The 57,671-nt window shown below is 61.8% G+C and carries 37 protein-coding genes and 1 pseudogene (2 of these 38 only partly in view); 24 read left to right on the forward strand and 14 right to left on the reverse strand.

Translation table 11 applies throughout. The annotated features are described in order from the left end of the window. Positions 1-2,102: the 5' portion of a TonB-dependent receptor gene (locus CFter6_RS01235; protein ID WP_236904485.1), read on the reverse strand. Its footprint begins 151 nt before the window's first position; 2,102 of the gene's 2,253 nt are visible here — the first part of the coding sequence; its start codon is at positions 2,100-2,102; the stop codon falls past the left edge of the window. Positions 2,103-2,589: 487 nt separating this feature from the next. Further along, positions 2,590-3,318 (reverse strand): GntR family transcriptional regulator, encoded by a 729-nt coding sequence (locus CFter6_RS01240; RefSeq protein ID WP_150118574.1) that lies wholly within the window; start codon positions 3,316-3,318, stop codon positions 2,590-2,592. Between the two features lie 317 nt (positions 3,319-3,635). Between CFter6_RS01240 and CFter6_RS01245 the strand changes: the two genes are divergently transcribed. From CFter6_RS01245 to CFter6_RS01260, 4 genes are read left to right on the forward strand one after another with little or no spacing between them, the layout of a single operon-like run. After that, positions 3,636-5,183, forward strand: coding sequence for an ABC transporter ATP-binding protein (locus CFter6_RS01245; RefSeq protein WP_061542150.1), 1,548 nt, complete (start codon positions 3,636-3,638; stop codon positions 5,181-5,183). Then, entirely contained in the window at positions 5,176-6,264 is a 1,089-nt protein-coding gene (locus CFter6_RS01250; RefSeq protein ID WP_061538405.1) for an ABC transporter permease, read from the forward strand. Before CFter6_RS01245 ends, CFter6_RS01250 begins: the two co-directional genes overlap by 8 nt. A 5-nt stretch (positions 6,265-6,269) precedes the next feature. Then, complete coding sequence (locus CFter6_RS01255; protein WP_061538406.1) at positions 6,270-7,190, forward strand: ABC transporter permease; 921 nt, start codon at positions 6,270-6,272, stop codon at positions 7,188-7,190. 22 nt (positions 7,191-7,212) lie between these two features. Then, positions 7,213-8,358, forward strand: a complete 1,146-nt coding sequence (locus CFter6_RS01260) for a BMP family ABC transporter substrate-binding protein (RefSeq protein ID WP_061538407.1) — start codon at positions 7,213-7,215, stop codon at positions 8,356-8,358. Positions 8,359-8,424: 66 nt separating this feature from the next. Here the strand turns inward: CFter6_RS01260 and CFter6_RS01265 are convergent, their stop codons facing one another. Further along, positions 8,425-8,904 carry a VOC family protein gene (locus tag CFter6_RS01265; RefSeq protein WP_061538408.1) on the reverse strand — a complete coding sequence of 160 codons (480 nt, stop codon included), beginning with the start codon at positions 8,902-8,904 and terminating at the stop codon, positions 8,425-8,427. Positions 8,905-9,283: 379 nt separating this feature from the next. Here CFter6_RS01265 and CFter6_RS01270 point away from each other — a divergent pair, with 379 nt between their 5' ends. From CFter6_RS01270 to CFter6_RS01285, 5 genes and pseudogenes are all read left to right on the forward strand, one after another. After that, positions 9,284-10,225 carry a cupin-like domain-containing protein gene (locus CFter6_RS01270; RefSeq protein ID WP_061538409.1) on the forward strand — a complete coding sequence of 314 codons (942 nt, stop codon included), beginning with the start codon at positions 9,284-9,286 and terminating at the stop codon, positions 10,223-10,225. Between the two features lie 186 nt (positions 10,226-10,411). Further along, positions 10,412-10,968, forward strand: a pseudogene (locus tag CFter6_RS01275) (carboxymuconolactone decarboxylase family protein). Positions 10,969-10,995: 27 nt separating this feature from the next. After that, complete coding sequence (locus tag CFter6_RS01280) at positions 10,996-11,835, forward strand: helix-turn-helix domain-containing protein (protein WP_061538410.1); 840 nt, start codon at positions 10,996-10,998, stop codon at positions 11,833-11,835. Beyond that, on the forward strand, positions 11,807-11,998 hold the full coding sequence (locus tag CFter6_RS25370) for a hypothetical protein (protein ID WP_150118575.1): 192 nt from the start codon (positions 11,807-11,809) through the stop codon (positions 11,996-11,998). The genes CFter6_RS01280 and CFter6_RS25370 overlap by 29 nt, the downstream gene beginning before the upstream one ends. Before the next feature lie 77 nt (positions 11,999-12,075). Further along, on the forward strand, positions 12,076-12,354 hold the full coding sequence (locus CFter6_RS01285) for a DUF3566 domain-containing protein (RefSeq protein ID WP_061538411.1): 279 nt from the start codon (positions 12,076-12,078) through the stop codon (positions 12,352-12,354). 68 nt (positions 12,355-12,422) lie between these two features. Here the strand turns inward: CFter6_RS01285 and CFter6_RS01290 are convergent, their stop codons facing one another. Continuing rightward, the gene (locus CFter6_RS01290; RefSeq protein WP_061538412.1) at positions 12,423-12,869 is read right to left on the reverse strand and encodes a nuclear transport factor 2 family protein; all 447 of its coding nucleotides are present in this window, start codon (positions 12,867-12,869) and stop codon (positions 12,423-12,425) included. Between the two features lie 256 nt (positions 12,870-13,125). On the opposite strand from CFter6_RS01290, the gene CFter6_RS01295 reads away from it, so the two are divergent. From CFter6_RS01295 to CFter6_RS01315, 5 genes are all read left to right on the forward strand, one after another. Continuing rightward, positions 13,126-13,971: an NAD-dependent epimerase/dehydratase family protein gene (locus CFter6_RS01295; RefSeq protein ID WP_061538413.1), complete on the forward strand. Its 846-nt coding sequence runs from the start codon at positions 13,126-13,128 to the stop codon at positions 13,969-13,971. A 122-nt stretch (positions 13,972-14,093) separates the two neighbouring features. Further along, positions 14,094-14,855 carry an amino acid ABC transporter permease gene (locus CFter6_RS01300; protein ID WP_061538414.1) on the forward strand — a complete coding sequence of 254 codons (762 nt, stop codon included), beginning with the start codon at positions 14,094-14,096 and terminating at the stop codon, positions 14,853-14,855. Next, positions 14,852-15,505, forward strand: coding sequence for an amino acid ABC transporter permease (locus CFter6_RS01305; RefSeq protein WP_061538415.1), 654 nt, complete (start codon positions 14,852-14,854; stop codon positions 15,503-15,505). The genes CFter6_RS01300 and CFter6_RS01305 overlap by 4 nt, the downstream gene beginning before the upstream one ends. Beyond that, complete coding sequence (locus tag CFter6_RS01310) at positions 15,489-16,229, forward strand: amino acid ABC transporter ATP-binding protein (RefSeq protein ID WP_061538416.1); 741 nt, start codon at positions 15,489-15,491, stop codon at positions 16,227-16,229. The genes CFter6_RS01305 and CFter6_RS01310 overlap by 17 nt, the downstream gene beginning before the upstream one ends. A gap of 45 nt (positions 16,230-16,274) precedes the next feature. After that, positions 16,275-17,072, forward strand: coding sequence for a transporter substrate-binding domain-containing protein (locus tag CFter6_RS01315; RefSeq protein ID WP_061538417.1), 798 nt, complete (start codon positions 16,275-16,277; stop codon positions 17,070-17,072). 60 nt (positions 17,073-17,132) lie between these two features. Here the strand turns inward: CFter6_RS01315 and CFter6_RS01320 are convergent, their stop codons facing one another. From CFter6_RS01320 to CFter6_RS01330, 3 genes are all read right to left on the reverse strand, one after another. Next, positions 17,133-18,710 carry an aldehyde dehydrogenase (NADP(+)) gene (locus tag CFter6_RS01320; protein ID WP_061538418.1) on the reverse strand — a complete coding sequence of 526 codons (1,578 nt, stop codon included), beginning with the start codon at positions 18,708-18,710 and terminating at the stop codon, positions 17,133-17,135. 132 nt (positions 18,711-18,842) lie between these two features. Continuing rightward, complete coding sequence (gene kdgD / locus CFter6_RS01325; protein WP_061538419.1) at positions 18,843-19,754, reverse strand: 5-dehydro-4-deoxyglucarate dehydratase; 912 nt, start codon at positions 19,752-19,754, stop codon at positions 18,843-18,845. Positions 19,755-20,054: 300 nt separating this feature from the next. After that, on the reverse strand, positions 20,055-20,825 hold the full coding sequence (locus CFter6_RS01330; RefSeq protein WP_061538420.1) for a FadR/GntR family transcriptional regulator: 771 nt from the start codon (positions 20,823-20,825) through the stop codon (positions 20,055-20,057). A 312-nt stretch (positions 20,826-21,137) separates the two neighbouring features. On the opposite strand from CFter6_RS01330, the gene CFter6_RS01335 reads away from it, so the two are divergent. Genes CFter6_RS01335 through CFter6_RS01345 form a run of 3 tightly spaced genes read left to right on the forward strand, consistent with a single transcriptional unit; the run spans position 21,138 to position 25,159 of the window. Further along, positions 21,138-22,490, forward strand: a complete 1,353-nt coding sequence (locus tag CFter6_RS01335) for an MFS transporter (protein ID WP_061542152.1) — start codon at positions 21,138-21,140, stop codon at positions 22,488-22,490. Continuing rightward, entirely contained in the window at positions 22,487-24,061 is a 1,575-nt protein-coding gene (gene garD, locus CFter6_RS01340) for a galactarate dehydratase (protein WP_061538421.1), read from the forward strand. Before CFter6_RS01335 ends, garD begins: the two co-directional genes overlap by 4 nt. Positions 24,062-24,070: 9 nt before the next feature. After that, positions 24,071-25,159, forward strand: a complete 1,089-nt coding sequence (locus CFter6_RS01345; protein ID WP_205631427.1) for a lactonase family protein — start codon at positions 24,071-24,073, stop codon at positions 25,157-25,159. Positions 25,160-25,193: 34 nt separating this feature from the next. Here CFter6_RS01345 and CFter6_RS01350 read toward each other — a convergent pair whose 3' ends face one another. Then, the gene (locus CFter6_RS01350) at positions 25,194-26,237 is read right to left on the reverse strand and encodes a questin oxidase family protein (RefSeq protein WP_061538422.1); all 1,044 of its coding nucleotides are present in this window, start codon (positions 26,235-26,237) and stop codon (positions 25,194-25,196) included. Positions 26,238-26,513: 276 nt separating this feature from the next. On the opposite strand from CFter6_RS01350, the gene CFter6_RS01355 reads away from it, so the two are divergent. Then, complete coding sequence (locus CFter6_RS01355; RefSeq protein ID WP_061538423.1) at positions 26,514-27,305, forward strand: ParA family protein; 792 nt, start codon at positions 26,514-26,516, stop codon at positions 27,303-27,305. 100 nt (positions 27,306-27,405) lie between these two features. Here CFter6_RS01355 and CFter6_RS01360 read toward each other — a convergent pair whose 3' ends face one another. The 4 genes from CFter6_RS01360 to CFter6_RS01375 form a co-directional block, all read right to left on the reverse strand. Further along, positions 27,406-27,930 (reverse strand): DUF1993 domain-containing protein, encoded by a 525-nt coding sequence (locus tag CFter6_RS01360; RefSeq protein WP_061538424.1) that lies wholly within the window; start codon positions 27,928-27,930, stop codon positions 27,406-27,408. Positions 27,931-28,093: 163 nt separating this feature from the next. Continuing rightward, complete coding sequence (locus CFter6_RS01365) at positions 28,094-30,244, reverse strand: carboxy terminal-processing peptidase (protein ID WP_061538425.1); 2,151 nt, start codon at positions 30,242-30,244, stop codon at positions 28,094-28,096. 327 nt (positions 30,245-30,571) lie between these two features. Next, positions 30,572-31,000: a TOBE domain-containing protein gene (locus tag CFter6_RS01370; protein WP_061538426.1), complete on the reverse strand. Its 429-nt coding sequence runs from the start codon at positions 30,998-31,000 to the stop codon at positions 30,572-30,574. Positions 31,001-31,254: 254 nt separating this feature from the next. Continuing rightward, positions 31,255-48,135 carry a non-ribosomal peptide synthetase gene (locus CFter6_RS01375; protein ID WP_061538427.1) on the reverse strand — a complete coding sequence of 5,627 codons (16,881 nt, stop codon included), beginning with the start codon at positions 48,133-48,135 and terminating at the stop codon, positions 31,255-31,257. 546 nt (positions 48,136-48,681) lie between these two features. Between CFter6_RS01375 and CFter6_RS01380 the strand changes: the two genes are divergently transcribed. From CFter6_RS01380 to CFter6_RS01390, 3 genes are all read left to right on the forward strand, one after another. Further along, positions 48,682-49,950, forward strand: coding sequence for an MFS transporter (locus CFter6_RS01380; RefSeq protein ID WP_061538428.1), 1,269 nt, complete (start codon positions 48,682-48,684; stop codon positions 49,948-49,950). Between the two features lie 204 nt (positions 49,951-50,154). After that, positions 50,155-51,726, forward strand: a complete 1,572-nt coding sequence (locus CFter6_RS01385) for a S53 family peptidase (RefSeq protein ID WP_061538429.1) — start codon at positions 50,155-50,157, stop codon at positions 51,724-51,726. Between the two features lie 34 nt (positions 51,727-51,760). Continuing rightward, on the forward strand, positions 51,761-53,362 hold the full coding sequence (locus CFter6_RS01390) for a S10 family peptidase (protein ID WP_236904486.1): 1,602 nt from the start codon (positions 51,761-51,763) through the stop codon (positions 53,360-53,362). On the opposite strand, the gene CFter6_RS01395 is transcribed toward CFter6_RS01390, so the two are convergent. Continuing rightward, the gene (locus tag CFter6_RS01395) at positions 53,349-53,867 is read right to left on the reverse strand and encodes a class IV adenylate cyclase (RefSeq protein WP_061542154.1); all 519 of its coding nucleotides are present in this window, start codon (positions 53,865-53,867) and stop codon (positions 53,349-53,351) included. The genes CFter6_RS01390 and CFter6_RS01395 overlap by 14 nt on opposite strands. Positions 53,868-54,034: 167 nt before the next feature. On the opposite strand from CFter6_RS01395, the gene CFter6_RS01400 reads away from it, so the two are divergent. From CFter6_RS01400 to CFter6_RS01410, 3 genes are all read left to right on the forward strand, one after another. Further along, on the forward strand, positions 54,035-56,008 hold the full coding sequence (locus CFter6_RS01400; RefSeq protein WP_167351333.1) for a phosphocholine-specific phospholipase C: 1,974 nt from the start codon (positions 54,035-54,037) through the stop codon (positions 56,006-56,008). A 21-nt stretch (positions 56,009-56,029) separates the two neighbouring features. Continuing rightward, positions 56,030-56,506: a hypothetical protein gene (locus CFter6_RS01405; protein ID WP_061538432.1), complete on the forward strand. Its 477-nt coding sequence runs from the start codon at positions 56,030-56,032 to the stop codon at positions 56,504-56,506. Positions 56,507-56,637: 131 nt separating this feature from the next. Next, a complete protein-coding gene (locus tag CFter6_RS01410) occupies positions 56,638-57,021 on the forward strand; it encodes a hypothetical protein (RefSeq protein WP_061538433.1) in 384 nt (127 codons plus the stop codon). Between the two features lie 4 nt (positions 57,022-57,025). Here CFter6_RS01410 and CFter6_RS01415 read toward each other — a convergent pair whose 3' ends face one another. Further along, on the reverse strand, positions 57,026-57,671 hold the 3' portion of the coding sequence (locus CFter6_RS01415) for a GlxA family transcriptional regulator (protein ID WP_061538434.1). It continues 299 nt past the right edge of the window; only the last 646 of its 945 coding nucleotides appear in the window; its start codon lies off the right edge, out of view; its stop codon occupies positions 57,026-57,028.

The raw sequence follows: 57,671 nt of genomic DNA on the forward strand, positions 1-57,671 counted from the left end.
TAGCCTATGCGCAAGCCGCCTTCGAGCAGCGGTTTTCCTGTGAACTCGGTCGAGTTGTACAGGAAGAAGTTGATCTTGCTGCGGTAGGCCCAGTCGGTATAGAAGAACAGCTCGTCGTTGTTGCCCATCGGGATGCCGTAGCGCGCCGTGACGTTGGCGATCCACTTCGGCGCTTGCGGCAAAGGATTGCCGTCGATCGAGAACAGGCCCGGCCGCACCTGGGTATTGAGCATGGTGCAGGAAGCGCAGCCGGCCACCAGCAGGTTCGGATCGCGAATCTGCGTGTAGTTGTAGCTGCCGCCCAAGGTAACGCGCAGGCGTTCGCTCAGGTTCGCTTCCAGGTCCAGCTCGGCGCCGCGGCCCACGGTCTTGGCTGCATTGACCAGCATGATCGAGTTGGAGTTGCCGCCGACCGCGGTCAGCTGCTGGTTCTTGACGTCGAAACTGTAGACGCTGAAGTTGGCGCGGGCGCGGCGGTTGAACAGGTCGGCCTTGATCCCCGCTTCATAGGAAGTGATGGTCTCGGCGTTCGCTACCGTGATCGGCACTGAAGACGACGGCGCCGCGATACTCGGCGCGCGGAAGCCGGTGGCTACCCGCGCGTAAGTGCTGATGTCCTTGGTCAGCGCATAGTTGGCGCTGAGGTCCCAGCTCACGTTCGATTTGTTTTCGCTGATCGCGCCCGGGCCGGTAAAGGTCACGTTATTGGCGACCTCGTTGGAGAAATCCTTCTTGTCCTCGGTGTAGCGCAAGCCGCCGCGCAGCTTCAGCCTGTCGTTGACGTCATAGGTGAGCGAGCCGAACACCGCGTATGCCGTGTTTTTCTGGCGATTCTGCAGGTAGCTGGTTTGCAGCTGGGTGGTGCTGTCGAAGTTGGAGCTGTTGCCTGCTACGTCTTCATAGAAGTAGTACAAGCCGGTCTGCCAGTTGAGCGGCCCTTCGTTTTTCGACTCGACCCGGAACTCCTGTGAAAACTGCTTGTGGTCGGCGACGCCGCCGCCGGTCTGTACCTGGAACGGAATGAAGCCGGGGCCGGTCGGCGTGCCGCCGTCGATGTCGCCGCGGCTGAAGTAGCTGGAGATGGTTTCATAACCGGTGATCGAATACAGCTTGACCTGGTCCAGGTTCCACGACAGGCGGGCGCTGCCGCCCGCGGTGTGCAGCGCTTGCGTATTGATCGCGTTGGTGGTGATCTGGGACGGATCGAAGCCGGCGATAAAACCGTCGCTGCCTTTCTCCAGGATATTGGCACGGAACAGGCGGGCGCTGCCGGTCGTGGCGCGCGCGTGGATGTTGAACAGTGCGTTGAAAGTGCCGTCAGGTTTGTACAGGAACTGCAGGCGGCCGGCCTGTTCGTCGTAGCCTTCCAGGAAAGGCGTGCCGCCGCCGTTGTTGGTGACCCAGTTGTCGCGGTGCTGCACCAGGGTCGAGAAACGCATCGCCCACTGGTCGCTCAAGGGCACGTTGACCGCGGCTTCGACATTGGCGGTATTGTGGGTGCCATCGGATACGCTGTAGTAGCCGGAGACCTTGTCCAGGCTCGGTTTGGCCGAATCGAACTTGACCACGCCGGCCGGCGTATTGCGGCCGAACAGCGTACCTTGCGGACCGCGCAGCACTTCGACGCCGGCCAGGTCGAACATCGGGAAGCCTTTGAGGGCGGCGTTTTCCTGCACCACGTCGTCGAATATCAGGGATACCGGCTGCGAGGCGAAGGTGGAAAAGTCGGTATTGCCATAGCCGCGGATGTAGAAGCGCGGGAAGGTGCGGCCGTTCGACGATTCGATGTTCAGGCTCGGCACCTTGCCTGCCAGCACGCGGATATCCTGGCCGCCGGAGTTGAGGACATCCAGGGTTTCGCCCTTGAGCAAGGTCACCGAAATCGGCACGTCCTTGATCTTTTCCACGCGCCGCTGGGCGGTCACCGTCATGGTTTCCAGCTGCAGCGAAGAGCCGCTCCGCGGCGCTTCCGTCGTCGCCGCCGGCGCCGTGCTGCCTGCCGTCTGCGCCAGCGCGGCGCCGAACGGCAAGGCGACTCCCAATGTCAGCACCATCTTCTGCGCGCAGTACATGCGGGCGCGTGCCCTCGCTCTTTTTCCCATTTTTCCCATCCCTCTGTTATCGATATTGATAAATCGAACTTGCTTGCGGACTTGCATGAATTCTTGTTTTGCCTGCATCGCGCAAGGATCGGATCAGTGCCAGGTTCCCGCAGCGGCTGACCAGAACGGATTCATGTAACGCAAAGACCGTGCCAGAATTTTTCCGGGCAGGAAGAAATGAAAAAAACGGTATTACGATTTGTATCGGAAATATATTGTATACATATGGAAAGCAGCTTTTGACGGCAAGCCATGCTGTCCGGACTGCAAATCGGGATGCTGCCGGCGAGCTGGATTTTGGTGAGGAATCACGCTATTTATTGGTGAGGGCCGCGCCAAATTAGGGATGGCTGCTTTTGGCAAGAGCCGGATTAGTGCGTGGCCCTGTCTCGAAATAACGACATTTTTTTAATAATTTGTATACACTTTAAACGGGCCGAGGCAATGTCCGCCAAACGAAGGAGCGGCCGCAGGCGCGCCGCTTCTGTTATGCGATATCCAGGATTTGCGCCAGGTCGACTTCGTGCTGGTCGTCGCTCAGGCGCAAGGCGCGTTCGATGTCGAGCAGGTGCTGGTCCATCATCCTGACCGCTTGCGCGGCGTCGCCGGCGGCGATGGCGTCGATCAGATGTTCGTGTTCGTCGTTCGGGCAGGCGGTCTTGCCGGGCGCCTGGTAGAGCGCGATGATCAATGAGCAGCGCGACACCAGTTCGCGCAGGAAGCGGGTCAGCACCGGGTTGCCGGCGCTGTCGGACAGCAGGATATGGAATTCGCCGCCCAGGCGTATCCATGTGGCGTGGTCGCCGGAGTGGAAGGACGCATGTTCTTCCCTGACGATCTGGCGCAGGCGGGTGATCTGGGAGCGGGTAGCGTTGGCTGCCGCCAACGGCACGATCGCTGCTTCGATGGCGCGCCGGGCGGCGAAGATCTCGCGGGTTTCCTGCGGCGTCGGCTGGGCGATGATGGCGCCGCGGTTGGGGCGCAGTTCGAGGATGTGGTCATGCGCAAGGCGCTGGATCGCCTTGCGCACGATGGTGCGGCTTACAGCGAACAGTTCGCACAGGCTGGCTTCGGTCAGCTTGGTGCCCGGCGGCAGGCGCTGGCTCATCACTGCCTTCAGCACGGAGTCGTAGATCTTTTGGTCGACAATGCCGCTGCCCCGCTTGGCGGCGGGCTTGGCCGGCGCAGACACCGTGTCACCAGACTTTTTTTTCATGAGTCCCATTTCTGTTTCGGATAACAAGCCTGTAATCATGCTACCGCAAATCCTGCTGCCGATCTTGGGAACAAGCCCTACGCAAGCCAGTAGCACAAACCACGCCAGATGCGCCGGGCGCCATGTATCCGTGTCTGGCATGCAGTTTGCTTTTGTAAGGACTTTATGCCGACAATACATTGTGGTTCAAGTCGGCGATTAACACAGGAATTGATGTAGCATGTTGCTTGTTTTGGCGTGCGCTGAATGGCGCGGCAAGGCAGGCGGCAGCGCTGGAATCATTTTGCAACAGTCTCTTATCGGCACAGGCAAAAGAAGTGACTTCAACCATACCGCGTCTGGAAATCGCCCATATCCGCAAAGCCTATCCGGGCGTGCTGGCCAATGACGATATCAACCTGCGCGTGGCTCCCGGCGAAATCCACGCAGTGCTCGGCGAGAACGGCGCCGGCAAGTCGACCCTGATGAAAATCATCTTCGGCACCGTGAAACCGGATGCCGGCGAGATTTTCTGGAACGGCGAGCAGGTCCACATCGCCAACCCGCATATTGCGCGCAAGCTCGGCATCGCCATGGTGTTCCAGCATTTCTCCCTGTTCGATACCCTGACCGTGGCGGAAAACATCGCCCTCGGCCTGGCTTCCGACGTCAGCATGCCAGAACTGGTGACGCAGATCCGCCAGACCGGAGAAAAGTACGGGCTGGAGCTGGAGCCGCATCGCCACGTGCATACGCTGTCGGTCGGCGAGCGCCAGCGCGTCGAGATCGTACGGGCCTTGCTGACCAGTCCGCAGCTGCTGATCCTGGACGAACCGACCTCGGTGCTGACGCCGCAGGCGGTGGACAAGCTGTTCGTCACCCTGCGCAAGCTGGCTGCCGAAGGCTGCAGCATCCTGTATATCAGCCACAAGCTCGATGAAATCCGCGCCCTGTGCCACAGCGCGACAGTCATGCGCAACGGCCGGGTCACCGGCAATTGCGATCCGCGCAACGAAACCAGCGCCGGCCTGTCGCGTTTGATGATCGGCGACGAGCTGGTGCGGCTGCAGCGCGAACGCAATCCGGATTCCCAGCGCAGCGAACGCAAGCTGCACCTCAACCGGCTGAGCTTGCCGAAAGCGCACCTGTTCGCTACCGAATTGCACGATATCGAATGCGAAGTGCGGGCCGGCGAGATTGTCGGCATCGCCGGCGTTTCCGGCAACGGCCAGCAAGAACTGCTGGCGGCGCTGTCGGGCGAGGACCAGCGCGCCGCGCCCAACATGGTGATGCTGGCCGGACGGCAAGCCGGACAACTGGCGCCCAACCCGCGCCGCGCGCTCGGCCTGGGGCTGGTGCCGGAGGAAAGGCTGGGACGCGGCGCGGTGCCGGGCATGACGCTGGCCGCCAACATGCTGCTGTCGCACCAGAAATCGCCCTACGTCAAACGCGGCATGATCGATTTCGACTACACGCGCAAGATCGCCGCCCACATCATCGACCGCTTCAAGGTCAAGGCCAGCGGCCCCGATGCGCTGGCGAAGAGCCTGTCCGGCGGCAACCTGCAGAAATTCATCGTCGGCCGCGAACTGGAACGCAAGCCCGCCGTGTTCATCGTAGCGCAACCGACCTGGGGCGTCGATGTCGGCGCCGCCGCACAGATCCACGCCGAAATCCTGGCATTGAAAAAAGAAGGCTGTGCAGTGCTGATCATTTCCGAAGAACTAGATGAACTGTTTGCCTTGTGCGATCGTTTGCATGTGATAGCCAAAGGCAGGCTGTCGCCTTCGATTCCTATCGAACAGGCTACGCGCGAGCAGGTCGGCTTGTGGATGAGCGGCCTATGGCAAGATGCGCAGGGAATGTCGGAGGCTGCGCATGCGTAATTTGTGGCCATGGAAACTGGAACTGCGCGGCACGCCGTCGCGCGCCATGACCTACTTGTCGCCGGTGCTAGCGGTGGTGCTGACGATGCTGCTGGGCGCCTTGCTGTTCATCGCGCTGGGCAAGGACCCGCTGGCCGGCCTCAAGGTATTCCTGATCGATCCGTTCAACGGCAAGCGCGCCATCAGCGAACTGCTGCTGAAATCCATCCCGCTGATACTTTGTGGCTTGGGGCTGGCGGTGTGCTTTCGCGCCAATGTCTGGAATATCGGCGCCGAAGGCCAGTTCACGGTCGGCGCCATGTGTGCCGGCGCCGCGCTGGTGCTGATCGATGTACCGGGACATGCCATTCCCGGCGGCCTCGGCCTGTTCCTGATGATTATCGCCGGCATCCTTGGCGGCGCCGTCTGGGCCAGCATCACGGCGTTGCTGCGCGACCGTTTCAACGCCAACGAAATCCTGGTGTCGCTGATGCTGACCTATGTCGCGCAGCTGTTGCTGATGTATGCGGTGAACGGGCCATTGAAGGATCCGAACGGCATGAACTTCCCGCAATCGAAGGTATTCTCCAGCGAGTTCATGCTGCCGGCGCTGCTCGGCGGTACACGCTTGCATGTCGGCTTTGCCGTGACGCTGGTGCTGGCGGCCGTGATGACGGTATTCGTGACACGCAGCTTGCGTGGCTTTTCCCTGTTCGTCGGCGGCAGCGCGCCGCATGCCGCGCGTTATGCCGGTTTCTCCAGCCGCAGCGCCTTGTGGACTTCGCTGCTGGTTTCCGGCGGCTTCGCCGGCCTGGCGGGAGCGTTTGAAATCGCCGGCCCGATCGGCCAGCTGCTGCCGTCGGTGTCGCCCGGCTACGGGTTTGCTGCGATCATCGTTGCTTTCATCGGCCGCCTGCATCCGGTCGGCGCGGTGCTGGGCGGGCTGGTGATGTCGCTGCTGTACCTGGGCGGCGAACTGGCGCAATCGCGGCTTGGACTGCCGTCGGCGATTACCGGCGTGTTCCAGGGCATGCTGCTGTTTTTACTGCTGGCCAGCGATACCTTGATCGATTATCGCCTGCGCCGCAAAGCCAGGGTCTGACGCATATGGAACAATTCGCTTCTCTCATCGCCGCTTCGATCAACGCCGGGACGCCCTTGCTGCTGGCGGCGCTCGGTTTGCTGATCAACGAGCGCGCCGGCGTGCTCAACCTTGGCGCGGAAGGCATGATGCTGGTCGCCGCCATCGCTGGTTTTGCGGTCGGCTACACCACCCATAGCCCGCTGCTCGGCTTCTTGGCGGGCGCGCTCAGCGGCGTGCTGATGGCGGCGCTGTTTTCCTGGCTGGCGCTGGTGCTGGCGACCAACCAGGTCGCTACCGGGCTGGCGCTGTCGATTTTCGGCGCCGGGCTGTCGGCTTTCATCGGCCAGCGGTTTGTCGGCCTCGCCTTGCCTTCGCAAACGCTGGCCATTCCGCTGCTCAAGGATATTCCCTTCATCGGCCAGGCGTTGTTCCAGCAGCATTGGATGAGTTACCTGGCGTTGCTGTTGTGCGCTGCCATCGGCTGGTTCATCTACCGCACGCGCGCCGGCCTGGTGCTGCGCGCCGTCGGCGAGTCGCCGGAATCGGCTCATGCGCTCGGTTATCCGGTGCGCTGGATACGCTTCGCCGCGCTGCTGTTCGGCGGCGCCTGCTGCGGCCTGGCCGGGGCTTACCTGTCGCTGGTGTATACGCCGATGTGGGTGGAAGGGCTGGTCTCGGGGCGCGGCTGGATCGCGCTGGCGCTGACCGCGTTCGCCACCTGGCGGCCGGCGCGCGTGCTGCTCGGCGCCTTGCTGTTCGGCGGCGTCACCATCCTACAGTTTTACCTGCAAGGCATGGGCGTCACGGTGCCTTCGCAAATCCTGTCGATGTTGCCGTATGTCGCCACCATCGTGGTGCTGGCGCTGATTTCGCGCAATCCGGACTGGATCCGGCTGAACATGCCAGCGTCGCTGGGCAAACCTTTTAAACCTGATGCAAGCTGACCAACCACCAAGGGAGATACACATGAAGATTTCACGCAGGGCATCACTCGCAATGCTCACGGCACTGGCTGCGGCCACGCTGATCGGCTGCGGCAAGAAGGATGAAACGCCGGCTCCGGCTGCCAGCGCTGCTGCAGCGCCAGCAGCTGCACCGGCCAAGGCTGAACCGCTGAAAGTGGCATTCGTCTATATCGGACCGGTGGGCGATGCCGGCTGGACCTTCGCCCACGACAAGGGCCGCAAGGCAGTCGAAGAAAAATACGGCGACAAGGTGAAAACCACTTTCGTCGAGAACGTGCCTGAATCCGCCGCTGACGCCGAGCGCGTGATCCGCCAGCTGGCGGTCGACGGCAACAAGCTGATCTTCGGCACGACCTTCGGCTACATGGAAGCGATGCTGAAGGTGGCCAAGGAATTCCCGGACGTCAAATTCGAACACGCGACCGGCTTCAAGACCGCCGACAACCTGGCCCAATACGATGTCCGCACTTATGAAGGCGCTTACCTGGCCGGCGTGGTGGCAGGCAAGATGAGCAAGTCGGGCAAGCTCGGCGTGGTGGCATCGGTGCCGATCCCCGAAGTGATCCGCAACATCGATTCCTTCACCCTCGGCGCGCGCTCGGTCAATCCGAAAGCCACCACCCGCGTGGTATGGGTCAACAAATGGTTCGATCCGGGCAAGGAGCGCGAAGCGGCTACTACGCTGATCGGCCAGGGCGTCGACGTGCTGATGCAAAACACCGACTCCGCCGCCGTGGTGCAGACCGCGCAGGAAAAGGGCGTGTACGCCTTCGGCTGGGATAGCGACATGACCAGCTTCGGCCCGAAAGCCCACCAGGCGGCGTCGATGATCAACTGGAGCGTGTACTACAACAAGCGCGTCGGCGAAGTGCTGGACGGCACCTGGAAAACCGGCAGCAGCTGGCTCGGCCTGAAAGAAGACGGCATCGACCTCGGCGCCTTCAACCCGGACCTGCCGGCTGACGTCAAGGCTCTGGTCGCCGAACGCAAGAAAGCCATCATCGACGGCAGCGCGCCGATCTGGAAAGGCCCTGTGGTCGACAATACCGGCAAGGAAGTAGTCGCCAAGGATGCAGTGGCGGATGACGCTTTCCTGCACGGCATCAAGTTCTACGTGCAAGGCGTGGAAGGCAAAGTGCCGGGCTGATTGCGCAGGTTCCGGAGCAGCCTGGTCGCCAGGCCGCTCCGGATGCATGATCCGGCAGCGGGAGCCTCAGCCGCGCCGAGCCGCTTCAATCGCAGCGACGTCGATCTTTTTCATCGTCATCATGGCATTGAACGCACGCTTGGCGGCAGCACGGTCAGGATCGGCGATCGCAGCCATCAGGACGCGTGGCGTGATCTGCCACGACAGTCCCCATTTGTCCTTGCACCAGCCGCACGCGCTTTCTTCGCCGCCGTTTCCGACAATCGCGTTCCACAAGCGATCCGTTTCGGCCTGGTCGTCGGTCGCGACCTGGAACGAGAAAGCCTCGCTGTGCTTGATCGACGGCCCGCCGTTCATGCCGATACAAGGAATACCCATCACTGTGAACTCGACCATCAGGATATCGCCCTCCTTACCGGCAGGATAGTCGCCAGGCGTGCGATAGGCTGTTCCCACCGTGCTGTCCGGGAACGTCTCGGAGTAGAACTTCGCGGCGTCCAGCGCGGCGCCGTCGAACCAGAGAAAAATCGTGTTTTTGCTGAGCATGTTGTTTCTCCTGAATTGGGACAGATGAAAGGGGCGCTACTCGCCCATCAAGATTTGGGCCGAATTACCCAATAATGCACTTCTTCGATTTAAGTTCCTGAAAATAGTGCCGGAAAAATTCCAGGCCCTCTGATATTCCTCAGGTGGCCGTCGCCGGTGCAATAAATGCAATATATTATTTGATTATTGAACAACGATAATAGAGCTTGTTATATTGGGCGACAGCACTGATGGCGGCTTGCTATTATTCCATGTCCATAACCGGCCGGAAGAAAGCATTGTAGCGGCCAATAACGTTCCGAGGGTGTTCCAGCACCTGTGCGCGCCGGCGTTAAGCGCCGTCAAGAGATAATTCGCACAGCGATATAAAAAATGAAATATGAAAAAACCAGTAGCCGGTAATCAGGAACGGCGGGAGACACGCCGGTCGTCGCGATTGCTGCCGCCCAGGCCGTCATCGACGGCCATGTCGCCCGCAGACGCGCTTGTCAAAAAACAGGCGCGGGAGCGGAAGGACGCGCTGGTTCGCGGCGTCGCTTCAATCCAGGAAATGCGTGAGGCGATCAAGCGTGCGAGTCGCGACCTGCCTGTCATTTCCGCAGTATCGCGCATGGGCATGCTCGACGCTGTCGCATTCCGCATGCATGCAGCAAAAGGCCTGCCGTTCGTCATCACCGGACTGATCGGCAAGTGGCCATTGTCGGCTCTTACGCCGCAAACGCTGCGCGACCGCTTTGGCGAGCTGCACGTGCGCGCGAGGGTTGGCGACTATATCAATACCGCTTTCGCACCTGACAGGGCGATGCAGGATATGTCTCTGCTGGCGTACCTTGAGCTTGTCGCAAATAATACGCAGGACCTGCCGCCGTATCTGGGCAATCTCGAATTACGTGAATTGAATGCCTTGTGCCACTGGCCCGCCTATTTTAATAAAATGGGGCCACCGCGTTTTTGGCTTGGCCCATCAGGAACGGTGACGCCGCTGCATTGCGACTATGACGATAATATTTTTGCGCAGATATGGGGCAGCAAGCGCATTTTCCTGGCGCCGCCTCACCACGATGAATTCCTTTACCCGCGCGAAGCGAACGCCATCCTGTTCGGCTCGCCGTTTAACCCCGAGGCGCCGGATTTCGAGAAATTTCCGCTTGCCCGCCAGGTGGCACTGGTCGAATGCATCATGCAGCCCGGTGAGCTTCTCTACGTGCCGGCCGGCTGGTACCACCAGGTTCGCGCGCTGACTTTTTCGCTATCGGCCAATCGCTGGGCCAGGGCGTTGCCATTGGCGTTGAACGGGGATGCCGCGCTGAAGACCGGCTAAGCTGATCGAATCTACAGGCAAAAGAAAGCGGGATGATAAAAGTAATACAGAAAGACCCATACCGAGGGTCCAGGCGCTGAGCCGCACGGCGATTACATCCGATGTAATTGCCGTGCCCCGCGGCGGCCTCTACTCTTTGCCTGTCGCGCCACCAATCCGGTGACGCTCACTGTCAAGGAGACCACCATGTCCAATTATCCTCTTTACACGATCGAGTCGGCCCCGCGCAATCGAAGCCCGTGCTCCAGCAACTGCAACAGGCGTTCGGCCTGATCCCGAACATCGCCGCCACGATGGCCGCTTCGCCTGTGCTGATCAACGGCTTCATCGGCCTGTTCGAGCGTGTGCATGCGAGCAGTCTGACGGAGCCGCAGATCCAGACGCTGCTGCTGACCAACGCGGTCACCAACGCTAGCGAGTGGCCGGTGGCGTTTCATACTGCGCTCGCGTTGAAGCAGGGTGTCCGTCCTGCGGATGTCGACGCGATCCGGCGTGGCGGCTTGCCTGGCGACGTCAGACTGGCCGCGCTGTCAACGCTGGCGCGTACGCTGATCGAAAAGCGCGGCCGGCTTGCCGAGTCGGACCAGGGGCGTTTCCTCGAAGCAGGGTTCAGCTCCGAGCAGATACTCGAGGTCATTGCGGTGGTTGCCGCATCTGCCATCACCAACTACACTGGCAGCGTTACCCGGCCCGCGCTCGAAACACCCTTCAAGGAATTCGCCTGGCATGCGCCCGCATCCTGAATCCGTTACGTCCGATTAGGAAACCCGATGAACGTCACCAGTCCCGATCCGAACCTGCCGACCAGCGGATTTGGCGATTTGTTGCGCTATTGGCGCGACATCCGTGGCGTGAGTCAGCTCGATCTGTCGCTCGAGGCTGGTGTCTCGCAACGCCAGATCAGCTTTATTGAAAGCGGGCGCAGCGTGCCGGGCCGGCACACCATCCTGGCCCTGGCGCAAACGCTCGAAGTGCCGCTGCGCGAACGCAATGCGCTGCTGCTTGCCGCCGGCTACGCACCGGTGTATTCGGAGGCGCCATGGAACGCACAGGAGATGCGCAGCGTCGTCCACGCGCTTGAGCGGCTCATGCGTCAGCATGAGCCGTTTCCCGCGATCGTGATGGACCGTCATTGGAATGTGCTGATGACCAACGATGCGGCGCCGCGCTTTTTCAATCATTTCATCGACATGGCTGCGCGCGAAGGACCGCGCAACGTGCTGCATCTGATCTTCGATCCGCAGGGCATGCGTCCGTTTGTGGACGATTGGGACAACGTCGCGCGCAGTCTGCTGCAGCGGGTGCATCGCGAATCGGTCGGGCACGTGGTCGACGGCGGTACCAGAGCCCTGCTCGATGAACTGCTTGCGTATCCCGAGGTGCCACGCGACTGGAAGACCTATCATGCGCCGTCCGCGATGCCGGTCATCCCGCTTGGTTTCATCAGCGAGGGCGTGGTTCTACGCTATTTTTCTATGGTGACGAGCGTTGGAGCGCCGCAAAATGTCGCCGCGCAGGAGCTGCGACTGGAATGCATGTTCCCCGCCGACGAGGCAACCGAAGCCCGCCATCAGCAACTGTTTGCAGCGCAATCGACAGGTCCGGGATAGAGCGGCTGAAACGGGCCGCGAGCAGCCGTTTTATTTAGCGTTGATTACCTGCCTTATTCATGGCAGCATAGGCAAAATCTTTGCGTACGGCAATCTGGCAGGCCGTTTGATGCTGTTCCTGGTGCTGCGCGCGCTGGCCGGAAAGGCTGCTTCCTTGGGTTGATGATGCATGCCGCTGGCGGATGGCAGTGTGATGGATCCTATTAATAATTTAATCATTCACAACAGGGAAAACAAATCATGAAAAAACAGATATTGAGCATTTCGCCGGTCCAGACAGCCAAGGTAGTAGCCCTTCTTTACTTCGCTATTTCCTTCCCGATCTTTGTCCTGATGAGCCTGTTTTTCCTGATTATTCCAGGGAATAAAACGCCGGCGATAGGCGCGATGATTGCGCTGCCCTTTATTTATCTGGTCGTCGGTTTTGTTTTCACGGTGATTGGCGCATGGATTTACAACCTCATTGCAAAATGGGTCGGCGGCGTGGAATTTACTACATCCGATATTGAAAATTCCTGACACGATGTTCAGGCGGGACTGCACGGATGAAATTCCGCACAGTCCCGCAAGCATCAAATCAGCATACCTTATGCGCTGAAACGCACCGCCTGCCGCGCCAGCAGGCGCCAGTGTCCGTCGTGTTTCTTCCACACCATCAGGATTTTCAGGGACACATTGCCCGGCTTGCCTGAGTCATTGGTGACCGCCACCAGAGTGTGACGCACCACCGCGGTATCGCCCGAGATCTTGACGCTCTGATCCGACAGGGCGATGCTGATGAAATCCGATTCGCCGCTGACCAGCGCGCCTATGAATTCCGCCTTGTCTTGCACTTTGCCGTTCGAGTGGCCGTAGCTCAGTTCGTCCAGCACCAGCCGGTCAAGTGCTGTGGGGTCGCCGGGATGGAGCATTGCTGCCCGCAGTTTCTCGACTTGCTCCGCTACCGTTTCTTCATCGGGGGCGGCGGCCGCTCCCTGGGCAATGATCATGGAGCAGGCCATCGCAGTGCACAAATACATCCATTTCTTAAACATCGGGGTCTCCTTGGTGGTGTTGTGCTTTCTTATCAGTCATCATACAACATAAAATATTGCCCGCAATACCGGATTTGCGTCAATAGCTCCAAGTCATAGGGTGATTTGACAAGGAGGGCGCGAACAAGACATAATCAATTAAGTTGTATGACAACGTATAACAATAAGTGAGAGCTCGTAGTCAAGGGCACGACGGTCGCAGATACGCGACAATGTCTGCGATCTCTCTCAAATCGACATCGGTACGGGACATGGCATGAGCGACAAGACAAGTAATGCAGAGGGCGGCGCGCGGTACCAGCGCCTGTTGTTGACCGGCGCCGGCGGCGGCCTGGGCAAGGTATTGCGGCCAAGGCTGGCGGCGTTCGCCGCCACCGTCAGGGTTTCCGACCTGGCTGCGGCTTTGGCAGGGGCAGAGAATACTGCGCCGCATGAAGAAGTACAGCCTTGCGACCTGGCCGACCGCGCCGCGGTCGACGCGCTGGTGGCCGGCTGTGACGCCATCGTGCATCTGGGCGGGGTATCGGTGGAGCGGCCGTTCGAAGAAATCCTGGAAGCCAACATCAAGGGCGTGTTCCACATCTACGAAGCGGCGCGGCGCCATGGCGTCAAGCGTGTCATCTTCGCCAGTTCCAACCATGTCACCGGCTTTTACCGGCAAGACCAGGTGATCGACAGCCACGACCTGCGCCGTCCTGACGGTTATTACGGTTTGTCCAAATCCTACGGCGAAGACATGGCGCAGCTGTATTTCGACCGCTACGGCATCCAGACAGTCAGCATCCGCATCGGCAATTCCTTCCCGACGGCGAAGGACCGGCGCGCGCTGGCCTGCTGGCTGAGTTATGACGACCTGACGGAGCTGCTGCGCTGCAGCCTGTTTACGCCGCAGGTGGGACATACGGTGGTGTACGGCATGTCGGACAATAATGGCGTCTGGTGGAACAACCGCCATGCCGCGCATCTCGGTTTTGTGGCGCGCGACAGCTCGGAGCCATTCCGCGCCGCGGTAGAGGCGCAGCCGTTGCCGGCCGCGGACGACCCGGTGCGTTTGTACCAGGGCGGCATGTTTACTGTGACAGGGCCGTTCGAGCCGCAATAAGCGTGCTTGGAAGCTTTGGCATAAGCGAAAAATAAGCGCAGCCAAGGCGGAATGCAAGGAGACCGCGGCTATGATCGCCGCGCCGAGACAAGCAGAAAAAGCTACAGGAGCATTCGTCGGTCATGAGTTTTTCTCTTCACTTTAGCGACCTTCTTCCCTACTGGCCGGTATTCCTCGAGGGCGCCTGGCTGACCCTGAAGATGACCGGCGTCGCGGTGGTGGTCGGCGTCAGCGTTGGCACGCTGGTGGCTTTCGCCAAGCGCGGCCGCCGCAAATGGCTGTCGAAAGCCTGTTCGGTGTACATAGATGCGGTGCGCAACACGCCGTTCCTGGTGCAGCTGTTCCTGCTGTATTTCGGCCTGGCCAGCCTCGGCATCCACATGCCGACTTTCGCCGCCGCGGTACTGGCGATGATCATCAATATCGCCGCCTACGCCGCCGAAATCATCCGCGCCGGACTGGAAGCGGTGCCGCGCGGCCAGATCGAAGCGGCCGAATGCCTGGGCCTGTCGCGCTGGCGCATCGGCTGGCACGTGATGCTGCAGCCGTCGATAGAGAAAGTCTACCCGGCGCTGACCAGCCAGTTCCTGCTGATGATGCAAGCTTCCGCCATGGCTTCGCAGATCTCGGCCGAGGAACTGACGGCGATCGCCAACACCGTACAGTCCGACACTTTCCGTTCGCTGGAAACCTATATCGTGGTGGCCTGCCTGTACCTGGCGCTGTCGCTGCTGGTCAAGCTGCTGGCCTGGGGCCTGGGCGAATATTTCTTCAGGCGGCGCCGGGCGATCCGGCGCGCCGCGGCGCAAGCCGGCAGGAAACAGCCGGGGCCGGCAGCTGCCGATGCAACCGTGATTGGCGCCGGCAAGCGGAGGACGACATGATCGGCAATTTCAGCTGGACCCATCTGATCTACCTGGCGCAGTCGATCTGGTGGACGCTGCTGTTGTCGCTGATTGCCTTCCTGCTCGGCAGCATAGGCGGCTTCGGCATCATGCTGGCGCGCATTTCGCCGCGCCGCTGGTTGCGCCTGCCGGCCTTGCTGTACATCGAATCGATACAAGGGATACCGCTGCTGATCCTGCTGTTCATCGTCTACTACGGCCTGTCGGTTTACGGCTTCGCCTTGCCGGCGCTGGTGGCGGCCGGGCTGGCGATGATGGTCTACACCAGCGCCTACCTGGGCGACATCTGGCGCGGCTGCGTCGAAGCGATGCCGAAGCCGCAGTGGGAAGCCGCCGAATGCCTGTCGCTGACGCGCTGGCAGACGCTGCGCCTGGTGATCATCCCGCAGGCGCTGCGGCTGTCGCTGCCGCCTACCGTCGGTTTCCTGGTGCAGGTCATCAAGATGACTTCGCTGGCCTCGGTGATCGGTTTTGTCGAACTGACGCGCGCCGGCCAGATCATCAACAACTCGATCTTCCAGCCCTTCCTGATTTTCAGCCTGGTCGGGGCTTTCTATTTCGCACTGTGTTACCCGCTTTCGCGCTGGAGCGAAGCTATGGAGAATAAGCTCAATGTCGGCAATCGTTAACCCAATCGTCAAGCTGGACCAGATCTACAAGAGCTTCGGCGCCAACCAGGTGCTGAAGGGCGTCTCGTTCGAAGTCGGCAAGGGCGAGATGATCGCCATCATCGGCGCCAGCGGCTCCGGCAAGAGCACCGCCCTGCGCTGCATAGACCGGCTGGAAACCATCGATTCCGGCAGCATCGAAGTGTGCGACATCCGGGTCGACGATCCGCAGGTCGACCTGCACCGGCTGCGCCAGGAAGTCGGCATCGTGTTCCAGAGCTACAACCTGTTTCCGCACCTGACAGTGCAGGAAAACATCATGCTGGCGCTGCGCCACGTCAAGCGCCAGCCGCGCGCCGAAGCCTTGCAGGTATCGCTGGCGGCGCTGGAGCAGGTTGGCCTGGGCGACAAGGCTGGAGCTTATCCAGAGCAATTGTCCGGCGGCCAGCAGCAGCGGGTAGCGATTGCGCGCTCGCTGGCGATGGCGCCGAAGGTCATGCTGTTCGATGAAGTGACTTCAGCGCTGGACCCGCAACTGACCGGCGAAGTGCTGCGCGTGATGGAAGACCTGGCGGCGGGCGGCATGACGATGCTGCTGGTGACGCATGAAATGGCGTTCGCCAAACGGGTCGCCGACCGCATCATCTATATGCATCAAGGCAAGGTCTGGGAAGTCGGTCCGGGCGAGATGCTGGACGCGCCGCAAACTGCCGAGTTGCGCGCTTTCCTCAACAACGGTTTGTAGCAGGACTGAGCATCACATAACTATTCCATAAAACAGGAGACAGACATGAAACTCAACAAACTCTTTGCCCGCAGCTGCATCGCCACCTTATTGTTTTGCGGAGCAACCCACGCGGCGCTGGCGGACCAGCTGGACGACATCAAGAAGGCCGGCAAGGTACGGGTAGCGATCGCCATGGGCACGCCGCTGTTCAGCTACGCCGACGCCAACCTGCAGCCGACCGGCTCGGATGTCGATACCGCGACGCAGCTGGCGCAGGACCTCGGCGTCAAGCTGGAGCTAGTGCCGATCACCAACGCCGCCCGCGTGCCGACCTTGCAGGCGCAGCGCGCTGACCTGGTGATCGCCGATCTGTCGATTACGCCTGAACGCGCCAAGGTGGTCGATTTCTCCGTGCCGTATGCCGTCATCACGATCATCGTCGGCGGACCGAAGAGCATCAAGATCAAGGATTATGCCGACCTGGCAGGAAAGCGCATCGGCCTGACCCGCGCCACCGTCAACGATACGGTTACTACGCAGCTGGCCAAGGGTGCGGAAATCATGCGTTATGAAGACGATGCCACCCTGATCACTTCGATGGTGACCGGACAGATCGACATTTTTTCCAGCACGCCGTCCAACCTGGCCGAAATGATAAAACGGGCGCCGGCCAAGAACCTGGAATTGAAATTCGCGCAGAAGGATTTTGACCTGGGCATCGCCATGAACAAAGACCAGCCGAAGCTGAAGGAATGGGTCAATGCCTGGGTTGTCGCCAACCACAAGAATGGCAAGCTGAATGCGATCTACAAGAAATACCATGGCCGCGATTTGCCGGCTACGATCGCCAACGCCAGCTAAACCGGCAACAGAAAACGGCGACCACCGCACAAGCTCGGTGATCGCCGGATCGCCGGATCGTCAGGCGCTAACGCAGCTGCCGTCCACCAGGCGCGGCAAACCAAGCGGATTGCCATCCTGCAGTTCGACCGGCAGCAGCGCGCCCGGCAAGTCCTGGTAGCACACCGGCCGCAGGAAGCGGTTGATGGCAGTGGCGCCGACCGAGGTGCTGCGGCTGTCGGACGTCGCCGGGAACGGGCCGCCGTGCACCATCGCATAAGACACTTCCACACCAGTCGGAAAACCGTTGACCAGGATGCGGCCGGCCTTGCGTTCCAGCGTCGGCAGCAGCTTGCGCGCCAGTGCGTGGTCTTCCTCATCCAGTTGCAGGGTAGCGGTCAGCTGGCCGGCCAGGTGTTCGGCGACGGCGCGCATTTCGTCTTCGTTGCGGCAAGCGACCAGCAGCGAGCTGGGACCGAAGATTTCATCTTCCAGCTGTTCGGTGGCGAGGAAGGTGGCGGCATCGGTGGAGAACAGTGTCGCCTGGGCTGCGCATGGCGCTGCCGGCGCCTGGCCCTGGCCGATTGTATCGACGCCGGCCAGCGCGCCCATGCGCTCGATACCGGCGACATAGGCATCGTGGATGCCCGGCGTCAGCATGGTGCCTGCCGCCTTGGTCTTCAATGCCTGCAATGCCGCTTCCTGGAACTGCACCAGGTGTTCGCCCGCCAGTCCTATCACCAGGCCGGGATTGGTGCAGAACTGGCCGACGCCCATGGTCAGTGAATCGACGAATGCCGTGCCGATTTTCCCTGCGCGTGCGGCCAGCGCATGCGGCAGCAGGAACATCGGATTGATGCTGCTCATCTCGGCGTAAACAGGAATCGGTTCACGCCTTTGCGCCGCTGCGCGCACCAGCGCCAGTCCGCCCTGGCGTGAGCCGGTAAAGCCCACCGCCTTGATTGCCGGGTGGCTGACCAGGGCCTGGCCGACTTCGTTGCCGGCGCCGATGACCAGGGAAAACACGCCTTCGGGCAGTTTGCAGGCAGCAACCGCCTGCTGGATCGCGCGTCCCACCAGTTCCGAGGTGCCAGGATGGGCGTTATGGGTCTTGACCACCACCGGGCAGCCGGCCGCCAGCGCTGAGGCGGTATCGCCGCCGGCCACCGAGAACGCCAGCGGGAAATTGCTGGCGCCGAATACCGCGACCGGGCCGATGGCGATCTTGCGCAGGCGCAGGTCGGAGCGCGGCGGGGTCCGTTCCGGCAGCGCCGAATCAAGGGTGGCGCCGAGGTAATTGCCGGCGCGCAGGACGCTGGCGAACAGGCGCAGCTGGCCGACCGTGCGACCGCGTTCGCCTTCCAGGCGCGCGGTCGGCAGGCCGGATTCTTGCGTTGCGCGCTCGATCAGCACTGGTCCCAATGCCAGGATGCCGTTGGCGATTTCTTCCAGGAATTCCGCGCGCTGCTGCGCCGTGGTTGCGCGATAGCTGTCGAAAGCCTGTTGCGCCAAGGTGCAGGCGCGGTCCACTTCAGTTGCGCCGCCGGCGCCGAAATCGGGACCGATCTTTTCATTGGTGGCGGGATTGACGGCACGCAGCGTGCCTTCCGTGCCGCGTACTGCAGATTGGCCGATGAGCATTTCACCAGTGATATTCATTGATATTCCTTAGTTCGATTATGGAGACCACCGCAAAAGCAGTTAAATGGGGTCAGAGTTTTTTTTCGGCAGTCGTATCGCCGAAAATTACTCTGACCCCATTTAACGGACCACGGAGCAAGTACGGCGATATTACTGCGGTCCCTGCGCCAGAATCAGTGCCTTCAGCTGTTCACGTTCTTCCACATTGAGATCAATCAGCGGCGTGCGCACCGGCCCGCCATCATGACCGACAATGGTGGCGCCGGCCTTGACGATACTGACTGCGTAGCCGGCTTTCTTGTTGCGGATCGCCAGGTAAGGCAGGAAGAAATCGTCCAGCAGGCGGCCGCTGGTGGCGTGGTCGTCGTTCTTGATCGCAGTGTAGAAATCGATCGCCATCTTCGGCAGGAAATTGAACACCGCCGAGGAATACACCGGCACACCGAGCGCCTTGTAGGGTGCGGCAAACAGTTCCGCGGTCGGCAAGCCGCCCAGGTAACTCAGGCGGTCGCCCATGCGGCGCCGTATCGACACCATCAGTTCGATGTCGCCGATGCCGTCCTTGAAGCCGATCAGGTTAGGGCAGCGCGCCGCCAGCAGTTCCACCGAATCCGCATTCAGGCGGCAGATGCCGCGGTTGTACACCACCACGCCGAATTTCACTGAATTGCAGATGGCTTCGACATGCGCGACCAGGCCGTCTTGCGAAGCTTCGGTCAGGTAGTGCGGCATCAGCAAGATGCCTTGCGCGCCCAGGCGTTCGGCTTCCTGCGCGAAAGCGATCGCAGTGCGGGTCGGGCCGCCGGCGCCGGCCAGGATCGGCACTTTGCCGCGGCAGGTTTCGACCGCCACCCGCACCACGTTGGAATACTCTGCGGTCGTCAGCGAAAAGAACTCGCCGGTGCCGCCCGCCACAAACAAGGCGCTCGCACCGTAGGGCGCCAGCCAGTCGAGCCGAGCAGCATAGGTGCTGGGGCGGAATTCGCCTTGCGCATCGAAATCGGTGATCGGGAAGGACAGCAGGCCGGAGGAAAGCGTTTGTTTGAGTTCTTGAGGAGTCATGGTCTCGGGATGAAGTAGTGCTGCGGTTGATAATCGGATGCTTGCGCCGCAAGAGTGCGTCCGGCGTCCGGATGATTAAGTTATCAGTCATCGTACAACAAAGATTTGCAGTATGCAAGCCTGGAAATGTTGTTTGTTTAGGCGGAAAGAGAGAAAACGGCTGCAAAAAAGCAAGCAGGGTGGGCGGATTTTCTGCCCACGCTGAATTGGCGTCTCGAATGATTGGCGTTCCGCGTGGGCACGGGTGCCCACGCTACCAGTTCTGCCGGGCGCGCCGGCAACGGAATTTTCAGCGTTCTATTACGACGCCAGCGCCATGCTGTCCTGCACCTTGCGCAAGCGTTCGCGGCTGTTGCTCAGGTGGGTGCGCATCGCTGCCCGTGCAGTTTCCGGATCCTGGCGCACGATCGCATTGTAGATATCTTCGTGTTCGCGGTGGACACGGTCCAGGTAAGCCGCCGGGTCGTCATGCGCCAGCCTGGCGGAATTGATCCGGGTACGCGGAATGATGGTGGTGCCGAGGTGGGTCAGGATGTCGACAAAATAGCGGTTGCCGGTGGCCTGCGCGATGTGCAGGTGGAACTGGACATCGGCTGCGACCGAGTCGCCGCGCTCATGGGCGCTCTTCTGGAAGGCATCCAGCGCCATCCGCATCTGCGCCAGCTGCTCGTCGCTGCGGCGCGCCGCGGCCAGTCCGGCAGCTTCCGCTTCGAGGCTGATGCGCAGTTCCAGGATGGCCAGGATGTCGCGCATGGTGATCACGGTTTCCGGATCGATGTCGAAGTTGCTGGAGCTGCTTGCCGCCAGTACAAAAGTGCCGATGCCGTGCCGCGTCTCCACCAGCCCCGATGCCTGCAGGTGCGAAATCGCCTCGCGGATCACGGTGCGGCTGACACCCTGGGTGCGCATCAGTTCGGATTCGGTCGGCAGCTTGTCCCCCGGCTTGCTGCTGCCGCTGCGAATACTGTCGGCAATATTGGCGACCACGCTCTGCGCCAGGTTGCGATGCTTCTTGCGCGGTGCGCCAGTGTCGGGCTGCGCCGTGAGCGATGTATTGAGCGGTGTATTCATAGGTGGGGGCCGCGGAAAAGGTAAATCTAGTTGCTAAAATATTTTTCGCTGATTATACTACGATTTAAGTTGTAGGATGACTGATAACATCAAGGTAGTTTAACTCAGGTTAAACATCAAGAATAATAAGAACGGCGCCTTGTAACAAGCCCCGGCCTGGACCCGCAGCATGCGGCGCGGGCCGCGGGTGGCGGAAGCAGTGCGTTCCAGGCCGCTTTGCCGCAGGCGCCGACTCTGGCGAAACAGGAGACGTAGGTGAATAACGATAAAACGGCAGGGCTGGCAACAGCCCCGCGCGGCAAGCTGCGCTACATGATTTTGTTCATGCTGTTCATGGTGACCACTTTCAATTACGCCGACCGCGCGATTCTTTCGATTGCCGGCACGGCGATGAAGAGCGAGCTGGGCTTCGATGCGGTCACCATGGGTTTCATCTTCTCGGCTTTCAGCTGGGCCTATGTGCTGGGGCAGTTGCCGGGCGGCTGGCTGCTCGACCGCTACGGTTCGAAGCGAGTGTATGCCGCCAGCATCTTCATCTGGTCGCTGTTTACCCTGCTGCAGGGCGGCGTGCATTTCCTCGGCGCGCTATGGGCTGTGCCTGCCTTGTTCATGCTGCGCTTCATGGTGGGCCTGGCGGAAGCGCCTTCGTTTCCCGCCAACGGCCGTATCGTCGCTGCCTGGTTCCCGACTACCGAGCGCGGCACCGCCTCGGCGATTTTCAACTCCGCGCAATATTTCGCCACTGTATTGTTCGCACCCCTGATGGCCTGGATCACGCATGCTTACGGCTGGTCGGAGACGTTCGTGGTCATGGGCGCGGCGGGGCTGGTGCTGAGCATGGTCTGGATGCGGACGATGCACAGTCCGAAAGACCATCCGCGCATGACGCCGGCGGAGCTGGCGCATATCCGCGACGGCGGCGGCCTGGTCGACATGGACCAGGGCCTGGGGCAGAGGCAAGGACGCGCGGCAGGCAAGGGCCCGCAGGTGAACCGCGGCGTCAAGCTGGGTTATCTCAAGCAGCTGCTGAGCAACCGCATGCTGGCCGGCGTCTACCTCGGCCAGTACTGCATCAATACCATCACCTATTTTTTCCTGACCTGGTTTCCGATCTACCTGGTGCAGGAGCGCGGCATGTCGATCTTGAAGGCCGGCATCGTGGCGTCGCTGCCGGCGATCTGCGGTTTCCTCGGCGGCGTGCTGGGCGGCATGATTTCGGACCGCCTGATCAAGCGCGGTTTTTCTCTGACCTGGGCGCGCAAGATTCCCATCGTCGCCGGCCTGCTGCTGTCGACCACCATGATCTTGTGCAATTACGTCGATACCCAGTGGATGGTGGTCGGCATCATGGCGCTGGCGTTTTTCGGCAAGGGCGTCGGCGCCCTCGGCTGGGCAGTGGTGGCGGATACCTCGCCGAAAGAAATCATCGGCCTCACCGGCAGCCTGTTCAACATGTTCGGCAATATCGCCGGCATCACGGCGCCGATCGTGATTGGCTATATCATCAAGCAGACCGGCTCCTTCGAGTGGGCGCTGGTGTATGTCGGCGCCAATGCCTTGCTGGCCGTGATCAGCTACCTGGTGATCGTGAAAGACATCAAGCGCGTCGAGCTCAAGCCGCTGGACGATGGCGGGCAGCCAAAATTATCCGGAGTCGCACCATGAGCAATGCCGCAACAGACAACAATACGCCGCTGTACATCCGCATGCAGGAGCAGGACAACGTCGCCATCGTCGCCAACGACGGCGGCTTGCCGGCCGGTTCGGTATTTCCCTGCGGGCTGGTGCTGCGCGACAAAGTGCCGCAAGGCCACAAGGTTGCCCTGGACGAAATTGCCGAAGGCGAGGCGATCGTGCGCTACGGCGTAGTGATCGGTTTTGCGCAGCGTCCGATAGCGCAAGGCAGCTGGATTGAAGAATCGCTGGTCAGGATGCCGCCGGCGCGGGAGCTGAGCAACCTGCCGATCGCCACCCATGCTCCGGCGGCGGCAGCGCCGCTGGAAGGCTACACCTTCGAAGGCTACCGTAACGCCGACGGCACGGTCGGCACTCGCAACATCCTGGCGATCAGCACCACGGTGCAATGCGTATCCGGGGTGGTGGAGCATGCGGTCAAACGCATCAAGGCCGAGCTGCTGCCAGGCTATCCGAATGTCGACGATGTCATCGGCCTGGAACACACCTATGGCTGCGGCGTGGCGATCGATGCGCCGGGCGCCGAGATTCCGATCCGCACCTTGCGCAACATCAGCATGAATCCGAATTTCGGCGGCCAGGCGATGGTGGTCAGCCTGGGCTGCGAAAAACTGCAGCCGGGCCGCTTGTTTCCGCAGGGCTCCATTCCTATCCAAAGCACCGGCGGCAAGGAAGACGGCTTGCGCGTGGTGTGCCTGCAAGATGCCGAACACGTCGGTTTCGAATCGATGATCGTGTCCATCATGGCCACGGCAAAGGAACAATTGGCTGAACTGGATAAGCGGCGCCGCGTGTCCTGCCCGGCGTCGGAACTGGTGGTCGGCGTCCAGTGCGGCGGCAGCGACGCCTTTTCCGGCGTGACGGCGAATCCGGCGGTAGGCTTCGCCAGCGACTTGCTGGTGCGCGCCGGCGCCGCCGTGATGTTTTCCGAAACCACCGAAGTGCGCGACGGCATCGACCAGCTGACCGCGCGCGCCGCCAGCGCCGAGGTGGCGCAAGCCATGATCCGCGAGATGGCCTGGTATGACGATTACCTGACCCGCGGCGGCGTCGACCGCAGCGCCAACACCACGCCCGGCAACAAGAAAGGCGGCCTGGCCAACATCGTCGAAAAGGCCATGGGTTCTATCGTCAAATCCGGCAGCAGCGTGATTTCCGGCGTGCTGTCGCCGGGCGACAAACTGAAGCAAAAGGGTTTGATCTACGCCGCCACGCCCGCCAGCGATTTTGTCTGCGGCACCTTGCAGCTGGCGGCCGGCATGAACCTGCATGTATTCACCACCGGCCGCGGCACGCCCTACGGCCTGGCCGCGGTGCCGGTGATCAAGGTCGCCACCCGCAACGACCTGGCGCGGCGCTGGCACGACCTGATGGACATCAACGCCGGCCGCATCGCCAGCGGCGAGGCCAGCATCGAAGATGTCGGCTGGGAGCTGTTCCACCTGATGCTGGATGTCGCCAGCGGCCGCAAGCAGACCTGGGCCGAGCATCACAAACTGCACAATGCCTTGACGCTGTTCAATCCGGCGCCGATTACCTGACGGGATAAAATGCATCGAAATTTCAACCGGCTGTGTCTTTCCCTGGGGTTCATGATGATGAACGTTTCAGCTTTGGTCTCGGCCAAAACCATGGTGTATGTGTCGAACGCCGACAGCCGCGACATTTATGTCATGGAGCTCAGCCAGTCGGACGGCAGTGCCAGCCTGGTGGAGAAAGTGGCGACCGGCGGCACGGTCATGCCGCTGGCAGTCAGCCCCGACCGCCGCTTCCTGTACGCCTCCTTGCGTTCGCTGCCGTATTCAGTGAGCAGTTTCGCCATCGACCAGCAAAGCGGCAAGCTGGGCCTGTTGTCGACAGTCCCGCTGGCCGACAACATGGCTAACCTGGCGACCGACAAGACCGGCCGTTTCCTGCTGGCTGCGTCCTACACCGGCAACAAGATTTCCATCAACCCGATTGCCGCCAAGGGCGATGTCGGAGCGCAGCCGCTGGCCGTGATTCCGACCCGTGAAAAAGCCCATGCGATAGCGACCGACCCTGCCAATACCCACCTGTTCGCCAGCAACCTGGGCGGCGACGTCATCCTGCAATATCGCTTCGATGCAAGCAGCGGCCAGGTCACGCCTAACGTTCCGCCGTATGTGGAAACCAGGCAGGGCGCCGGTCCGCGCCATTTCGTATTCGACCGCCGCGCCCGTTTCGTCTACGGCACCAACGAACTGGACGGCAGCCTCAATACATATCGCTACGATGCCGGTGGCGGCGCTCTCACATTGCAGGCTTCGGGGTCCCTGCGGCCCAAGGATTTCCAGGGCCCGGCACTGGCGCCGGCCGACCTGCACCTGACGCCCGATGGCCGTTTCCTGTACGCCTCGGAGCGCAGCTCCAGCACGCTTGCCGGGTTTGCTGTCGATCCTGACAGCGGCGCATTGACCTTGATCGGCAATTTTCCTACCGAGACCCAGCCGCGCGGCTTCAATATCGACCCCAGCGGCCGCTACCTGCTGGCGGTCGGCCAGAAATCCAACCGCATGAGCAGCTACGCCATCGACCAGAACAGCGGCGCCCTGCGTTTGCTGCATCAGTACGACATGGGGGCAAATCCCAACTGGGTCGAGATCGTCGATCTGCCATAGCCGATGTGGCTGCCAGGGCCGCGACGGCCGCCTGTCAATGCACCTGGAACACGCGGCCAGCCCGCCGCGCCGCTGCCGCCAGGTACAGTGGCGACGGCGCCCGCAGGTTTTCGCAATAGCAGGTGTAGACCATCTTGATCACATGGTCGTCGTCGGAAGCGATGGCGGTGGTGAACAGGTCCTGCCAGGTGTCAGGGCTGTCGGCCAGGGTTTCCTCCTCATCGAGTACCGCATTCGATGTTGCCAGGGGCGGCGCGCCTATTGACACATAAGCAGCACAAAGCGCTACCCACAACTCCGGTAGCAGGCGCCGGACCAGCGCTGCCGGCAAATGGGCCAGCACCCGGCGCGCCGCGTGCAGGCCGGTGACGATATGCAAGGCCGTGAAATTGTTGGTCTGCCAGTACAGGGCAATTGCCGCCCGCGCCATATCGTCCAGCAACTGCGGCTGCGCCGGTGCAGCCGGCAGCACTGCGTAAAACAGCGGGTAATCGGCCACCGCCCGCAGGCGTGTGACAATCATGCCGCCAGTGAATACCGTGTCGTGCAACGCGCGCGACAAAATCGCCAGGCCCTGGTTTACCGAAGCAGCCGGCGCCCGCCGGTGCGATCCCGCATCGATGTGCAGGTTGCCGCTGACCAGCGCCGCCAGCCCGGCGGCGATTTCGCTGAGATGCTGCGCTTCCAGGCCGTAGGCAAGCCGGATCAGGGCATGGAATGCGCCGCTGGCCGGGGCAAACGGTATCTTGCCCAGCACTTGTTCAAGCACGGCATCGGTGCCTGCGCTCCAGATCCACTCTTCAAAATATTCGCGCAGGGCGCTAAAAGCGCTGGCGTCGCCGAGGCAGGCCAGCCACGTTTCGCGGCTGACCGCGTTCACCGCCGGCCTGGCGGGCACGGCAAAACGGCGCTGCCACATGTTAAAAAATTCCTGCAGGCGCTCCGGCTGGGCGCCCATGCCAGCCAGCGCACACAGCGCCATCGGGCAATGATTGGTGGTGTCCTTGCCGTCGCTGGCAAAGCGGACGTTGGCGTCGAGCAGGCGGTGCAGGGTTGGTTCGCGTAGTCGTTGATTCATGTGACGGCCCCAAGATCAGTGGTTGACTGGCGCAGTATGCAAGTTCAAGTAAACTTTAAGTCAACAGGAATTTTGCGGCGCCTTATGCTGCTCTTTTGAAGATGATGCTGGCTTTTAATTCCGGCAAGTGACTGACCTGGCCCAGCCGACAACAGGCAGGCGGGAACAAGTCCATATTTTTTAGCGGCCGTTTATACAATCGGCCCATATTTTTACGACATCTTTATACGCATTTCCCTAGACTGGTTTCACTAGAGACAGCAGGCGGGCCTTATCATGATCATCACGGTTTTCAGCGAAGACGAATTTGCCAAACGCTCAATCATTGCGCTCAGCCTGGCTGCATATTGCGCGCAGAGCCAGCGCAGGGTGCTGCTGGCAGACGCCACGTCGTTGCAGTATGCATTGGGCTGGAATACTCGGCGCAGGGCTGTCGGCGGCAAGCAGAAGGTTACTGTGCGCGGCAGCGCAGACCTGGAGTCGGACCTGGAAAATCCGGCATCCTACTATCGGGTGCACTATCCGGAAACGGTGGTCGATGCCGATGGCAGCGATGCGCGCAGCACCAACGCAGCGCTGGTCGTCACCGATGTGCTGGTGATTCCGATCCATTCTCGCCAGGATTGCAACCGGCAGGCGCTGATCGAGCGCATCGAAGCCGCGCGGTTGTTTAATCCGGCGTTGCGGATACTGGTGGTCGAAGTCCAGTCCATCAGTGCGTTTGGCGCCACCGCCAACACGGAAACCAGCCCGGCCGAAACCCTGGCAAAGGAAATCCTGACCGCAACGCTTGCCGATACGGTAATCCACGAGTGGATAGATGACCGTCGCATCTTTGATCGGGGCTTAAGCGTATTCGAGGCAAACCCGCGCAACGAACGGGCGGTTGCCGAGATCAGGAATCTTCACCAGGAAATCGCGCAAGCGAGGAGCCAGCCGGTCGAGCAGACGGCCAACAGCCTGGCCATATTGCATGCCCTGCAGAGAAGGACGCAGGAAAAAGAACTGTGCCATGTCGGCATTGACGTACTTCAACAGCAACCCGGTCGTCTGGATAGTGCCGGTTGAAGCGGCAGCATCTGCTCCGCGGATCATTAATTAGGGTCAGAGTCGAATTTTTTGAAAAAGAAATTCGACTCTGACCCTAATTAATTCTGATTAATTGCTGCTAGGCCGGTTCCATTTCGAAATGGCCGAGATAATCCAGTTTGCCTACGGCCACTCCCTTGTTCCGCAAGATGGCGTGTGCGGTAGCTATGTGAAAGAAAAAATTCGGCACGGTGAACGTGAGCAGGTAGGCATCGCCCTGCATGGTGGTTTTTAACTTGCCGAAAGCCAGGGTAACCGAACGCGTTTCGCTTCCATGCAAATCCTCTGGCCGCACGCTTTCCAGGAACGCTATCGTCTTTGTTACCCGCGCCTGTAACTCAGGCAATGTTGTCTCGTTGTCTTCAAAGCGCGGTGCTTCGAGCGCCGACAAACGGCCGATTGCGTTTTTCGAGGTATCGCTGGCGCGCTGGATCTGCCCGGCCAGCGATAGCATGTCCGGCGCCAGTTTTGCGTTGACCATCTCGGCGGGGTCGAGATGGCTGGCCTTGGCATGGGCCTCCGCTTTCTCCAGATAGCCCGCAAGCACACCCAGGCCGCGCACGAACACGGGAACGGAAATTTGATACATCGATAAGGACTGCATGTCAGGCTCCAAAAAGGATGGCTTCAAGCCAGGACCATCATCCTATCCGTTTTGGAGCGATGCCGCATTCCAACGGTTATCCATGCCAGGAGCAAAAAAAAAGACAGGGCAGGGCCTGTCTTTTTTATCATGCATCAATCGCTGGTCTGCTCTGCCGGACCGGTCATTTCCCCTTGGCCGGCTGCTGCACCGCGAATTTCGTATTCGCCTTGAGCAGGTCCGATTCGTCGCCGAGGATTTGCGCGGCTTCATTCAGCAACACGTCCTTGGCGTTCTTTTGCGCCTTTTCCGCTGCCAGGTCCGCGCTCAAGCTGCGTTCGTTGGCTTGCAGGCCGTCGTCCTGGCGGTTGAGATCGGCTGCATCGGCAGCATCCTTGTCTTTGCCGTCGCCGCCGTCGCCAGCCTTGCCGCGCGCCTTCAGGCGGGCTTCCTGCTGGTTCATTTCAGTGCGGCGGTCGGTTTCGTTAAGCGAGATGACGCGCTTCTTGCGCAGCGTATTCACCTCGGTCACGTCTTCCAGGAAACGCTGGAAGTCCTTGTCCTTTTCGACGCGCGCATCGTGCCGGCTCTGGATCTGCGGCAGCAGGCCCTTCACGTCGCCGACAGGAGTGTAGTCGGCGGCCTTCACCTGCGACCATGGCAAGGCGTTGTCGTAGCTCGATTCGCCAAAACTCTCGGGATCCGAGAAGCCCGGCAAGCTGACGTCCGGGGTCACGCCGCGCAGCTGGGTAGTGCCGCCGTTGATGCGGAAAAACTGGGCGATGGTCATCTTCAGTTCGCCGAATTTCGGCTTGTCGTTGTGCGACAGTTCGTCAAGGTTGACCATGGTCTGCACCGTGCCTTTGCCGAAACTGCCTTCGCCGACGATGATGCCGCGGCCATAATCCTGGATCGCCGCCGCGAAGATTTCCGAGGCAGAGGCCGAACCGCGGTTGATCAGCACGGCTAGCGGACCGGTCCATGCCGGTGTCGGGATGTCGTCGCCTTCGACGTTGACGTCGCCGCGCGCATTACGCTGCTGCACGATCGGGCCCTTGCCGACAAACAGTCCGGTCAGGTCCACCGCCTCAGTCAGCGAACCGCCGCCGTTATTGCGCAAATCCATCAGGACGCTGTCGACCTTCTCTTTTTTCAGTTCGGCCAGGAGCGCCGCCACGTCGCGGCTGGCGCTGCGGAAATTCTTGTCGCCCTTGCGCCGTCCGTCGAAATCCTCATAGAACGCAGGCAGGGTAATCACGCCGACCTTGCGCGTGGTGTCGCCGCTCTTGATGTTCAGGATGGTTTTCTTGGCGGCCTGCTGTTCCAGGCTGATCTTGTTGCGCACCAGACTGATCAGCTTGTGCTTGCCATCCGGACCGGCGTCGGCCGGTAAGATGTCCAGCCGTACTATCGTGTCCTTGGCGCCGCGGATCTGCTTGACCACGTCGTCGATGCGGGTGCCGACCACGTCGACCACGGCGCCCTTGTCGCCTTGTGCGACGCCGACGATGCGGTCGCCGACCGCAAGCTTGCCGGACAATTGCGCCGGGCCGCCCGCCACCAGCTCGCGGATAGTGGTGTATTCGTCTCTTTCCTGCAGCACCGCGCCGATGCCGACCAGGGAAAGCTTCATCGAAATATCGAAATCGGCCGCCGCGCTGGTGCCCAGGTAATCGGTATGCGGTTCAATCGAGGTCGCATAGGCGTTCATGAAAATCTGGAAGACGTCGTCGCTTTTATACTTGTAGGCGCGCGCCAGGGAATTTTCATAACGCTTGCTGAGCGTATCGCGGATCGCCTGGTCCTTCTTGCCGGCCAGTTTCAGGCGCAGCCAGTCGTTCTTGACGCGCTTGCGCCACAGGTCGCGGCTCTCTGCCTCGGATTTCGGCCAGGGTTCCTTGTCGCGCACGAAGGCGAAGTCTTCTTTCTGGCTGAAATCGAAACCCTGCTTGAGCAGTTCGCGCGCATACGTCAGGCGTTCGACGATACGCTGCTGGTACAGGTTGAAAATGGAAAACGGAATGCGCAGGTCTTCGCGGTAAATGGCGTCGTCCAGCTTGGTGTTCTCTGTCGTAAACTGATCGATATCGGCTTGCACGAAAAAGAATTTTTCCGGGTCGAGCGACTTGATGTAGCGGTTGATGACCTTGGCCGACAAGGTGTCGTCCAGCGGCACCGGCTTGTAATGGAAACGGGTCAGGAATTGCGCGCTCAGGTGCGCCGCCTGCGCTTGCTGCTGCAGCGGCGACAGGACCGGCGGCGGCCCGGCTTCCAGTGCGTGGGCAGCGGTCGAAATTGCCAGGATGACACATAACAGACTGTTTTTTAAGCGCATATAACCTTCAATTCGATGTTCGGTGTTGATTTCAGCGGCAAGAGCACTGGCTTGCCCCTTACATCAGGAATGGCCGCCGGCAGGCCGGCGTAGTGCAATTCGACCCGCACGCCAGGCAAGCGTTCAGATTGAGCAATTCTACTTGCCTTTACTTAAAGCTTGCTTAAATCGGGTTTTCCCGGCTTGGTGCGCCGTTAATTTTCCTCAATGGCAACTCAAAACACCGCTTGAATCAGGACGCCGGCGCCAACGGGCTGCGCCAGCCGCTGTGTGTGGTCGCGTCGACGCCGATGGGATGGTCAAGATGCCCTCCAGCTGTGATTGGGTTCAGGTCTTGACGCCGACGATCACGTGCGAAGCCTTGAAAATCGCCACCACCGGCTTGCCGGCCGCGAGGCCGAGCGCGACTGCGCTTTCCTGGGTAATGATGGCGGTCAGCGTGGCGCCGCCGTTCAGGCTGACTTCGACTTCTGTATTCACGGCGCCGGTCTTCACCGCCTTGACTGTGCCTTGCAGGCGGTTGCGAGTGGAAAACTTGATGCCGGCGTCTGGCGATGACAGGATCACCCATGGCGCTTTCACCAGCGCCAGTGCATCCGAACCTGGTTTCAGTTCCAGGTACTTGGTGCTTTCGCGGGTGATGACGGCGACGATGCGGTCGCCGCCGGCGAGGGTGATTTCGACTTCGTCGTTGACCGCGCCTTCTTGGATGGCGGTAACCTTGCCTGCGAATTCATTGCGTGCACTAGTCAGCATTTTTTTACTCCTTGAGTTATGTCGAGCGCCAAGTCCGGACCTAGATGTGGAAAAGGCGGGGGTTTATCATACCTGAGCGCGCCGCCCTGGCGTTCAGATATGCGTTCTAATGCTTATCACCCTGCCGCTATGCGGCCGGGCCGGCGCCGCGCTTTTCAAGACGCGTTTCAAGAAATAGTCGCTGTCTAATTGCCATCTTTTTTCCGCAGGGAAACCGCCGGCAGCGTCGGCGGTTTCTCCCTCGCATTCCTGCTTCAGGGCTGGAGCGACGCCAATTCCCCTTCCAGCCTGGCGGGTTGCAACGCCGTATTCAAGGCATGCGCAAACACCTCGATGTGCGGCGAAATCATCATCGACTGATGCGTACCCGGCACCGGCACCAGGCGCAACAGCATTTCCGGCACCACTGCGCCCCAGCCGCGCAAAGGTTCGTTGACGGTGTCGCCCACGGCGCTGTAGAAATGCACCGGAACGCCGATCGGCTGCGCTGCGTAGTCGCCGTAGGCGCGGATGATGGTGCGGCTGTTCTCCATCAGCTGCAGCAAGCCCTGCAAGGAAAAACCGGCCGGGAACAAGCCGTTGCGCCTGGCCATCTGCAGCAGGGTAGGGACATCGATATCCGGCGCCGCCGCCTTCAGTTTTTCCATCGCCGCTTTCAGCACCGGATCGTTGCCGGCGGCCGCTTCCAGCAGCGTCAGCATCAGCTGCTTGTCGCCCAGCTTCCATTCGCGTTCGTCATCGTCGCCGATTGAGCAGTGACTGTCGAACAGCCCGACAAACTCCACATCCTGGCCTTGGTTGATGAATTGCTGCGCAACTTCATAGGCCAGCGCGCCGCCGAACGACCAGCCGCCTAGCCGGTAAGGCCCGCTCGGCTGCACCGCCCGCACCAGCCCCAGCATGCGCGCCGCCATGCTTTGCACGGTCGACAGCTGCGGCTGATCCAGCGGCACGGGCGGCAGGCCGTATACCGGGATGTCGGGGTTGATATGGGTCGCCAGCATGTGCGCATAAATCAGCAAGCCGGAACCTTCGTGCATCAGGAACAAGGGACGCTGGCGGCCGCCGGCGCGGATCAGCACGGCGGCATTCTCCGTTTCCAGCGGATTCAGCTGCGCGATATGCTCGGCCAGCCCGGCGATAGTCGGATACGTAAACACATCGCTGGCTGAAATCCGCACGCCTTTTTGCTTGAGCATGGTCACTACTTGCAGAATCGACAGGGAATGCCCGCCCAGCGAGAAGAAATTGTCGTGACGGCCGACGCGCTCGATCTGCAGAAGCTCCGACCAGATCCCGGCCAGGACAGTTTCGATTTCCCCTTCCGGCGCCACATAACCGCCAACCGCATAAGCATCCGCCGCAGGCGCCGGCAGGTGCTTGCGGTCCAGTTTGCCGTTCGGCGTCAGCGGCAGAGCGGCCAGCATGACATACGCCGCCGGCACCATGTACTCAGGCATGTTGACGCTCAAATAAGAGCGCAAGGTTTCGGCGCCAGCTTCTTCCGCATCGGCATTTTCATTGGCGACAATATAGGCAACCAGGCGCTTATCGCCGGGATTGTCCTCGCGCGCAATCACTACTGCCTCGCGCACCGCCGGATGCGACGCCAGCTTTGCTTCGATCTCGCCCAGCTCGATGCGGAAGCCGCGGATCTTGACCTGGAAGTCATTGCGGCCCAGGTGCACCAGGTTACCGTCGACCTGCCAGCGCGCCAGGTCGCCGGTGCGGTACAGCAGCGCGCCAGGCCGCCCGGAGAAGCGGTCTGGAATGAACCTTTCTTCTGTCAGCTCGGCCCGGTTCAGGTAGCCGCATGCGACGCCGGCGCCGCCGATATATATTTCGCCGGTCACGCCGACCGGCACCGGTTCGCCGTGGGTGTCCAGCAGGTACACCTGGGTATTGGCGATCGGCCGGCCTATCGGTATGGTCGCCTGGGCAGGGTCGACCGCCGCGATTTCGTAGGTGGTTGCGTAGGTGGTGGTTTCGGTCGGTCCGTAGCAGTGGATCAGGTGCTCGGGTTTGCCGGCTTCCAGCACGCGCGCAAAAGCCGCCGGATCGCAGCGCTCGCCGCCGGTCAGCAGGTAGCGCAGCTTGCCGAATGCCTCCGGCACGATTGTCGCGCATTGGTTAAACACGGCCGTGGTGATGAACAGTGTGGTGACGCCTTGCCGGTCCAGCGCATCGGCGAAACGCAGCGGATCGAGGAATACATCCTTGTCGATCACGACGACGCGTCCACCGTTGAGCAAGGCGCCCCAGATTTCCATGGTCGAGGCGTCGAAGGCAGGATTGGCGGCGAAGGCGATGCGGTCGCTGGCGTCGAATGCGGCATAGCCGTTCTCCAGCACCAGGCGCTTGATGCCGCGCTGGGGCACCATCACTCCCTTGGGCTGTCCGGTCGAGCCTGAGGTATACATGATGTAGGCGATTGCTTCGTCGTCGCCGGCAGGTTCCAGATTGTCCATGCCATATGCCGCTCCTGCGGAGTCGTCCAGGTTGATCCTGGTGAGCGCCGCCAGCGCCGGCCAGCTGGCGCCGGCCAGGGCCAGCACTAAGCCGGCGCCGCTGTCGCCTGCCATGAAGACCTTGCGCTCGTCGGGCAAGGCCGGATCTATCGGCACATAGGCTGCGCCGCACTTGAGAATCGCCAGCTCGGCGATGATCAGCTGCGACGAACGGTCAAGATGCAAGACCACCCGGTCGCCCGGCCTGACGCCCAGATTGAGCAGATGGTGCGCCAACTGGTTGGCGCGGCGGTTGAGCTCGGCGTAACTCAGCTGCTCGACGCCATGCACTATTGCCACCGCTTGCGGGGTCCGCGCCGCCTGCGCTTCGAACAGCTGGGGCAGCGCTGCCTGCGGGTTGTGGGTCTCGGTTGCATTCCACGTGGTTATTATCCGGCGGCGTTCGTCGGCGCTCAGGATCGCCAGGCGTGCGATTTGCTGCGTATCGTCTTCAACCATTGCTGCCAGCAGGCGCTGCCAATATCCCAGGTAACGCTCCACGGTGCTGCGTTCAAACAATGCCGTGGCATATTCCAGGACACCGGCAATCGTATCGCCCGATTCGCCCAGCGACAAGGTCAGGTCGAATTTTGCCGTCACCTGCTTGAACGGCAGCTGCGTCAATTCCAGGCCGTCCAGGCTGAGCCTGCCTTGCGGCGCGCTCTGCCAGGCGAACATGACCTGGAACAAGGGACTATGCGCCATGCTGCGCACCGGGTGCGTATGCTCGACCACCTGTTCGAAAGGAATTTCCTGATGCTGCTGCGCTGCCAGCGATTGCTGCCTGACGTGGGCCAGCAGCGTTGCCACCGTTGCATGCTCAGGCAGGTGGACCCGCAGCGCCAGCGTGTTGACAAAGAAACCGATCAACCCTTCCACTTCCTGCTGGTTGCGGTTGGCGGTCGGCGTGCCGATGACAACATCGTCCTGTCCCGCCAGCCGGCCCAACAGCAAAGCCCAGCTGCTCAGCAGCGTCATGTGCAGGGTGGTGCCATGGCGCTGGCTCAGCGCCTTGAGTTTTTTTGCCAGCGCGCTATCCAGCACGGTGTCGACCCATGCGCCGGCATAGTCTTGCTGCGGCGGCCGCGGATGATCGGTCGGCAGTTCCAGCAAGGTCGGCGCGCCGGCCAGGCTTTCAGTCCAATAAGCCGTATGCTGTTCGAGTACCGTACCGCTCATCCAGCGGCGTTGCCATGCCGCGTAGTCCGGATATTGCACTGCCAGGGCGGGCAACGGATCGTGCTCTCCTTGCCGGTAGGCGTTATAGAGCGCGCTGATTTCATTGAGCAGCACGCCGATCGACCAGCCGTCCGAAACGATATGGTGCATCGTGATCAGCAGCGTGTGCTGGGTGCGCGTCTCCTGCAGCAGGCGGCCGCGGATCAGCGGTCCCCGGACCAGGTCGAACGGTGCAGTGGCTTCTTCAGCGAACAGGCGCTCCCGTTCGGCGTCGCGTTCGGGGTGGTGCCGCAAATCGTGTTCCAGCAGCTGGAAATGACTGACGTCTGCCGCCGCCACGTGTTGTACCGCGCCGTGGCCGGGCTGCGGGATGAAACTGGTGCGCAGCGCTTCGTGGCGGAACACCAGCCGCTCCAACGCCTGGACCAGGGCTACCCGGTCCAGTTCGCCGCGCAGCTGCAAGCCCAGCGGAACATGGTAAGCCTGGCGCACTTCGCCCATCTGCTCCAGGAACCACAAGCGCTGCTGCGCAAACGACAGCAGTTCCCGTTCGGCGCCGGCAGTCGCCGTCAGCGCCGGCCGGATGCTGGCGTCGCTGGCGGACAATGTTGCGGCAAAGCCGGAAAAAAACGGATGCATGAACAACGTGTTCAATGCCACTTCGACACCGAAGGCCTGCCTCAGGCGTGAAATCATCCGCACCGCCAGCAGCGAATGTCCGCCCAGGGAGAAGAAGTTATCGTGACGGCCGATGCGTTCGACCTGCAGCAGCTCCGCCCAGATTGCCGCCAGGGCGGTTTCGGTTTCTCCTTCCGGCGCGGCATAGGCGCCGGCGGCGTAGGCATCGCCGTCCGGGGCTGGCAGGTTCTTGCGGTCGAGCTTGCCGTTCGGCGTCAATGGCAGCGCCGCCAGCGTGACATACGCTGCCGGCACCATGTACTCGGGCATGCTGGCGCTCAAATGAGCACGCAGGGTCTCGGCATCGATTTCTTCATTGACGACAATGTAGGCTACCAGGCGTTTGTCGCCGGGAGTATCTTCGCGCGCAATCACCACCGCTTCGCGGATGGCCGGATGAGTAGCCAGTTGCGTTTCGATTTCACCCAGCTCAATACGGAAACCGCGGATCTTGACCTGGAAGTCGTTGCGTCCCAGGTAGACCAGGTTGCCGTCCGCCTGCCAACGGGCCAGGTCGCCGGTCTTGTACAGGCGCGCGCCGGGCAGCGGTGAAAAAGGATCGGGCACAAACCGCTGCTCGGTCAGTTCCGGCCGGTTCAGGTAGCCGCGCGCCACCTGCACGCCGCCGATGTGCAATTCGCCGGCTACGCCGACAGGCGCCGGTTCGCCCAAGGCATCGAGAATGTAGATGCTGGTATTGGCAACAGGTTTGCCGATAGGGATAGCAGTAGGGGTTTCTCCTGCGACGCAAGCCCAGGCGGTGACATCCACCGCAGCTTCGGTAGGGCCGTACAGGTTGTGCAGCTGGGCGCGCGGCAACAGTGCATGGAAACTGCGCACCAGCGATGCCGGCAACGCCTCGCCGCTGCACATGACGCGGACGATGCTGGCGCAGCCGGCCGCCTCGTCATGGGCGGCAAATACCTGCAGCATGGACGGCACGAAATGCAGCGTGGTGACGCCGGCCGTACGGATGACCTCGTTCAGGTAGCGCGGATCCTTGTGGCCGTCGGGTTTGGCCATCACCAGCTTTGCGCCCACCATCAGCGGCCAGAAAAATTCCCATACGGAGACGTCGAAGCTGAAAGGCGTTTTTTGCAGCACCACATCGTGCGGCTCCAGTCCGTAAGCCTGCTGCATCCACAGCATGCGGTTGACTACCCCGCAATGCTCGTTCATCACGCCCTTCGGTTTCCCGGTCGAGCCCGAGGTGTAGATCACGTACGCCAGGTCTGATGGCAGCAGATGGCTGCTGTCGGGATTGTGTTCCGGATAGGCATTCCAGCTTGGCGCTTGCAGGTCCAGCACCGGCAAGTTCGATGGAATCGTCGCCCTGACCTGTTGCCAGCCACCTGCGATGCCGGCCTGCGTCAACACCACGCGCGGGGCGCTGTCGGAGAGCATGTAGGCCAGGCGGTCTGCCGGATAAGCCGGATCCAGGGGTACATAGGCCGCACCCGCCTTCAGCACCGCCAGCAAGGCAACCACCATGGACAAGCTGCGTTCGGCGCAGATCGCCACCCGGTCGTCGGGCTGGACGCCCAGTTCGCGCAGGTAGTGCGCCAGCTGGTTGGCACGGCGGTTGAGGTCGGCATAGCTGAGCTGCTCGCTTCCCTGTTCCACCGCCACTGCTTGCGGTGTTCGCTCGGCCTGCGCTTCGCACAACTGATGCAGCAGGGATGCGCGCTCCGGATAAATCACTTCGGTTGCATTCCAGCCCGTCACCAGCTGCCGATGTTCGGCGGCGCCCAGCATCGGCAGGCGCGCTATCTGCTGTGCGTCGTCGGCGACCATGGCTTCCAGCAGGCGATGCCAGTAGCCAAGGTAACGCTCCACGGTCTTTGGTTCAAACAAGGCTGTCGCATATTCCAGCGATCCGGCAAGTTCATCGCCCGCTTCGCCCAGCGACAAGGTCAGGTCGAATTTTGCCGTTACCTGCCTGACTGCCAGCGGCGTCAATTCCAGGCCTGACAGTTGCAGCTTGCCTTGCGGTGCGTTTTGCCAGGAAAACATCACCTGGAACAGCGGGCTGTGCGCCATGCTGCGCACCGGACGGGCATGTTCCACTACCTGTTCGAACGGAACTTCCTGGTGTTGCTGCGCCGCCAGTGACTGCTGTTTGACATGCGCCAGCAGCGAGGCCACCGTTGCAGTCTGCGGCAGGTTGATGCGCAGCGCCAGCGTGTTGACGAAGAAACCGATCATGTGCTCGACTTCGTGCTGATTGCGGTTCGCCGCCGGCGTGCCGACGACGACGTCGTCCTGTCCTGCCAGCCGGCCCAGCAGCAGGGCCCAGCTGCTCAACAGCGTCATGTACAGGGTGCTGCCGTGACGCTGGCTCAAGGCTTTCAGTTTCCGCGTCAGCGTGGCGTCCAGCCTGGTCTCGATGCTGGCGCCGGCATAGTCTTGTTGCGGCGGACGCGGATAATCGGTCGGCAGTTCCAGCAAGGTAGGCGCGCCTGCCAGGCTCTGTTTCCAGTAGGCGGTTTGCTGTTCCAGCACCGCTCCGCTCATCCAGCGCCGTTGCCATGCGGCGTAATCGGGATATTGCACGGCCAGGGCCGGCAAGGGATCATGGCCGCCTTGCCGGTAAGCGTTGTAGAGCGCGCTGATTTCATCCAGCAGCAGGCCAGTCGACCAGCCGTCCGAAACGATGTGATGGGTGGTGATCAGAAGCGTGTGCTGCGTCCGCGTCTCTTGCAGCAGCAGGCCGCGGATAAGCGGATCCTGGGCCAGGTCGAAGGGTCTTGCCGCTTCTTCGGCAAGCAGGCGTTCCAGCTCTGCCTCGCGCTCCGGATGATGGCGCAAGTCGTGCTCCAGCAGCCGGAAATGACTGAGGCCTGCCGCCGCGACGCGCTGGATTGCGCCATGGCCTGCAGCGAGGTCTTCCCTGGCGACAAAACTGGTGCGCAGCGCTTCGTGGCGGAACACCAGCCGTTCCAGCGCCTGGACCAGGGCTACCCGGTCGAGTTCGCCGCGCAGCTGCAAGCCGAGCGGGATATGGTAGGCGTGGCTGACCCCGCCCATCTGTTCCAGGAACCACAAGCGTTGCTGGGCGAAGGAGAGCAATTCACGTTCAGCTTCGCTGGCTGCCGTCAGCGGCGGCCGGACGCTCTGGCCGCTGGCCAGCAGTTCCGCCGAAAAATCGAGCAGCACCGGATACGTAAACAATGTGCTGATCGCCACCTCGATATTGAAGGCTTGCCTGATGCGCGAAATCATCTGCACCGCCACTAGCGAATGGCCGCCCAAGGTGAAGAAATTATCGTGGCGGCCGATGCGTTCCACCCGCAGCAGCTGCGACCAGATCGCCGCCAGCGCAGTTTCCGACTCACCTTCCGGCGCCACATAACCGCTCGCCGCATAAGCTTCCGTTTCAGGTGCGGGCAAATGCTTGCGGTCCAGCTTGCCGTTGGCTGTCAGCGGCAGGGTCGCCAGCGCGACATACGCGGCCGGCACCATGTACTCGGGCATGCTGGCGCTCAAATGCGCACGCAAGGCTGTGGCATCGATCTCTTCGCCGGCTACCATATAGGCAACCAGGCGCTTGTCGCCGGGATTATCCTCGCGCACGATCACTACCGCCTCGCGCACCGACGGATGCGAGGCCAGCCTTGCTTCTATTTCGCCCAGTTCAATGCGGAAACCGCGGATCTTGACCTGGAAATCGTTGCGGCCCAGGTGCACCAGGTTGCCGTCGGCCTGCCAGCGCGCCAGGTCGCCGGTGCGATACAGCAGCGCCCCCGTGCGGCCGCTGAAACGGTCGGCAATGAAGCGCTCCGCCGTCAACTCGTCACGATTCAGGTAGCCGCGGGCGATGCCGGCGCCGCCGATATACATCTCTCCTGCCACGCCGACCGGCACCGGCTCGCCTAGCGCATCCAGCAGGTATACCTGGGTGCTGGCAATCGGCCGGCCTATCGGTATGGTCGCCTGCGCAGCATCGACCGCTGTCACTTCATACGTCGTCGCGTAAGCGGTCGCTTCGGTCGGCCCGTAGCAATGGATCAGGTGCCGCGGCCCGCCGGCTTCCAGCACGCGCGCAAACGCCGCCGGATCACAGCGTTCGCCGCCGGTCATCAGGAAGCGCAAGCGGCTGAGCGCCTCCGGCACGATCGCCGCGCATTGATTGAACACCGCCGTCGTCAGGAACAGCGTGGTGATGCCTTGCTGCTCGAGTGCGCCGGCAAGATGCAGCGGGTCCAGGAATACTTCCTTGTCGATCACCACGATCCGACCGCCATTCAGCAGGGCACCCCAGATTTCCACGGTCGAAGCGTCGAAAGCCGGATTGGCGGCGAAGGCGATGCGGTCGCTGGCGTCGAATGCGGCGTAGCCGTTCTCCAGCACCAGGCGCTTGATGCCGCGCTGGGGCACCAGCACGCCTTTCGGCTGGCCGGTGGAACCCGAGGTGTACATGATGTAGGCAATCGTCTCGTCGTCGCCGCCCGGCGTCAGGTTGTCGGCGGCATAAGTGCTGGCTGCGATCTGGTCCAGGTTGATGCGAGTCAGCCCGGCTTGCTCCGGCCAGCGGCTGCCGCTGAGCGTCAGCAATACGCTGGCGCTGCTGTCGTTTGCCATGAAAATCTTGCGTTCTTCGGGCAAGCTGGCGTCTATCGGCAGATAGGCGGCGCCGCACTTGAGCACCGCCAGCATCGCCACAATCAGCGGCAAGGAGCGCTCAAGCTGTAGCACCACGCGGTCGTTGCGCTTGACGCCCAGTTGCCGCAGATGATGCGCCAGCTGGTTGGCCTGGCGATTGAGTTCGGCATAACTCAGCTGCGCCGGCCCATGCACCACTGCCACTGCCTGCGGCGCCTTTGCCGCCTGCGCCTCGAACAACTGCGCCAGCAGTTGGTCGGGATGCTGCGCCTGGGTTGCGTTCCATTTGCTGACGACCTGATGGCGCTCTTCTGTCGGCATGACGTCGATGCTGTTGACGGCGCGTTCCGGCGCCTCCTCCAGGGCCGTTACCAGTCCTTCCAGCGCGGTCGCCATGAAACCGCACACGCGCTGCGCGCCGACGGTGGGCGTTACCTGCGCGGTCAGCGCGAAATCTGATCCCAGGTCGTCGATCGACAGGCTCAAGGGATAGTTGCTGCGTTCTTCGCCCGAGATCTGGGTGATGCCCTGCCAGATCGCCTGCTCGGCTGGGGAAGTTTCGCCCAATACGCTGTGACGGTAGTTGAGCAAGGCCGAGAACAAGGGCTGCGGCGCGGCTATCGCACTGGCGCGCTGGGCCAGTGCCAGCGAAGCATGCTCGTGTTCCATCAGCTGCGCCAGCAAGGCGTGCGCATGCCGCACGCTGGCTGCCGCTCCCTGCGTATCGATGTTGAGCCGCAGCGGCAGCGTATTGACCAGCAAGCCCATCATGCGGTCGGCGCCTTCGCCGCCCTGCATGCGGCCGAACAGCACGGTGCCGAACACCACATCGCTGCGGTTGGCGACCCGCGCCAGCACCTGCGCCCACGCCAGGTGGCACAGGCTGGCCGTGCTCACGCCCAGCTGCCGCGCCTGCTGGCGCAAGCGCCGTGACAGTCCCGCACTGAGGCGTACATGGCCTTCTTCCAGGCCGCCGCCATCTCCGTGCACTTCCAGCAAACCGAACGGCGCGGTCGGTTCATCGACATCGCCCAGCATCTGGCGGAAGAAGGTTTCATGCACCTCGGTATTTCCGCCCAGCCTGGCTTGCGCCACATAATTGCGGAATTGCAGCGGGACCGGCAGCTGCGTTTCCTGTCCCTGCAGATGGGCTGCGATCTCGGCGTGGACCACTTCCAGGGTAGTGTGGTCGCTCACCAGATGATGCATCAAGGTCAGCAGCACCCACCGCCGCTGCACGGCATCGTAGGCGAAACTGGTCCGCATCAGGGGCGCTTGCGTCAGGTCGAGGCGGGTATGGCGCGGATCAAAACGTGCGCGCAGCTGGCGCGCGACGTCGCCGTCGGCCGGGTCGAGGATCAGCTCTTCCTGCACCAGCGGCGCCGTGCGCCAGACTACCTGCAGCGGCTCCGGTACGCCTTCCCAGACGATGGCGGTACGCAGCACGTCGTGCCGCTGTATCACGCCTTGCAAGGCAGCCAGGTACGCTTGCAGCCGTTCCCGGGTATCGAAACCGGTCAATCCCACCAGGAGGTAGGGATCGCCTTCCGTCGCCATCAGATGATGGAACAGGATGCCTTCCTGCAACGGCGCCAGCGGATAGATATCTTGCACATTGGCGGCGCCGCCCGGAACGTTGCCTACAACACTGGCAATTTCAACGCTGCTTAACGTCACCATCGGCAGCATCTCCGGCGTAATGAGTTCGCACCCGTCCGGGATCAGGTTGGCAGGGACTTCGACCAGGCGGCTCTCTTCACCGATAGACGCCGCCAGCCCGGCCAGGGTCGGAGAGGAAAACAGGGCGCGTACTTCGGTTTGCAGACCTTGCTGGCGCATCTTTTCCATCAGGGTGACGGCCAGCAGCGAATGGCCGCCCAGCGAGAAGAAATTATCGTGGCGGCCGATGCGCTCTATCTGCAGCAGGGCCGACCAGATAGTCGCCAGCGCAATCTCTGTCTCGCCTTGCGGCGCCTCATAGCCGCTCACTGCGTAGGCATCGCTATCCGGCGCCGGCAGGTTCTTGCGGTCCAGCTTGCCGTTGGTCGTCAGCGGCAAGGCCTCCAGCGTGACATAGGCAGCCGGCACCATGTAGTCTGGAACGTTGAGGCTGAGGTGCGCACGCAGCGTTTCGGCATCGACTTCCTGATTGATGACAATGTAGGCCACCAGGCGCTTGTCGCCGGGGCTGTCTTCACGCGCAATCACCACCGCTTCGCGGATCGCCGGATGGCTTGCCAGCTGAGTTTCGATTTCGCCCAGCTCGATGCGGAAACCGCGGATCTTGACCTGGAAGTCGTTGCGTCCCAGGTAGACTAGACTGCCGTCAGCCTGCCAGCGGGCCAGGTCGCCGGTCTTGTACAGGCGTGCATCCGGCTCTTGCGAGAACGGATCGGGAATGAAACGCTGCTCGGTCAGTTCCGGCCGGTTCAGGTAACCGCGCGCGACACCGGCGCCGCCGATGTACAGCTCGCCCGGCACGCCTGTCGGCGCAGGTTCGCCCTGGGCATCCAGCAGATACACGGTGAGATCCGGTATGCGCACGCCGATCGGGCTTACGCCGCCGCGTGCGGTATCGGCTGCTTCGATCGGCTGGTAAGTGACGTGCACCGTGGTTTCCGTAATTCCGTACATATTGATCAGCTGCGTGGCGCAACCCTGGTTCTGGGCGTACCACGGGGCCAGGGTGGCCGGTTCCAGCGCTTCGCCGCCGAAAATGACATGCCGCAGCTGATGCGTTTTGGTGCTGCCGCCCTGGGCCGCGATCAGCTGGCGGAAGGCGCTTGGCGTCTGGTTAAGGATGGTCACCTTCTCGCGGCATAACAGGCGGTAGAAATCTTCCGCCGAACGCGCGGTTTCCAGCGGCACCACTACCAGGCGGCCGCCATGCAGCAGCGCGCCCCAGATCTCCCATACCGAGAAATCGAAGGCAAACGAGTGGAACAGGCTCCAGACATCTTCTGCGCCAAAATGGAACCAGGCGTCGGTTGCCGCAAACAGGCGCGTCACGTTGCGATGTTCTACCATCACTCCCTTTGGCGTACCGGTCGAGCCCGAGGTGTAGATCACGTACGCCATGTCTGACGGGGCCAGGTGGCTGCTGTCCGGATTATGGTCAGGATAGGCATTCCAGGCTGGCGCCTGCAAGTCCAGCACTGGCAGGCCGGCGGCAATCGTTGCTCTCACTTGTTGCCAGCCGCCTTCGATCCCGGCCTGCGTCAACACCACCCGCGGCGCGCTGTCGTTCAGCATGTGCGCCAGGCGGTCCGCCGGATACGCCGGATCCAGCGGCACATAGGCCGCACCCGCTTTCAGTACTGCCAGCAAGCCGATCACCATTGACAAGCCGCGCTCGACGCAGATTGCCACCCGGTCGTCCGGCTGCACACCCAGTTCACGCAGGTAATGCGCCAGCCGGTTGGCCTGGCGGTTGAGCTGGTCGTAGCTCAGCTGCTCGGCGCCGTGCACCACGGCCACTGCCTGCGGCGTTTTTGCTGCCTGCGCCTCAAACAGCTGCGGCAGCAATTGCCCCGGATAGCTGGGCTGGGCCGAATTCCAGCTGCTGACGATCTGATGGCGTTCTGTCGCCGGCAGCACGTCGATGCTGTCGAGGGCGCGTTCCGGTGTCGTTTCCAGCGCCGCCACCAGCCGTTCCAGTGCGGTCGCCATGAAACTGCACACGCGTTGTGCGCCGACCGCTGGCGTCACTTGTGCGGTCAAGGCGAAGCCAGATCCCAGGTCGTCGATCGACAGGCTCAAGGGATAGTTGCTGCGTTCTTCGCCCGAAATCCGGGTGATGCCTTCCCAGGCCGCCTGCTCGGCGGGTGTGGTCTGGCCCGGTGTGCTGTGACGGTAGTTGAGCAAGGCCGAGAACAGGGGTTGCGGAGCGGCTATCGCACTGGCGCGCTGGGCCAGCGCCAGTGACGCATGTTCGTGTTCCATCAATTCCACCAGCAAGGCATGGGTGCGCTGTACGCTTGCCGCCGCACCTTGCGCATCGATCTTGATACGCAACGGCAAGGTATTGATCAGCAGGCCCATCATGCGATCGGCGCCTTCGCCGCCTTGCATGCGGCCGAACAGCACGGTGCCGAACACCACGTCGCTGCGGTTGGCGACCCGTGCCAGCACCTGCGCCCACGCCAGGTGGCACAGGCTGGCTGCACTGACGCCTAGATGCCGCGCCTGCTGCCGCAGGCGTTGCGCCAGCGCGGCGTCGAGCTGCATATGACTTTCTTCCAGGCCACCGCCGTCGCCATGCACCTCCAGCAAACCGAACGGCGCTGTCGTTTCATCGACATCGCCCAGCATCTGGCGGAAGAAGGTTTCGTGTACTTCGGTGCCAGCGCCGAGCCGCGCTTGCGCCACATAATTGCGGAATTGCAGCGGCACCGGCAGCTGCGCCTCTTGCCCCTGCAAATATGCCGCGATTTCGGCGCGCACGACTTCCAGGGTGGTATGGTCGTTCACCAGGTGATGGATCAAGGTCAGCAGCACCCAGCGCCGCTGCACGGCATCGTAGGCGAAACTGGTCCGCATCAGGGGCGCTTGCGTCAGGTCGAGGCGGGTATGGCGCGGATCGAAACGTGCGCGCAACTGGTCCGCGACGTCGCCGTCCAGTATCAGCTCTTCCTGCACCAGCGGCGCCGTGCGCCAGACTACCTGCAGCGGTTCCGGCACTCCTTCCCAGACGATGGCGGTGCGCAGCACGTCGTGCCGCTGTATCACGGCTTGCAAGGCTGTCAGATAAGAATCGAGCCGAGCCCGTGTATCGAAACCGGTCAATCCTACCAGCAGGTAGGGATCGCCTTCCTTGGCCATCAGATGATGGAACAGGATGCCTTCCTGCAACGGCGCCAGCGGATAGATGTCTTGCACATTGGCGCTACCGCCCGGAACCTTGTCAACGACGCCGGCAATTTCGGCGCTGCTCAACGCCACCATCGGCAGCATCGCTGGCGTAACGAGTTCGCATCCGTCCGGGATCAGGCTGGCCGGCACTGCCACCAGGCGGCTTTCTGCGCCGATTGCCGCGGCCAGTCCAGCCAGGGTAGGGGCGGCAAACAGGGAACGTACTTCGGCTTGCAGGCCTTGCTGGCGCATCTTTTCCATCAGGGTGACGGCCAGTAGCGAATGGCCGCCCAGCGAGAAGAAATTATCGTGGCGGCCGATAAGTTCGATTTGCAGCAGTTCCGACCAGATCGCCGCCAGGGCAGTTTCGATTTCACCCTCTGGCGCGACATAAGCTCGTACGGCATAAGCATCGCCGTCAGGCGCCGGCAGGTTCTTGCGGTCCAGCTTGCCGTTTGGCGTCAATGGCAGCGCCGCCAGCGTGACATAGGCCGCCGGCACCATGTAGTCCGGCAGGTTGAGGCTGAGGTGAACACGCAGCGTTTCGGCTTCGATTTCCTGATTGACCACAATGTAGGCCACCAGGCGTTTGTCGCCGGGACTGTCTTCGCGTGCGATCACCACCGCTTCGCGGATGGCTGCATGGCTTGCCAGCTGGGTTTCGATTTCACCCAGCTCGATGCGGAAACCGCGGATCTTGACCTGGAAGTCGTTGCGTCCCAGGTAGGCCAGGTTGCCGTCCGCTTGCCAGCGCGCCAGGTCGCCGGTCTTGTACAGGCGTGCGCCGGGCGCCGATGAAAAGGGATCGGGCACAAAACGTTGTTCCGTCAGTTCGGCCTGGTTCAAATATCCGCGCGCCACGCCGGCGCCGCCGATGTGCAGCTCGCCCGCCACGCCAACCGGCACCGGCTGGCCCAGGCTGTCCAGCAGATATACCTGGGTGTTGGCAATCGGCCGGCCGATATGCAGGACCTCGTCCGCCGCCGTCAAGCGGCCGGAGGTGGCCACCACCGTGGCCTCGGTCGGGCCATAGTTGTTGACCAGCGAGAACGGCAAGCCTGCCTGCGGGGTGTGGCGCAAGCGATCGCCGCCGGTCAGCAAGTGGCGCAGGTGCGGGTTGCCGATACCGTTGCTCAGGGCATATTCGGCCATCGGTGTCGGCAGGAAGCTGACGTCCAGCGGCTGCTCGCGCCACCATGCCAGGATGGTGGCGGCATCGTCATCTTGCGGCAGCAGCAGCAGGGTGGCGCCGACGCTCAAGGTCGGCCAGATTTCCCACACCGCGGCATCGAATCCCAGCCGCGCTACGCAGGAAGTCCGATGACCTGACTGCACATCGAACGCGGCGTTATGCCAATGCACCAGGTTGCTCAGGTTCCGGTGTTCGATCATCACTCCTTTCGGCGTGCCGGTCGAGCCCGAGGTGTAGATCACATAGGCCAGGTGCGATGGCAAGAGCTGGCTGCGGTCCGGGTTGTGGTCCGGATAGGCATTCCAGGCCGGCGCCTGCAGGTCCAGCAGCGGCAAGCTGGCGGGGATTGTCGTGCGCACCTGCTGCCACTCGCCTTCGATCCCGGCCTGCGTCAACACCACCCGCGGCGCACTGTCATTCAGCATGTGCGCCAGCCGTTCCGCCGGATAAGCCGGATCCAGCGGCACATAGGCCGCACCCGCCTTCAGCACTGCCAGCAAGCCGACCACCATGGCTAGACCACGCTCGACGCAGATCGCCACCCGGTCGTCCGGCTGCACACCGAGCTCGCGCAGGTAATGCGCCAGCCGGTTGGCCTGGCGGTTGAGCTCGCCGTAGCTCAGCTGCTCAGCGCCGTGCACCACGGCCAATGCCTGCGGCGTGTTTGCCGCCTGTGCCTCGAACAGCTGCGGCAGCAAGGACGATGGATAATCCGCTTGCGTTGCATTCCAGGTCGTGACGATCTGATGGTGCTCCGCTGCAGCGAGCAGCGGCAGCCGGTCGATCGTGCAATCCGCGCCGCCGACGACGGCATCCATCAGCAAGGCCATGCGGCTTTGTATCCTGGCGACTTCATCGCGCGTGAAATGACGCGTGTTGTAATCGAACACTACCAGCACATCCTGGTCTCGATGGAAATCCCGCACCGACATCGCCAGCGGCGTCTGTTCGAAGCCATGGTCCAGCTTGATGCCGCTGGCCATGCCGTCGCCCATGGGGAAATCGGTACTGAATACTTCATAGGACAGCGAGACATCGAACAACTGGCGGTAGCCGTTTTGCACGACATTGTGGGCACGGTTGATTTCCACGATAGGAAAGCGCTGGTGGCGGTAGCAGCGGCGCAGTTCTTTTGCAACCGCCGCCATCGCGTGGCTGAACGGTTGCCGGCGGTCGAGCGCGATCGCCACCGGAATGATCGACGAGAACATGCCGAATGTATTTTTTTCGCGAGCGTTGCTGCGGTTATGGATAGGCACGCCGATGACGACTTCGTCCAGGTCGTTGGCGCGCGCGAAATAAACGCTGGTCAGGGCTAGCATGAAATCCGAGGCGGAAAAACCAAGGGCCGCCGCAAACGCTGTCATCTTCTCGAACAGCGCACGCTCGATGGACCAGTAGACCTGCTCGCTGGGAGCCAGTGTCTTTGCCGACAGCGCGCTGTCGCCGGCGACCAGCCGCGCCGGCAGCTGGGTGAAACGCTGGCGCCAGAATTCCTTGTCGAGCGCAAACCGGGCGGAGGAAAAATAATCCTGGTCCTTGGCGATGAAGTCCAGGTAGGAGGGCGCCGCTTCAGCCACTGTCGTGTCCAGTCCGAGCAGCCGGTTGTAGCTGCTGGCGATGCTGGCGAAACTCTGCGAGGTGCTGATGCCGTCGGCGACCAGGTGGTGGTAGCACAGCAGCCAGTAATAGCCTGCAGGACTCACGCGTATCAGTTCCATCTTCCACAGCGGCCCGCCGTGCAGGTCGAACGGTTGCTTGAACACCTGTTCCATGCGCTGCCGGGCGTGCTGGTCGCCATCGGCTTCGGCGGAAAAATCCAGTACCGGCAAGACAAAATCCACTGACGGCAACACCTGTTGCCGTGCCACGCCGCCGGCTTTGTGCAGCACCAGTCGGGCGGCATCGTTTTCCATCGCGAAATGGCGTATCGCTTGCTGCAGCACGAGCGGGTCGATGGCGGCGTCGATTTTTGCCGCCAGGCCGATGTTGTAGTAAGGGATGTCCGGATTGAGCATCTGGTCCAGCCAGACCACTTGCTGTACGGAAGAAAGTTCATGGATGGACGCTTGGGCGTCGTTGGCCAGCGCGTCTGGTGCTGCAGATATTTCAACCGGATTCGACATAAAAACCTCTAGGCAGTGTTTTGACAACAATCGAAAAATAAGCAAGCGCTCTGGGTCCCCCCGGGCCGCCGCATGCCACGGCTATATGGATGGCCGACGTCGATTCCCGGGGTGAAGCAGGGTCTTAAGGGATGCTGCTGGAGGCGGTTGCCTCAGTGGCGAGAGAGCATGGACAAAGCTGCTGAAGGGTGAGCGCGCGCATGGAATTCTCTTGGCTTGGAAACAAATTTGTGACGGACACCAGTTGCAGTAACCGATTTTCGATGACGGCGGCCAGCCGCCGCATTGACCGGTTACGAGGCAAAAGTGACAACGATGCTGCAAGTAGGAAACGCAGCAGCATTGTTACTTTACAGAAAGTAAAAAACGCCGAAACTGTCACTATTCACAGGTTGTTGCATCGCGGAAAAACCCAGTAGACTAATGCGCACCCAGTCTTTTAATTGCACTTTTCGCAAGATATGTGGCATTTGCGCCGGCAGCCCAGGCAACCGGTTTTTCCTCCCCCACGCCACGCCAGATTGTTCGAAAGCACAAGCTCCCGCCATGACCGAGATGACCGAAGAACTAGCGGCAGAAAACGCGGCTCCCGCCGGCCCGGCAGGGCTGCCGCCGGTATTGATGCATCGCGGCTTCCTGTTGCTGATGCTGGGTTCTTTCGCTGCATTCCTGGGGGAACAGCTGACCACGGTGGCATTGCCGTGGCTGGTGCTGAAGCTGAGCAACGACAGCCTGGCCTTGGGTACGGTGGTGGCGGTGATGGCGCTGCCGAAAATCCTGTTCCTGGTGATCGCCGGCGTGCTGGTAGACCGGCACTCGCCGCGCACCGTGCTGATATGCGCCTCGGCCGGCGGCGTCGTGTTGCTTGCTGGAGTCGGCGTGATGCTGATGTATGACTTGCTGGCGCTGTGGATGATGTATCTGTTTGCCTGCGGGATGGGACTGGCCGGCGCTTTTGCGATTCCGGCCAGGGTCGCCATACTGCCCAGGCTGATCGATCCACGGCAATTGCAGCCGGCCAACGCGATATTGATGGGCATCACCCAGGTTTCGCTGCTGGGCGGGCCGCTGCTGGCCGGACTGCTGGCGGCGTCGACGGATGGGCTGGGATTGGTTTTCTTGCTGAATGCGTGCTGTTTCCTGCTCGCCACAGTCACCGTGCCGCGCTTGCAGCCGCATGCGCAGCCGGCATCGGACCGTCATGTACCGCTGCTTTCCTCCATCGTTCCGGCTGCCAAATGGCTATGGTCAGACGGCGTGCTGAGGACGCTGATCGGTTACTGGGCAGTCGTCACTTTGCTGCTGGCCGGACCGGTGCAGGTCGGGTTGCCGTTATGGGTAGATCGCCAGCTGGGCGGCGGCGCTTCGGCATTCGGGATACTGATTGCCGCCAATGGCCTGGGACAGCTGATCGGTATCGTGTGTTCCGGCCTGCGCGCCAGGAAAGTGGTCCATCTTGGCGTCGCGGTCTGCCTGATCGACGGCCTGGCCGGCCTGGCCGTGTTCGGCATGGGATTTACCCATGTCCTGGAAGTCGGCCTGGCGCTGATGCTGGCGGTCGGCGTCGGCGCAGGTTATGTGCAGGTCGGATTGTTCACATGGATACAGCGCCGCATCCCGACCGAGCTGCACGGCCGGGTGCTCAGCATACTGATGCTGGTCCTGATCACGATCGCGCCGCTGTCGGCGCTGGTGGCCGGCTACCTGATCCTGTACGTGACGCCGTCCCAGTTGTTCATGTACAGCGGCCTGCTGCTGTCGCTGTTCGCCACGCTCATGCTGCTGCATCCGAAATTGAGGAAACTGCGGAACTAGCCGCGTTCTGAATTGCTCACCACGACTGGCCGTCACAAAAATGGCAAACGGCGATTCGCTGTAGAATATTTCTATACAGAAAGGAACTGTCCTCTTGTGCATTGGTCAGACTTGAAGCAGACGTGATGCTGCCGTCGGCAGGAAGATGGCGGTTGTGCTTTTCTGTTCGTCCTGTATCTGTTTCAGAAACGGAGTACCACGGTCATGGCAAAAATCCCTCTCCCCGGCAGCGAACGCAGCGCTCCTTTCGACGCTAAAATCGTCGGCAGCGCCGCTCCCGCCGAACAGCTCGAAGTGACGATAGTCTTGCGCCGCAACGCAGACCAGGAGCTGTGCGACATCGTCGACAAGCAATGCACAGGCGAGGCTGCTGCAGCGCATCTTTCGCGTGAAGAGTTCGCCCGCAAATTTTCCGCCACGCCGCAAGACGTGGCCAGGATCACCGCATTTGCGCAAGGCCACGGCTTGCAGGTGGTGCGCGAAGATCCGGTTTGCAGCACGGTCACCCTGAAGGGAAGCGTGGCGCAGTTCAACCAGATATTCGATGTCGACCTGCAGCGCTACGAATCGCATCTTGGCAACTATCGCGGCCGCACCGGCGCGGTCCACATCCCGGCCGAACTGCAGGACATCGTGACAGCGGTGGTCGGCCTCGACAACCGCCCGCAGGCGCGCCCGCTGTTCCGCCTGCAGCCGCCTATCCGTTTTGCGCCACGCAACACCGCCACCGCCTCCTTTCTGCCGACCCAGTTTTCATCCCTGTACGATTTCCCCGACAACCTCGGCGCAGGCCAGTGCATAGCCATCATCGAACTGGGCGGCGGTTACCGCGAAGCCGACCAGCAAGCCTATTTTTCAAAACTGGGCATCGCGCTGCCGAAGATCACCGCGGTCGCTGTGAACGGCCCGGGCAACCAGCCTAGCGGCGATGCCAACGGCGCCGACGGCGAGGTGGTGCTGGATATCCAGATCGCCGGCGCACTGGCGCCGGAAGCGCATATCGTGGTGTATTTTTCGACCAATACCGATGCCGGTTTCCTCAACGCGCTTAACAGCGCGGTGCATGACAATACCAACAAACCGTCCATCGTCTCGATCAGCTGGGGCAACGCCGAACCGCACTGGACGCAGCAAGCCATGCAGGCTTTCAATGCTGCGCTGCAGGCCGCCGCGGCGTTGGGCGTGACGGTGTGCGTCGCCTCCGGCGACAGCGGTTCCAGCGATGGCCTGGCCGGCGGCAACCATGTCGACTTTCCGGCATCCAGCCCGTATGTGCTGGCTTGCGGCGGCACCCGCCTGCAGGCGGCGGGCCAGGTAATCGAGAGCGAGGTGGTGTGGAACGGCGGCGCGCAAGGCGGCGCCGGCGGTGGCGGCGTCAGCGCGGTGTTTGCGCTGCCGGCCTGGCAGCAGAACCTGGTGCTGACCGGCAGCGACGGCAAGCGCCAGCCGCTGGCCAAGCGCGGCGTGCCGGACGTGGCTGGCAACGCCGATCCGGTTACCGGCTACCAGGTATATATAGACGGCAGCGATGCAGTAGTGGGCGGCACCAGCGCCGTGGCGCCGCTGTGGGCGGCGCTGCTGGCGCGCATTAATGCGGCCAAGGCGGCCGCCAAGGGTAGCGCGGTCGGTTTCGTGAATCCGCAGCTGTACCGGCAGCAGGCTGTGTTCCGCGACGTCACGCAGGGCAACAACGGTTATTACGCCGCCGCGCCGGGCTGGGATGCCTGCACCGGACTGGGCAGCCCGGACGGCAAGAAACTGGCAAGCGCGCTGTAGCAGTCCGCGCCTGGGCTTCGAAGAAGGAGGGATCATGAGCATCAACCATGTATCAGTCCGGACCGCCGGCGCAGCCGGCGACCAGCCTTGTTTCGATCCTACCGCCTACGGCACCGGGCCGGGCGACTCGGTGGCCGAGGCCAGCGAGAATGCGGCGATCACCCACCACGCCACGACGATAGGCAAGCGGACCTATCAGTACACGGCGACCGCCGGCCACCTGGTGGCGGTCGATGCCGACAGTTCGCAGCCCGCTGCAAAAATCTTCTACGTGGCGTTTACCGTCGACGGCCAGGACCTGAATGCGCGCCCGGTCACGTTCTTCTATAACGGCGGGCCGGGTTCGTCGTCGGTGTTCGTATTGCTGGGTTCGTTTGCGCCCAAGCGCATCAAGACCTCCATGCCGGGCTTCACGCCGCCGCCTCCCTATACTCTGGAAGACAATCCGGACAGCTTGCTCGACAAGAGCGACCTGGTATTCATCAATCCGGTCGGCACCGGCTATTCCGCCGCCATCGCACCGTTCAAGAACAAGGATTTCTGGGGCGTCGACCAGGATGCCCGCTCGATCACGCAATTCATCAAGCGCTACCTGACCGCCAACGACCGCTGGAATTCGCCGAAATTCCTGTTCGGCGAATCGTACGGTACGCCGCGCAGCGCCGTGCTGTCGTACCTGCTGCACGAGGATGGCGTGGACCTGAACGGCATCACGCTGCAATCGTCGATCCTCGATTACTCCCAGGCCGGAAATCCGGTCGGTGCCTTGCCGACGGCGGTGGCAGACGCCTGGTATCACAAGAAAATCCAGCTCGTGCCGCCACCGACCGACCTGCCGGCGCTGATGGCGAGTGCAGCGCTGTTTGCGCGCAGCGATTACGCCAAGGCGCTGGAGAAATTTCCCAAGGCCGATCCGGCGGCGCTGAAAAAGCTGAGTGAATTTACCGGCATCGACCAGGCCACCCTGACGGGCTGGGGCCTGGATATCACCGCTGGCGACAGCCGCGGCAGGACGCTGTTCCTGATCAGCCTGCTGCAGAGCCAAGGGCTGGCGCTGGGTTCTTATGATGGCCGCGTGACCGGCATCGACAGCGGCATCGCCGCCGACATCTCGCCGAACGCGGGCGGCAACGATCCCAGCATGACGGCTGTAGCGGGGGTCTACACGGCGATGTGGAACAACTACCTGAACGACGGCTTGAAGTTCACATCGAATTCGGCGTTTACCGATCTCAACGACAAGGCGTTCCAGAACTGGGATTTCAGCCACATCGATCCGACCGGCGCGCAAAAAGGCATAGACGCCAAGGGCGACGTCATCCTGTACACGGCCGGCGACCTGGCTGCGACCATGAGCCTGAACGTCGATCTGAAGGTGCTGTCCGCCAACGGCTACTACGATTTTGTCACGCCGTTCTACCAGACCGTGATGGACCTGCAGAAAATGCCGCTGGTCGATGCCGCCGTGCGCAAGAACCTGAGTGCGAAATTCTATCCGTCAGGCCACATGATCTACCTGGAAGCGGCTTCACGCACCGTCTTGAAAGCCGATGTGGCGGCGATGATAGACGCCGCCACATCGGATCACCGGGCGATGGCCAGGATCAGGTCGCTGCAGGCGCTCAAGGACGGCTAGCCGCCAGCAGGTCGAGGTAGGCGCCCTCGACCAGTTGTCCGGGCTGGACGCCGATCCGTGCCATCAGGGCCTGCGCTTCCTCCACTCCCGCTTGCGCCGGTTCGCCGGCGCCGAGCACCACTTCAAGCTCCAGGAACTCGCCCAAGCCTTTGACGCGGTCGAGATGGATGCGTGTGCGGCCGGCCAGGTACAGCGTGCGCTGCTTCTCGACCCGGCCGGCTTGTCCGTGCGCCTCGGACAATACCGCGCGCAGCAGTTCCGGTTCGGCGGTAGCCGAGATCAGGTAATACGATTCCTTTGGCCCTTGCCGGTCGGAGCGGCGATAAAAAATCAGCTGGCCGCTGCCGTCGCCGAAGGCCCGCAGTTTCAGCCTGCCGTTGGCACAGTTGAAGAAGGTATCGTCCTGGGTGATTTCAAGCGGGTCTTCGTCTGCCATCGACGCCACCCTGGCGATCAGCGCCGGGGTGATGTCGATGCGCGCCTTTATTTCTATATTGCTTGCCATGTGCCTGTTCCGCAGTTGTCTGGTACCGGCAAAGCATAGCAGGATCTTTTCGCTGGCAGACAACGGTCCGGCTGTTGCGTCAACTGTCATCGAGACGTAATCCGGGCGTCACCGTTGCGTAATATTTCATGTATAGAGTCGGGCCATTCTTACTCTATGGAAACAACATGGCACACTCGAGTCGTAGGAAATTCCTCAAAAATTCTGTGGCGGCGATGGGTGCATCCATGCTGCCTCCCGCAGTTCAGCAAGTGCTGGCGGCGCCTGCGGCCAGCGGCACGCTGGGCTCGGTCGCGCATGTCGTGATCCTGTGCCAGGAAAACCGCTCGTTCGATCATTATTTCGGCACCATCAAGGGCGCGCGCGGCTTCAACGACGATCACGCCGCCACCATCCAGGGCACCAGCCGCAACGTCTTCAGCCAGGCCGACAGCACCGGCGCCCTGTACACGCCGTGGCGCCTGAACTCCAGCACCGCCTCGGCGCAGTGGCTATCGGATGTGCCGCATGACCTGAACACAGGCACCGCCGCCTGGAACAAGGGCCGCAACGATAAGTGGATTCCCAACAAGGGCATGAATTCGCACACTTACATGACGCGCAACGACATCCCTTACCACTATGCGCTGGCGGATGCCTTCACCCTGTGCGACAACTATTTCTGCTCGGCGCGCACCTCGACCAATCCTAACCGCCTGTACCTGATGAGCGGCACCATCGACCCGCAAGGCGCACATGGCGGCCCGGCCACCACCAACGGTTTTACCTACGGTTCGCTGACCTGGCAAACCTATCCTGAAGCGCTACAGGCCGCAGGCATTTCCTGGCGCACCTACCAGGAGGTCGACAACTACGACGACAACGCCCTCGCCTGGTTCAAGCAGTTCCAAAACCTGCCGACCAATTCGCCCTTGTACATCAACGGCGTGCAGACCCGGGTGCTGGCCGATTTCCAGAATGACGTGATGCAAGACACCTTGCCGGCGGTATCGTGGATCGTCGCGCCGGCGGCAAAATCGGAACATCCCAGCGGTTCGCCGAATGTCGGCGTCGATTATGTCAACCAGTACCTGCAGGCGTTGGCCGCTAATCCGGCGGTCTGGGCCAAGACAGTATTCATCTATACCTACGACGAGAACGGCGGCTTTTACGACCACGTCACCACGCCGACGCCGCCGGCCGGCACCGCCAACGAATTTGTCAGCGGCGTGCCGATCGGGCTCGGTTCGCGGGTGCCGACCATCGTCTGTTCGCCGTGGAGCCGCGGCGGCTGGGTCGCCAGCGAAGTGTTCGATCACACCTCGACCATCCAGTTCCTGGAAAAATGGACCGGTGTCACTTGCCCCAACATCAGCCAATGGCGGCGCGACATCTGCGGCGACCTGACTTCCTGCTTCGATTTCTCTGTCAGCAATGCGGGTTTTCCGGTATTGCCGGACACGGTGGCGCTGGCAGCGCTGGCCAACACGCAGAAAACCCTGCCCAAGGCAACGCCGCCGGCGGCCAACACCGTCATGCCGCCCTACGAAGCGGGGCAAAAGCCGTTGCGCGTGCAGCCCTACCAGCTCAACGGCTGGCTGACGCAGGATTTCGCCGGCCAGCAAGTGTGGACCAACTGGAGCAACGGCGGCAGCAAACCGGCGCCGCTGCAAATCAATGTCGACAACTACCGCAGCGACAATCCCTGGATCTACACCATGGCGGCTAACGCCACCTCCAGCGACTATTGGCATGTGATCAGTTATGGCGGCGGTTATTACGACCTGGAGATGATCGGCCCCAACCAGTTCTACCGGCGTTTCAAGGGCTTTCTCAGCGCAACCGCATGGCAAGGCCAGCCGGAACCGCAAGTGAAGCTGACCAACAATGGCGTGGGGCAGGCGGTCAGCATCGTGTTCGACAACAGCGGCACCACGAATACGGCAGTGTTCACGGTGCTGGACCGCATCACCTCCGGCAGCCTCGTCACCCAGACCGTCACGGTAGCGGCGAAGCAGACCGCGACGCTGCAATTGAACACCACCAGCGGCTGGTATGACGTCAAGATCAGCCTGGGCGGCGACAGCAATTTCATGCAGTCGATGGTCGGCTACACCGAAGGTCACCAGGGCCTGACCCGGCCGCCGGTATTGCGTTGGTAAACAACGGCAGCAGGGTACGTAATGGATGAGAAAAAAATTGCGCTGGGCGCAGGTTTGACAGGCATCGCATTCATTGCCCTGCTGGTGTACCTGACCGCTCCCGACTTGCTGCCCCGGCCCGCCGTCGTGCTGCTTCCGGCCGGCGGCGCTGCAGCAAGCGCGCCCGACAGGGCGGCTCCGATAAAATCCGGCGCCACGGCGGACGTAACGGCCAAGGCCGATTGTTCCGCTGAGCGCCTGGATTCCTGGCAGCTGATGAGCGTCGGAGCGGGCGGCTACCGGCAAGGCGGTTTCGCGGTGCTGAACAACGCGCTGCGCGGTTCGCTGACAGTCGCCGAGGCGCAAATTTTCGACGGCAACCTGCGGCTGGAAAAGGTAAGCGGCAATGCGGTGGAATTACGTTGCGGCGATATCGTGCAAACCCTGGTGCTGGCGGACAGCCATGGCGCGGCGCCTGAAATGCGGACGGCATTGCCGGACCCAGGCTCGAATAACTGACTGCATGTCAGCGCGGCAGTGCAAGGAAGCTCGGCTCATGGCATGCTATGACGGACAGTCATTATTCCGTCTTTTCAATCCCCTAAAAGGGCGATGCCATGAAACGCTATTTTCTTTGCCTTGCAAGCGTGATGTTTTTTGCTCCGCCGGCCTCGATGGCGGCTACCGGCAGCCACGATTTTTCGAATATTTTCAAAGCATGCTATTCCGCGGCCAATGCCAGCGACGAATCGAAATCGGCCTGCCTGGCCGATGAACTGAACCTGCAAAGCAAGGCCGTCGCCGATCTGCACCAGTCGACCTCGGAATTGCTGGCTGGCGCGGAGAAACAACAGCTTGCCGACGATTTTGTCGGATGGAAGAAAAGCATTCTGCTCGATTGCTCGATCCAGGCCGACAGCAAGACCGTGCCGCTGGAACGGGAAAACGCCAGGAAGTATTGCCTGATCGAGCGCACGCTCGGACGCATGAACGGCTACGAGACGATCCGCCAGGACCGGGCGCTCGGAAAATAAAATCCTAGGCTTTTGCTGCGCGCGAAGCACGCTTCACCGCTTGCGGCGGCTGCCCGACCGTACGCAGGAAAGCGCGCCGCATGCGCTCGGGATCCGAAAAGCCGGTCTCCCTCGCCACCACATCGATCGAGTGGCTGCTGTCTTCCAGCATGGCGCGCGCCGCTTCGACTCTTAACGCTTCCACCGCCTTGGCGGGCGATTTCCCGGTCTCGTTGCGGAACGCCCGGCTGAACTGGCGCCGGCTCAAATGGGCGGCGTCGGCCAGCTCATCCACCGACAATTCCTTGGCCAGGTTGCGCTTGGCGTAACTGAGCGCGCTCTGGATCCGGTCCGACTTCGCTTCCATTTCCAGCAGCGCCGAAAACTGCGACTGGCCGCCGCTGCGGCGGTGGTAGACCACCATCATCCTGGCGATCAGGCGCGCGTTGGCCGTCCCCAGGTCCTGCTCCACCAGCGCCAGGCTCAAATCGATGCAGGCGGTCATGCCGGCCGAGGTCCAGATATCGCCGTCGTTGATGAAGATGCGATCTTCTTCAACCCGCGTTTTCGGATACAGGTGTTGCAATTCGCGCGCTTGCGCCCAGTGCGTGGTGATACGGCGGCCGTTCAGCAGGTCGGCTTCGGCCAGCAAGAACGCACCGGTGCAGATG

Origin of the sequence: Collimonas fungivorans, from assembly GCF_001584145.1 — a bacterium.
In the GTDB taxonomy this organism is placed as follows: Bacteria; Pseudomonadota; Gammaproteobacteria; order Burkholderiales; family Burkholderiaceae_D; genus Collimonas; species Collimonas fungivorans.

Excerpts from the sequence above, each read along its gene's own strand:
- CFter6_RS01315 (WP_061538417.1), top strand. The coding sequence starts at position 16,275 with ATGAAACTCAACAAACTCTTTGCCCGCAGCTGCATCGCCACCTTATTG.
- CFter6_RS01260 (WP_061538407.1), top strand. The coding sequence starts at position 7,213 with ATGAAGATTTCACGCAGGGCATCACTCGCAATGCTCACGGCACTGGCT.
- CFter6_RS01345 (WP_205631427.1), top strand. The coding sequence starts at position 24,071 with ATGCATCGAAATTTCAACCGGCTGTGTCTTTCCCTGGGGTTCATGATG.
- CFter6_RS01280 (WP_061538410.1), top strand. The coding sequence starts at position 10,996 with ATGAACGTCACCAGTCCCGATCCGAACCTGCCGACCAGCGGATTTGGC.
- CFter6_RS01305 (WP_061538415.1), top strand. The coding sequence starts at position 14,852 with ATGATCGGCAATTTCAGCTGGACCCATCTGATCTACCTGGCGCAGTCG.
- CFter6_RS01410 (WP_061538433.1), top strand. The coding sequence starts at position 56,638 with ATGTTTTTTGCTCCGCCGGCCTCGATGGCGGCTACCGGCAGCCACGAT.
- CFter6_RS01390 (WP_236904486.1), top strand. The coding sequence starts at position 51,761 with ATGAGCATCAACCATGTATCAGTCCGGACCGCCGGCGCAGCCGGCGAC.
- CFter6_RS01320 (WP_061538418.1), bottom strand. The coding sequence starts at position 18,710 with ATGAATATCACTGGTGAAATGCTCATCGGCCAATCTGCAGTACGCGGC.
- CFter6_RS01335 (WP_061542152.1), top strand. The coding sequence starts at position 21,138 with ATGATTTTGTTCATGCTGTTCATGGTGACCACTTTCAATTACGCCGAC.
- CFter6_RS01290 (WP_061538412.1), bottom strand. The coding sequence starts at position 12,869 with ATGTTTAAGAAATGGATGTATTTGTGCACTGCGATGGCCTGCTCCATG.
- CFter6_RS01265 (WP_061538408.1), bottom strand. The coding sequence starts at position 8,904 with ATGCTCAGCAAAAACACGATTTTTCTCTGGTTCGACGGCGCCGCGCTG.
- CFter6_RS01365 (WP_061538425.1), bottom strand. The coding sequence starts at position 30,244 with ATGCGCTTAAAAAACAGTCTGTTATGTGTCATCCTGGCAATTTCGACC.
- CFter6_RS01310 (WP_061538416.1), top strand. The coding sequence starts at position 15,489 with ATGTCGGCAATCGTTAACCCAATCGTCAAGCTGGACCAGATCTACAAG.
- CFter6_RS01295 (WP_061538413.1), top strand. The coding sequence starts at position 13,126 with ATGAGCGACAAGACAAGTAATGCAGAGGGCGGCGCGCGGTACCAGCGC.
- kdgD (WP_061538419.1), bottom strand. The coding sequence starts at position 19,754 with ATGACTCCTCAAGAACTCAAACAAACGCTTTCCTCCGGCCTGCTGTCC.
- CFter6_RS01355 (WP_061538423.1), top strand. The coding sequence starts at position 26,514 with ATGATCATCACGGTTTTCAGCGAAGACGAATTTGCCAAACGCTCAATC.
- CFter6_RS01300 (WP_061538414.1), top strand. The coding sequence starts at position 14,094 with ATGAGTTTTTCTCTTCACTTTAGCGACCTTCTTCCCTACTGGCCGGTA.
- CFter6_RS01255 (WP_061538406.1), top strand. The coding sequence starts at position 6,270 with ATGGAACAATTCGCTTCTCTCATCGCCGCTTCGATCAACGCCGGGACG.
- CFter6_RS01380 (WP_061538428.1), top strand. The coding sequence starts at position 48,682 with ATGACCGAGATGACCGAAGAACTAGCGGCAGAAAACGCGGCTCCCGCC.
- CFter6_RS01405 (WP_061538432.1), top strand. The coding sequence starts at position 56,030 with ATGGATGAGAAAAAAATTGCGCTGGGCGCAGGTTTGACAGGCATCGCA.
- CFter6_RS01330 (WP_061538420.1), bottom strand. The coding sequence starts at position 20,825 with ATGAATACACCGCTCAATACATCGCTCACGGCGCAGCCCGACACTGGC.
- CFter6_RS01370 (WP_061538426.1), bottom strand. The coding sequence starts at position 31,000 with ATGCTGACTAGTGCACGCAATGAATTCGCAGGCAAGGTTACCGCCATC.
- CFter6_RS01400 (WP_167351333.1), top strand. The coding sequence starts at position 54,035 with ATGGCACACTCGAGTCGTAGGAAATTCCTCAAAAATTCTGTGGCGGCG.
- CFter6_RS01350 (WP_061538422.1), bottom strand. The coding sequence starts at position 26,237 with ATGAATCAACGACTACGCGAACCAACCCTGCACCGCCTGCTCGACGCC.
- CFter6_RS01285 (WP_061538411.1), top strand. The coding sequence starts at position 12,076 with ATGAAAAAACAGATATTGAGCATTTCGCCGGTCCAGACAGCCAAGGTA.
- garD (WP_061538421.1), top strand. The coding sequence starts at position 22,487 with ATGAGCAATGCCGCAACAGACAACAATACGCCGCTGTACATCCGCATG.
- CFter6_RS01250 (WP_061538405.1), top strand. The coding sequence starts at position 5,176 with ATGCGTAATTTGTGGCCATGGAAACTGGAACTGCGCGGCACGCCGTCG.
- CFter6_RS01375 (WP_061538427.1), bottom strand. The coding sequence starts at position 48,135 with ATGTCGAATCCGGTTGAAATATCTGCAGCACCAGACGCGCTGGCCAAC.
- CFter6_RS01360 (WP_061538424.1), bottom strand. The coding sequence starts at position 27,930 with ATGCAGTCCTTATCGATGTATCAAATTTCCGTTCCCGTGTTCGTGCGC.
- CFter6_RS01385 (WP_061538429.1), top strand. The coding sequence starts at position 50,155 with ATGGCAAAAATCCCTCTCCCCGGCAGCGAACGCAGCGCTCCTTTCGAC.
- CFter6_RS01240 (WP_150118574.1), bottom strand. The coding sequence starts at position 3,318 with ATGAAAAAAAAGTCTGGTGACACGGTGTCTGCGCCGGCCAAGCCCGCC.
- CFter6_RS01270 (WP_061538409.1), top strand. The coding sequence starts at position 9,284 with ATGAAAAAACCAGTAGCCGGTAATCAGGAACGGCGGGAGACACGCCGG.
- CFter6_RS01395 (WP_061542154.1), bottom strand. The coding sequence starts at position 53,867 with ATGGCAAGCAATATAGAAATAAAGGCGCGCATCGACATCACCCCGGCG.